The following is a 57671-nucleotide window of genomic DNA, read 5'->3' on the forward strand; positions in this document are numbered from 1 at the left end:
CTCGATACTAATCTCTACATTTATAATGATGGATTAATGCCCACAACTAATGGGAGGATAACTCAGGAAACCTTTCAGTGGATTAAAGAGTGTAGCGAACTAGCAAAGAAGAATAATGCCCAGATAGTTACTGTGATGCACCATAACTTGTTTAACCATAGTGAAGTGTTATATGAAGGATTTACTCTTGATAATAGTGAAGAAGCCTTAAAGGTCTTTGAAGATTGCGGCTTGAACCTCACTCTAAGTGGTCATATTCACATTCAGGATATAAAATCCAGTGATAATGGTTCAAATTCTATATATGATATTGTAACCAGCTCACTTATTATGTATCCAGTGCAATATGGAGTACTTAAATACTTACCATCAAAAGGCTTTGATTACAGTACATCACAGGTAGCTGTGGAAGGCTGGGCTAAAGACACAGGAATAAAGGATGAAAATCTTAATAATTTTAAGGAGTATTCAAAGAAATATTTTGCTGATGAATCCTATAATAAGGCCTATGAGGAACTATTTTTCTTAGATAGTTATTCTGAAGAGGAAATAAAGCTCATGGCTGAAACAATGAGTTTATTAAATATCAACTATTTTGGTGGTACCACAGGTGCTATTAGCGACCAAGTTATAAACTCTGAAGGTTATAACTTATGGGTGGAATCTGATGAGAACTTCTTTAAGGAATATGTACGTAGTATGATTCAAGATAGTAGTACAAATAATAATCAGTTGCAAATCCCAAAGCAGGATAGTAGGAAATAGGCTTATTTCCAAGGCTTTGAAGAATTTTAATTGAATATTGAAGTGTGTGTTATGTTCCCTCAAGCTTATTAGCTTGGGGGAGTTTTACTTTATGGGGGGATTTTTATGCAGAACTGAGGATATTTGCGTTAAGATTTAGGTTTTGATTATTGGTTATGTAGATAGTCTTCCATTTAGAACTTAAGGAAACAAAGGCAGGATATAACGGAGCATGATGTGGCTAGGCAAAAAAAGCGTTTTAGAGTCTCAAAAATCCTTAGTTTTTAGTGATGTTGCCATTTCTTTCTAGAGTATCACTACAAGTTGGTAACACAGCTGGTAGTGATAATAACAGTATATGAGGGGAAATTTAATTGGAGTTTAAATCCGGAGTAGAGCTTAATATATAGATGTAGACTCGGGAGTTATACTAACAATGTTAGATATCGATTGTATTTAAAATCAATTATCGCCACTACATAAGGATCTTAGGAAAAATATGTAAATATTCCCGAACTATTTTAGAGGCTTTTCCGTATAACATATTAATTGTCCAGTGAAAAATTAAAAATTAAATTAATGAGACAATTATGAAATTCCTAAAGTACCAATAGGATAGTTTCTTTTATCACTGGACGAAAAATAATGCAAAAAAATAGTTTATAGTAAGGAGAAAATTATCATGAAAAAGCTACTAACATTACTTATGACCCTGGTGATAGCCTTTAGCTTTACTGCCTGCAAAGAAGCAAGTGGCAGCAGCAATCAAAGCAGCAACCTTGAAATCAGTGTTGAGGAGATTTTGGACAAGATATATGAAACTGCCAAAGTAGACAATGACTTCAAGGAACATGTTAAGCCAAGGCTGAAAACTGAGCAGATAACTGCGGAAAAAATCGAATATTATCTTGGAAAAGCAGGCATTGAATTTGAAACTGCTATAGCTTCTGAGTCTATGATCACCACCAGTGCCTACTCATTGTGCCTAGTGAAGGTTAAGGAAGGTGCAGATGTTGAAAAAATAAAGAAAGATATCAAAGAAAACGTGAATCCTAGGAAGTGGATATGTGTAGGTGTTGAGCCTGAAAATGTAATGGTAGATAGCATTGGCAATGTCATATTCCTGGTTATGAGCGATGACTACGCAAAGTCGCTGCATGATGCATTCCTTACATTAAAGAAATAATTATGCTGTTTTCGAGTATTACTTTCTTATATTATTTTTTACCAGTAGTTATGGGGCTATATTTTATAGCCCCAAAAAAATTTAGAAACCATGTTCTGTTGTTGGCCAGTTTATTTTTCTATTTCTATGGAGAACCAGTTTACTCTGCTTTAATGATAATATCCATAATTTCAGGATATCTTCATGGGTTATGGATATCCAGGGCAGGAAGTGGGAAGTATGCAAAGGCACCTCTTATCTCCTCAATTATTGTCCACATTGGGCTGCTGATATATTTTAAATATATTGATTTTTTCATTAAAAATGTAAATGCAATATTTGATGCAGGGCTGCCGCTTGTAAATTTGGCACTGCCCATTGGTATCAGCTTTTACACATTCCAAATTTTATCATATACAGTTGATGTATACCGGAGGAAAGCAAAGGTTCAAAAAAGTATTTTTAGCTTTGCCACCTATGTAGCGCTTTTTCCCCAGCTCATAGCGGGGCCAATAGTGCGGTACACAACAGTTGAAGCCGAGCTTACGCAGCGTACCAATTCAATTGAGGATTTTTCCTATGGGATAAACCGCTTCATTATTGGATTGTCCAAAAAGGTGCTTTTAGCAAATACATTAGGAGAGATAGGAGTAATATTTTCCAATACAAATGAGAAAACTGTATTGTTCTATTGGATTGCAGCGGTGGCATTTGCGCTACAGATTTACTTTGACTTTTCAGGCTACAGTGATATGGCAATAGGATTGGGGCGGATTTTTGGGTTTCATTTTCTTGAAAACTTTAACTACCCCTATATTTCTAAAAATATTACCGAGTTTTGGAAAAGATGGCACATGTCCCTGGGGACCTGGTTTAGGGATTATGTATATATCCCAATGGGCGGAAACCATGTAAGCAGGTTGAAGTGGGTCCGCAACATAGCTGTTGTATGGGTTCTTACAGGCTTCTGGCATGGTGCACAGTGGAACTTTATTGTGTGGGGATTATATTTTGCCATATTTTTGATTCTAGAAAAATATTTTCTGAAAAAGCTTTTGGACAGGCTTCCTCCTGCATTAGGCCATATGTATATGTTATTTTTTATCATAGTTAGTTTTGTATTGTTCAATGCAAACGGTATGGGTGCGGCAGTGGAGAATTTGAAAGGTATGTTTGGAATGCTTGATGTGCCTCTCTGGGGGGCTGAAAGCCTTTATTATTTAAAAAGCTATGGGTTTGTTTTAATAATCGCATGTATTGGTTCCACCCCTGCAGCAGTAAAAATAAAACAAAAGCTAGCAGCATATGAAATAGGAAGGCGTACATTGAACATTATGGAACCTGTGGCACATATAGCATTACTGCTGCTAATAACAGGTTATCTAGTTGATGGCTCCTTTAACCCATTTTTATATTTCCGTTTTTAAGGAGCAGGGAGGCCTAGGAATGAAGAACAACGTTAAAAATATAGCTGTCACCGTATGCTTTATAATGATAACCTGTGGTTTTATGCTGACCAATATCATAATGCAGGATGCAGAATTCTCATATAGTGAGAGGCGCAGGCTGGCAGGGAATCCACCTTATTCTTTTGAGAAGCTCATAAGTGGAGATCTGTTTGAAGAATACGAGAATTATTTCCTTGATCAGTTTGTTTTTCGAGACTCATTCAGGAGTTTAAAAGCACTGACAAGCCGTTACCTGTTTAAGCAAAAAGACAATAATGGTTTATATATGGTGGATGAGAGCATCTATAAGATGGAATATCCATTGAATGAAAAAGCCATAATGAATGCAGCCAAAAAGCTTAATGAAGTTTACAGTAAATATCTCACGGGTAAGAATGTAAGTTATGCCATAATACCAGATAAGAATTACTTTACTGCATCACAAAACGGTTATCTAACAATGGATTATAACAGAATCCTGGAGATTATGAATGAAAATGTCTATAACATGAATTATATAGATTTGTTTAGCACAATGGATATAAAAGACTTTTACAAAACCGATATCCATTGGAGTCAGGATAAAATAATAGATATAGCTCATAAGATTCTAAAAGAGATGGGCAATGATGTCTTGGCCTCTGATTATCAATATGAGGAGAAAAGACTATACCCTTTTTACGGATCATATTATGGACAGGCAGCCCTTAACCTGGACCCAGATACCATGGTGTATCTAACCAATAGCATAATAGAGAATGCAGTTGTTTCTGATCCTATTCACAAGGAATACAGCAAAGTGTACATGATAGATAAGTTCCGGGACATAGACTCATATAATCTTTTCCTTTCTGGTGCCAAATCAGTTATTTCTGTTACCAATCCAGCTTGTGACAAGGATAAAGAGTTAATAATATTCAGGGACTCCTTTGGAAGCAGTATTGCACCGTTATTGATAGGAGAATACTCTAAAACAACCCTTGTTGACCTACGTTATATAGGTACAGATATATTGGGAGACTATGTTGATTTCTCCGAGGCCCAGGATATTCTGTTCCTATACAATACTCAAATTCTTAATAATAGTTATATGCTGAAATAATATTACCAAAGCTGTTATTGAGTAATCTACCTTGAATTTTTTTAGGCCATCATTTTTTTATACTTTGATAAATATATTAATTTAGTCCATCTAATTAAATAATAAGCCTAAATTGTTAAATACCTCCATCCATATAAAAAGTAAAATATTATTACACACTTAATTAAAACAAAAGATTTATCACGCAGGTAAAATATAGGCTATATAAATATTAATGGCTAAGTAGAGTAAATCAAAAAACTGTTTTAGTTGAATTAGTATAAGAAAATATTATTTGGGAGGGGTATTAAAATGGAAGCAGGTAATTTCAACTCAGAGGAGGATATATTATTTAAGGAAGAACGTAAATTTACAGCTGTGGGTTATATTAAGCATATAAAACAAGAAGAAAATAGAATTTTAATAGAATGTGAAAGTTGTAGCGTGAAAGTAATATTTTACAAGCCTGACATGGTGAGAATATGGATGGACCCTAAGAAAGAATTTAGGGATTTCACTGGAGAAATTATGTTAGCAAAGAAGGACTTTGAAATTCCAGAGATTAAAATCATAGATAAGGATTCTTATTATAAAATTCAAAGCAATAAATGTGTTATTCGAGCATATAAAAATTCTTTGAAATTTGCTATGTATGATTTTAGAGATATTACTTGTATATGGGAGGAAGAACTCCCATTACAGTATTCGGAAAAAATTACAACACAAACTCTTAAAACCAAAGAAGATGAATATTTTTATGGTGGTGGAGTACAAAATGGCTATTTCTCTCATAAAAATAAAAAGATATATATTGAGAATTTAATTTCTCACTGGAATGACGGTTCTGTATCTAATCCAGTACCTTTTTATATGAGCACAGCTGGTTATGGTGCCTTTAGAAACACTTTTAAACCTGGAGTTTATAAATTTACTGCTACAACTACAACCACTCATCATGATAGTAGCTTTGATTGTTTTTACTTTTATGGACCTTCATTGAAAGGAATAATTAACGGATATACTGAACTTACAGGAAAACCATCCCTAATTCCAAGATGGGGCTTTGGTCTTGGAGATGCAGATTGTTATAACACAAGTAATACAACTTATACTGGAACCCATGACAAGCCAAATAAAAGTACAACTTTAGAGGGATTAAATATTGCAAAGACTTATAGAGGTAAGGATATGCCTGGTTCTTGGATACTACCTAATGATGGGTATGGCTGTGGATATACCAATTTAGATCTTTTGGTGAAAGAGGCTTGGAATAAGTATGGTTTTAGAGTTGGATTATGGACTGAAAATGGAGTTGAAAAAATAGCTGAAGAAGTTGGCAATTTAGGAAGCAGGCTGTGTAAACTAGATGTGGCTTGGGTAGGTCCAGGATATGAATTTGCTCTTAATGCAGCAAAAACTGCCTATGAAGGTATAGAAAATAATACGGTTATAACTGATGATAAGGGAACTTATAGTGAAAGGGGATATGTTTGGTCGGTGTGCGGCTGGGCTGGCACCCAAAGATATTCTACAGTATGGTCTGGAGATCAAAGTGGTAACTTTGAATATATCAGATTTCATATTCCTACTTATATTGGTGCTGGATTATCGGGGATGCCTTATATTGGAAGTGATGTAGATGGTATTTTCGGAGGTTCTGCAAAAACACAGGTTAGAGACCTTCAGTGGAAGACCTTTACCCCAATACTAATCAATATGTCTGGTTGGTCAGAAAGGGATAAACAACCTTGGGTTTGGGGTGAGCCTTATACCAGTATAAATAGGAAGTATTTAAAGTTAAGGCAGAGATTAACTCCATATTTGTACTCTTATGGAAATGAGGCTTATGAAACCGGAGCACCAATTGTTAGAGGAATGGTATGGGAATTTCCTAAGGATAACTTTGCTAAAACAAAGAATACTCAATATCAGTTCATGTGTGGAAAATGGTTTCTTGTAGCTCCAGTATATGAGGATAAAGAAGTTAGAGATGATATTTACTTACCTCAAGGGAGGTGGATAGATTACTGGTCAGGAAAACAGTATGAAGGTGGAAGGGTTATAAATAACTATAGTGCTCATTTAGATACTCTTCCTTTATTGGTAAGAGCAGGAGCAATAATACCTATGTATCCAGAAAGTTTATATGATGGTGAGGTTCAAACTAATGAACAAAATCCACTGACAATAGAAGTGTACCCTAGTGGGATCACAAGTTTTAACTTGTATGAAGATGATGGACACACTACTCTTCACAGACAGGGTAGTTTCTCAAAAACTTTAATAACATCAAAAGAAGAAGACGGCAGAGCATCAATTACCGTAAATTCTTCATCAGGAACTTATTACGGGATGCCTTTTGCAAGAAAGTATGAATTTATTATTCATACAACTATAGATCCAGAAAAAGTGATTTTTAACTGTGGTGAAGCTACAGGAGAACTTAATAAAGTAAGATCCAAAGAGGAGTGGGAAAGTACTAAATGTTGCTGTTGGTATTTTGAACCAAATGAAAAAAAAGGAGTACTTTATGTCAAAACAAAGGCAGTACCACTACACAATAACTTTGACATACTTTTAAGTAGGTTTAGTAGAGAATTAGTTATAGATAAAAATAAAAGTCTTGAGATTCCTAATGTGCCCAAGAATTTAAGAATAACAGAAGCTGAAGATACTAGCTTAAGGCTTCAGTGGGAAGAGGAGGCAAACGTCTCTTATTATGAAGTAAAAGCTGACGGAATAATATATTCCTATCTTGAAAATGAGCTAATTCATAATGGTTTAGATTTTGTATCTATCCATAACTATAAGGTAAGAACAGTAAATGAAGTTGGCACCAGTCAGTGGAGTGAAGAGATAGTAGGGATTACTTTACAGGATAAAATGGAGAACTCCATACAAACTAATGAGCTATCAGCCTATGCAACAAGCTCTATTGGAGGAAAACACGAAGCCTTAAAGGCTGTAGACGGTGAGAAGAGCTCTCAATGGATTTCAAATTATCACATAGAAAAATTGCCTCAAACAATCACAATAGATATGGCAAAACTCTATTTTATAGAAAAAGTTATTTACCACCCTAGAGAAGAAAATAGCAGAGCTGTAATAACAAAATATAATTTTTATATAAGTGAGGATGGAAGAAGGTTTAATAAAATAATAAGTGAAGGAACATGGAAAGATGACGGTAAGCCTAAGACTATTATTTTTGAACCTAAAAAAATTAAAAGTATTAGAATTGAAGCTCTTGAATCTTCAACTCCTGAGTTTCCAGGTGCCTCTGCAGCAGAGATAAATATCTTTAAATCTTCAGGTTCTATTGGAGAAGTATTAGCAGATTTTACAGGTGATGGGAAAGTAGATTTTGCAGATTTGAATTTTGTCCTTCAATATTATGGAGCTAAAGAGGGGGATAATGATTGGGCTTATGTTGCTAAGGCGGATATTGATAAAGATGGCAAGATAGGCATATATGATATAGCTTATGTTGCAAGTTTAATCTCTCCACCCTGTAAGCCAACATATGAAAATTTAGCAAAAGGAGCTTTAAAGCTTGAAGTTATGAAAGAAGAAGTAGTACCAGGAGAAGAATTAACTATTAATGTAATAGGAGAAGAGGTTACAGACCTATATGCCTTTGAAAGTATTATTAATTTAGATAGGGAAAAGTATGAATTAATAGGGGTTGAACCTGCCCAGTCACTTAAAGAAATGACTTCTGCTGTGAAGGAAAAGGATGGAAAGATATTAATTTCCTTTACCAATGTTGGTGGCTTTGCAGGAGTAAGTGGAACAGGGGTACTTGCTAGGATAAAACTAAGGGCAAAGCTACAGGGAAAAGTTAGATTTGTTCAGGAATCTGCTTTAATAGTTGGATCAAATCTTGATATAGTGGATGCGGTATGTAATGAGGTTACAAAATATAATGAGTCCATTTTTGAAGTAGAAATACCTCGAAATCAATTATCAGCCACTGCAACTTCTGAGCAAGAAGAAATAGGTGATGGAAGTGCTGAAAGCATATTTGATGGAGAAAATTATACTTGCTGGCATACTCCATGGGATAAAAGTGCATTATTACCACAAAGCATAATAGTTGATTTGGGCGGAAAATTTCATGTTAGTAAGTTACGATGTACCCCAAGGCCTAAGGGAGCTAATGGAGTAATCACTTCCTATACAATTTTTGCTACTGATAGTGATAATGAAGAAATCATGGTAGCAGAAGGAAACTGGGTTGATGATGGAAAAGAAAAGTATATAACCATTAAGAATCCAACAAAGACAACCAAAGTTAGAATTCAAGCCAATGAAGGTAATGGTGGGTATGCATCCATGGTAGGGATAAATATTTACGGATTAATTATAGAATAAAACTAAATTAAACCCTTATTAATAAAGGCTTCTGAAAATGATTATTATGCATTTTCAGAAGCCTTTTATGTTTAAAGATTCTGGGGTGAATTACGACCAATTAACCAAAATTTGTGACGGAATTGTTAAATACATGAAAATTCAGATAAAGTAAAATAAACATAGGGGGGATTTTAAATTAAAATCCAATATGAGGTAGGGGGGTATAAGTATAATGAAATTTGGAAAGACATTGTCCACTATATTAACATTAGTACTATCGGTATCATTGCTAGCTGGCTGCACTGATAAAGACAAAACTACTAAGGTGAACACTACTAAAACTAATGAAAAAAGACAGTTCACCGAAGCAACTGTAAACACAGAAAAAGTTATGAATATGTCTGGATGGTGGTCAAAGCCACCAGCATTTAATGGTAACTTTTTCAATGGGGATGGAAGCAATGTTTCGCAGTATTTTGTTTATGAAAGATTATGGACAATTGTTCGTGTAGGAACAGGAAACACATATATGCAGTTGGGTGACAAGGTAGAGCACACAGAAGATAAAACTACAGTTACTCTTAAAAAAGATGTAAAATGGCATGATGGACAGCCCTTTACAAGTAAAGATATTTGGGCATATTACAATATTAAAAAAGTGGATGTTACTAAATACGTAACTAGTATTGAAACCCCAGATGATTACACTATAGTATTTAACTGGACTAAGCCCGCAGTTTTTGAAGAAATGAGAATGAAGCTTATTGCTAAGGATTTATCAGGTACTGTGCCATATCACATTTATAAAGAATATGTAGATAAAGCAGCAGAGATATACAAGTCAGGAACTATAAACACAGATACAAATAAGAGACTAAACTTTAATATAGTTCTAAATGAAGAACAAACTAAAGCTTTTAATGATAACTATAATGCCTTTGTTAATTCAGGACCTGCTAAACCAATAGGTACAGGGCCATATAAATTTGAAAGTGTTGATGATAATAACTTAGTAGTAACAAAAAACAAGGATTACTATGGAGCAGACAAAGTTTTCTTTGAAAAGATTAAATTTGCTATGACACCTGGAGATCTTTCACAATATTATGCAATGCTTAGAAATGGAGACTTCGATATAGACAATGGAACACCACCAAGGGATATAATTGAATCTACATTAGGTGCTAACCCAGATTTAGTGCATTATAAAATGTTTGACATGGCAAGTTATGGAGTTATGTTTAACATAAGAAAGGCTCCATTTGACAATCTTAAATTCCGTCAAGCTATGGCTTATATCTTAGATAAGGGTAAAGTTAGAGAAGTTGGAAACTACTATGGAAAAGAATTTAATGAAATTTCTGCAATAGGTTTTCCACCATCAATAATGAAGACCTCATTGATTTCAGATATGAAGCTTACTAATTACACTAAAAACGAGGAAAAAGCCGCTGCACTTTTAAAAGAAATAGGATGGACTAAAGGCAATGATGGCATATGGGCTGATGCAAGTGGTAAGAAATCAGACTTTATAATAGCTTCTGATGCTGGCTTTGATGTTACCTTAAACTCTGCTCAAGTGGTGGCAGAACAACTTACTAAGTTTGGAATAAACACCAAGGTTAAAGCAGTAGATGGTTCTGTTTTCCACACAAATGCAAAGGCTGGAGAATATGACATGACTTGTTATTTAATGGATATGTGTTGGTCTATGAACGAAGCTTGGGATGGGCTTAAAAATGCTTATGTTGGCTTAAAAGATTACGTTGGAATACCAAATAATCTTAAAGCAAAGGGATATGATGGTAGTGATGTTGATGTTTATTCTTTAATTGATAAGTATCCTTTCACTCAAGATAAAGAAGAAAGAAAGAAAGCAATAAGCAACTTGGCTTATGTTTATAACGAAAATGTTTATGCAGTAAACTTATTCCAAACATCTTATGGAGTATTTATCAACATGAAAAATGTAGATGGTAATTTCCCTAATGGAGATTTAATTGAAAAATATAATAGAAATATGCCGCTATTCACAGATGACATTGAAGTAAATGACAGAATTATAGAACTTAATTATGAGTTCCAAATTAATAAAAACTGGACAAGTGGAGATTTCTGGCCAAGATAATTCGCTACTTCCTATATTAAAAGGCATAGGCTCAAACTTAATGTTAAAAGTAGCCTATGCTTTTTGCCTAAAATATTGCAAAGGGAAAATAGTGAAAATATTATAGTGAAAATTAAGGAGGTGTTAGCAAATGTCCTTAAGAGGTTTAATTAAAAGATTAGGAGTTTCAATTATAACTTTATTTTCATCAATGGTTTTGACATTTTTTATGCTTAGATTAACTCCTGGTAATGCTTTCGATAAATGGGCTCAAGATTTAGCTAGAAAACAGGGGATAACTTACGAGGACGCCCGTAACTTAGTAGCTGCCATGTCTAACTATAATCCAGATGAGGCATTACTTAGCCAATTTTTCAGATATGTGAACGGTATACTTCATGGGAATTTTGGAAGTTCTATGTACAATCAAACTATGACAGTTCAAAGCATATTGGAAAAGGCCTTACCATGGACGGTATTTATACTTACAGTAGCTCTGCTTCTAAGTTTTGTAATTGGTGTAAACCTTGGAATTATAATGGCTTGGAAGAGAAAGAGCATAGTAAACCCAATAATATCTATTTACGCTATTATTACAAATTCAATACCTAACTTTCTTGTGGCTATACTTTTGATAATAATATTTTCATTTAAGCTTAAATGGTTTCCTATGAGGGGGGCCTATGACTCGGCTGTGGCTACTCCGGGTTTTAATATTAAATTCATGTTAGATGTACTTCACCACGCAGCCCTTCCTATAGCAACTTATGTAATAACTACCTTAGGTGGGTGGGCACTTAGTATGAAAGGTAGTGCAGTAAGTGTACTTGGAGAAGATTATATTAATGCTGCTTGGATTAGAGGAGTGCCAGAGGATAGGATTATGAAGTATTATGTAAAGAAAAATGCAATGCTTCCACTTATAACCTCTCTAGCAATAAGCTTTGGATTTATGATAGGTGGTTCTGCTCTTATAGAAAGTCAATTTAACTATCCTGGACTAGGTTTTTATATGTCCGAAGCCACAGTTAAAAGAGATTATAGCATAATGCAAGGATTGCTTTTTGTAACTAGCTTTACAGTTATAGTGGCTAACTTTATAGCTGATATTATATATGCCAAGCTAGACCCTAGAGTAAAACTGGAGGATTGATGATATGTATTCGATTAAATCATTTTTAAGGGTTATATGTAGAAACAAACAAGCTCTTATAGGGTTAATACTTCTAGTAATGTTTGCAATCATGGCAATTTGGGGTGTGTTTGTTAAAGTGGACATGACTGTTCAATATGAACAAAGATATGCTGCTCCATCCTTTCAACATATATTAGGTACAGATTATGCAGGACGTGATACTTTCCTGCAATTGGTTAAGGGTTCTACAGATGTACTTACTATAGGTATGTATGCTGGAATTATAACCCTTGTAATTGGATTTGTTATAGGTGCTGCGGCTGGCTTTGCAGGAGGATGGGTAGATGTAATCCTAACTTTTTTTACAGATTTATTTTTAACAGTACCGACTTTTCCTTTGATGATGCTTCTTGCCACTACTTTTAACATAACTAATAATATCGCATTTTCTATGGTACTTAGTGTGTTTTCTTGGTCTGGACTCGCAAGATCCATTAGGGCTCAAATACTTTCTTTAAAGGAAAGAGAGTTTATTGTTGTATGTAGAGCCATGGGACTGAAAATGCCTTATATTATTTTTAAGGAAATAATGCCAAATATAACTTCATACCTTGCTATAAACTTTATTATGATAGTTCAAGGTGCTATTGTAGCTAGTGTTGGATTAATGCTTTTAGGTTTATCTCCATATTCACCAACTAATTGGGGGATGATGCTGAATTTGGCTATCAAAAATACAGGGGGGATTTTTAATCCAAAGGGGTATTACTATCTTCTATCACCTATGCTTTGTTTAGCGTTATTCCAAATGGCTTGCATATTCTTCTCAAGTGGATTAGATGAAGCTCTTAATCCAAGACTTCGCTCATAATAACAAAGGGAGGAAGAATTTATGACAGATAATTTAATTGAAGTAAGAAATTTAACTATAGAATTTCCTTTAAGAAATGGAACCTTACGTGCAGTAAATAATGTGAATTTTGATATACCAAAGGGAAAAATAACTGCCTTAGTGGGGGAAAGTGGAAGTGGTAAATCTACTATGGCAATGGCTCTTTTAAAGGTGGTTTCCTCCCCAGGATTAATTAAAAATGGCAGTGTGTTTTTCAAAGGAAATGATGTGCTTAAGTTTAATAAAAATGAACTTATAAATTATAAATGGGCAAATGTGTCCATGGTATTTCAAGCAGCACAAAATGCTCTAAATCCAGTTATGCTTATTAAGGATCAAATTATTGAAACAGCAAAGGCTCATAATAAGGATATGAGGGAATCAGAGATTCTTAAAAAGGCTACAGAATTAATGGAATTTGTAAGGCTAGAGCCAGATAGAGTTTTAAATGCATATCCTCATGAGCTTTCTGGCGGTATGAAACAAAGGGTTATGATTGCCTTTAGTCTTTTACTAGATCCTGACCTAGTTATATTAGATGAGCCAACCACTGCACTAGACGTTATAACACAAGATTATATTTTTGATATATTAATTCAAATTCATAAAAAGCTGAATATTACAATGCTGCTACTTACTCATGATATTGGAGTAGTGGCGAAAGTTGCTGATAGAATAGGGGTTATGTATGCAGGAAATGTGGTAGAAGTAGGAGATGTATTTACTATACTAAAAAATCCCTCACATCCATATACTGCTAATCTTATTAACGCTGCTCCATCATTAATTGATGATTTTAAAAGTAAAAAAGCAATAGTAGGTTCACCACCTGACTTATTTAACATACCAAAGGGATGTTCATTTATGCCAAGATGTGAATTTGCAAAAGGTTTATGTGAAGAAAGTAAGCCAAGTTATACTCAAATAGCTGAAGGACATATAGCAGCTTGTCACTTTTTAAAAGAGTATAAGGAGGTAGAGTAAAATGGAAAAGAAAACTCCAGTACTAAGTTTAAAAAATATAGATATTACCTTTACTAAGAGAAAAGATCTGTTTTCAAAACCTATGGAAGCTAAGGTGGTAGCTGATGTGAGTTTGGATATAAATCCTGGGGAGATAGTTGCTCTAGTTGGTGAAAGCGGCTGTGGAAAAACCACCATAGGAAAAGTGGTTGCTGGACTCTTAAAACCTACCAAGGGACAAGTACTATTTAATGGAATAGACATAACCAAAATGAACAAAAAACAGTATGAAAAGTTTAGAAATGGAGTGCAAATTGTTCAGCAAGATTCTTATGCAGCACTTAATCCTGCAAGAACAATTTATCAATCTCTTGCAGATCCACTTATCCAAAAAAAGATAGCAAAAAATCATAAGGAAGCTAGGGAAAAAATATTTGAGCTTCTAAAAATTGTTGAACTTAATCCACCTGAGCAATTTATTGAGAAATACCCTCATCAGCTTTCAGGAGGGCAAAGGCAAAGGATTCTTATGGCAAGAGCAATATCTCTCAGCCCTAAACTAATTGTTGCAGATGAGCCAATATCAATGATAGATGTATCTTTAAGAATTGCTATATTAAAGCTTATGGCAAACTTGAATCAGACTCTAGGCATTGCTTTTGTGTATATAACTCACGATTTAGCAACAGCAAGATATATTGCTCAACAGGGAAGAATTGCTGTTATGTATCTTGGGAAGCTAGTTGAATTAGGTGATGTTAATAAGGTAATAGAGGAACCAAAACATCCGTACCTTCAAGCTCTGCTTAGTGCTGTACCCATTCCAGATCCTGTTATTGCAAGACTTGAAAGAAAGCTACCATTGAAGAGTTTGGATATGCCCAGTATTATGAACCCACCTAGTGGGTGTAGATTTAATCCTAGATGCATTTATGCAACAGAACTATGTGAGAGTAAAGAGCCAATGTTAGAAAGTTATGGACATGAATTGGTTGCCTGCCACAACTTAGGGAGTATTCCAATATGGAAATTACCACATAAAAATTAGGTGTAAGAATTTAGAAAAGAGATGTGAAATCAATGAAAGATGATATTTTGAGAACTATAATGAGTTTATCAGTGACCCTTTTACTATTTTCTTTTATAGGGATTTTCTACGCAGCACAAGGAACTGCAGAATATGTGGTATCGATTTTTGCTGCAGTTATAAATTTATCAATAATATCTGTTGTAGTAGTTATGCTTGTTAAAAAAAGAAAAAACAATGCGTAATAGTAATTTGCAAAACTGTGTGGGGAGGATAAAAATGAAAAGATTTAAAATTGGTGTTATAGGAACTGGAATGAGAACTATGTTTCTTATTAATGAAGTACTAAAGAGAGAGGAACTAGAGGTAGTAGCTGTATGTGATATAAACAAGGAAAGTCTTGATATGGTTACAGAGAATTATAAGATAAACTGGACAGCGTATGATAACTATAAAGACTTATTAGCCCATGAAGATATAGAAGGAGTTATAATAGCTAGCCCTGATTATTGCCATGAAGAACAAGCAATTGCTGCTTTTGAGGCTGGAAAGCATGTATTTCTTGAAAAGCCAATAGCAATTTCTATAGAAGGAGCTAAAAAAGTTCTTAAAAAAAGAGATGAATCAGGAAAGACACTTTTAATAGGGTTTGTTTTAAGATACAACAAACTATATAAGAAAATGAAAGAAATTATAGATAGTGGTGTTATTGGAGAAGTTAAGACAGGTTGGATACTTCACTCAGTAGGAGCAGGAAGTGACTGGTATTTCCATGATTGGCATGGACTAATGGAGAATACAGGAGGGCTACTTCTTCAAAAGGGAAGCCATGATTTTGACATTATTAATTGGGTGGTGGACTCAAAGATTAAGAAAATTGCAGCTATGGGAAGCAGGGACTTTTTTAAAGGAGATAAACCAAATGACTTAGTGTGCGAAAAGTGTGATGAAAGAAGTAGCTGCACTGAAGCTATTAAAGAGCACAGGATAGCATGGAAAACTGCAAATGGAAACAATGCAGACATATTATATAACAGGTGGAGAAATCAATGTGTTTATAGACAAGAAGTTGATGTGTTAGATAATCATCAAGTTTTATTGGAATACGAAAATGGAATTAAAGTAACTTACTTAGAATGCCATTATACTCCTGACGATAATAGAGAATATATTTTTATTGGAACAAAAGGAAAAATAAAGTTAGATGATGCCAATGACACAATAACTGTTCAATTAAGAAATGGAATGTATGATAGGAAAGAAGAAATTGTCTATAAAAATCTCCAGTCTTCAGAAGGCCATGGAGGTGGAGATAAATATATTCTTGATGATTTTATTTATGCTCTAAAAACTGGTAAGCAACCAAATGCAGGGGGAGAAGCAGGGTATTACGCTATTGAAGCAGGTCTTTTAGCCCATGAAGCCATAAGAGAGGAAAAAATTATTCAGGTGTAACTTAAAAGGCCAACCCAATTAAAGGTTGGCCTTTGCTTTTACAGAAATAGCATATTCAGATGGTGACATGGTTGTAGCTTCTTTAAAGGAACGAGAAAATGTGTGTACTGATTTATATCCCAGCATATAAGCAATTTGAGTAAAATTATGCTGCTGTTGCCTAATAAGAGTTTTTGCCTCATCAATCTTAAGATTTTTAAAGTAGGTCATAGCACCAAGGTTTGTCTTATTTTTAAATAAAGTCTTTAGGTAGGTTTTCCCTAAAGAAAAATGGTTACAGATATCTTCAAAGGTTAAATCAGAGGCTATATTTTCATGCATATATTCAATAATATTATCCACTAAGCCCTTTTCCATTTTGGCTAAAGTACTTTCATTTAGCCTTTTAGAGGAGTGGTCAAGACTACCTTTTCTTGTTAATTTAATTAATAACATTTCAAGATATATTTTGATTAATTGCTCAGCTCCAAAGAGAGAGTTTTGTTGTTTTTGTAGTTTATTATGGCAAACTAAGGCATTACTATAAGCCTCTTGAGCCTCTTTTATGATTTCAGCTATTAAATTTTTTTCTGAAGATTCAATCTGCATAATTTTATTTGAAAAAAACTCCATAGCAGGATCTTCGCATTCAAAACTCATAATCATAAGGTTAGGTGCTACTTTGCCATTGGCCCATTCACTATGGAACTCATTGGGTTTGTGAAAAATAATATCTCCTTGAGTAAGTTTATATCCTTTAGTATCGGCCATTACTTCAACTTCGCCTTTGTCAACATACAAAAATTCCCAAAAATCATGTTTTTCTCCTCTGAAAATATAGTCTGATGCAAATTCGAAATAATGTATAGTTACAATTTTATTTATATTAATTACAGGATTTATGGGTGTTTTATAATATTCCTCTGCAAAATCACTCATATGTATATCACCCCCAATTAATATATTAACTGGAAATTACATAGGTTGTCTATAAAAAAATGAAATTATTCAGATTTTAATAAAGAGAAATAATTTAAAACTATAGAAAAGGAGGAGATTATAAGCTTTGTAAAATAGTATTAAGAGAAAATTTTCTTTTAGGGTCATGGATAAAAGTGAGAAGAAGAGAAGTAATTATTTAGGAGGATGTTATGTTTAAATTTGAAATCGTAAATGGTAAGTTTCTTTATAATGATAGTGAAGTGAGAATTATCTCTGGAAGTATTCATTACTTTAGAGTGGTACCAGAATATTGGAGAGATAGACTAGAAAAACTCAAAAATTGTGGGTTTAATACCGTAGAGACATATATACCATGGAATTTACATGAGCCAAAAGAAGATAAATATAATTTTCAGGGCATAGCAGATGTTGAGAAGTTTATAAAGCTAGCTCAGGATTTAGGTCTTTTTGTTATAGTTAGGCCATCACCTTATATATGTGCGGAATGGGAATTTGGGGGATTGCCAGCTTGGCTTCTTAAGGATAGAAATATGAGATTAAGGTGTGCATATAAACCATTTCTAGATAGGGTAGACAAATATTATGATGTGTTATTAAAGAGATTAAAACCTTTGTTGTGTACAAAGGGTGGTCCAATTATTGCTATGCAAATAGAAAATGAATATGGAAGTTATGGTAACGACAAAGACTATCTAAACTATATTAAAGATGGGTTAATAAAAAGAGGGATAGATGTACTACTATTTACTTCAGATGGACCTGGTGATTTGATGCTTCAAGGGGGAACTCTACCAGCGATTTATAAAACTGCAAATTTTGGTTCAAGAACTGAGGAAGCTTTTAATAAGTTAAGGGAATATGAAAAAGAAGGTCCGTTGATGTGCATGGAATTTTGGAATGGCTGGTTTGACCATTGGGGAAAACACCACCACACAACAGATAAGCAGGTGGTAGTTAAAACTTTTGAAGACATGCTTGAAGCAGGGGGATCAGTAAATTTCTACATGTTCCATGGAGGAACTAACTTTGGTTTTTATAATGGAGCCAATCATTCAGAGGTATATATACCTACTGTAACAAGCTATGATTACGATTGTTTATTGACTGAGGACGGAGAACCTACTGAAAAGTACTATGTTGTTCAGGAGTTAATCAAGAAATATCATACTTTTAACCAAATTAAGCTTTCTACAGAGATCAAAAGGAAAGCTTATGGAGAAGTTGATCTTACTAAGGAAACATCTCTTTTTAGTACTCTTAAAAATATATCTAAACCAATTTATTCTCCATATGTTCAAACCATGGAGGAATGTGGACAGGATTATGGCTTTATATTATATAGAACAGAGGTTAAAGGTCCCAGAAAAAACTGCACCATGACTTTAATAGATATGCATGATAGGGCTCAGATATTTGTAAACAAGCAGTATAAAGGAAATATATATAGAAACGATGAGTATAAGAAAATTATTTTAAACTTTGAGGATGAGGTTAACACTCTTGATATTTTAGTAGAGAATATGGGCAGGGTAAATTACGGACCATATCTTAAAGATTTCAAAGGAATAGGCGAAAATGTAAGGTTAGATTATCAGTTTCATTATGGCTGGGAGATATATCCTATACCATTAAATAATTTAGAAAATATAGTTTTTAATGATGAATTTAAAAATCAAGATAATGGAATACCAAAGTTTTACAAAGGGATTTTTAACATAGAAGAAGTTGGAGATACCTTTGCTAGGTTAGAAGGATTAACAAAGGGTGTTATGTTTATTAATGGATACAACTTAGGAAGATATTGGAATATTGGACCACAAATGACCTTATACGTACCTGGTCCCATACTTAAAGAAGGGGAAAATGAAGTTTTAATTTTTGAGTTATATGAAGCAGAAAAGCCAGTAATCAAGTTTTTAGATAAGCCAATTTTGGGGGGGAATATAAATGACAAAATTTAAAATAGGAATTATTGGAGCGGGAATGAGAGCAATGTTTCTCATGAATGAAATTCTTGAAAGAGAGGAACTTCAGGTTGTTGCCTTATCAGATGTTAGTGAACATAGCATGAATCAACTAAGCAGTAAGTATGAAAAGCAATGGGATAAATATACAAATTATAATGATTTGCTTTCTAGGCAAGACATAGAAGGAGTTGTTATATTAAGTCCTGACTATGTTCATGAAGAGCAAGCAGTTGCAGCTTTTCAAGCAGGAAAACACGTATTTTTAGAAAAACCTATAGCCATAACTCTTGAGGGAGGAAAAAGGGTAATAGAGGCAAGGGATAAAAGCGGTAAAATTCTCCTTGTTGGTTTTGTTCTACGATACAATAAGGCTTACAGAAAAATGAAGGAATTAATTGATTCAGACATAATTGGGGAGGTAAAAACAGGATGGGTACTCCATTCTGTGGGATCTGGAAGTGATTGGTATTTTCATGATTGGCATGGAAGGATAGAAAACACAGGCGGATTACTTCTGCAAAAGGGGAGTCATGACCTTGATATGATAAATTGGATAGTCGCTTCAAAGATAAAAAGAATTGCTGCCTTAGGGAGCCAAGACTTTTTCGGTGGAGACAAATCAAATCACCTTGTTTGCCAAAAGTGTGAAGATAAAAATAATTGTAGTGAAGCTATAGTAGAAAGAAATATAAGCTTTAAAATACCAGATGGAAAGAGTGCTGAGGTGATTTATAATCAGTGGAGAAATCAGTGTGTTTATAGAAAAGAAGTGGATGTATTAGATAATCACCTTATGTTATTACACTATGAAAATGGGATTAAAGTAAGTTACATGGAATGTCATTACACCCCAGAGGATAATAGAGAATATGTATTTATTGGTACTAAAGGTAAGCTAAAACTTGATGATGCAAAGGATTTAATTACGGTTCAGTTAAGACATAACATGTATGATAAGGAAGAAAAAATATCATTTGAAAACCTCCAGATGTCAGAGGGTCATGGTGGTGGAGATAAACATATTATTGATGACTTTATCTATGGATTAAAAACAGGAAAGCAACCCAAAGTTGGTGGTGAGGCTGGACTTGAAGCTATTGAAATAGGCATAGCTGCCCATGAAGCTATAGTATTTGGTAAGGACAAGCATTTTATTAATTAAAAAACATAGAATACAAAAAGAAATAGATGAATTACCATAGATACTAACTCTTATATATGTCTTTTTAGATAAATTAAAAGTCCATTTTGATAAATATTAAAAACCCTTTGAAAGTTATAATTTTAATATAGGCAAATGAAATGAGTTAAAATAATAGAACTTATTATTACTAGTAGTTAAGTTTTAATGAGGTTGGGGGGCATAGAATGAAGATATTAGTAACTGGTGGAGCTGGTTATGTTGGAAGTCATACTTGCGTAGAACTTTTAGAAGCAGGTTATGAAGTATTGGTGGTAGATAATCTTGTAAATAGTAGTGAAGAAGCTTTGAAAAGGGTTATGGATATAACCCATAAGGACATAAAATTTTACGAAATAGATTTAAGGGACAAAAAATCTTTAGAAGAAGTTTTTATGGAAAATAAGATAGATGCAGTAATGCACTTCGCAGGATTAAAGGCTGTAGGGGAATCCGTTGAGCTTCCAATTAGATACTATCATAACAATCTTCTTAGTACTCTAATCCTGTGTGAAGTTATGCAAAATTTCAAGGTGAAAAATTTAGTTTTCAGCTCTTCTGCAACAGTTTATGGTAATCCATGTACAGTACCAATTACTGAGGAATTTCCTCTTAGTTGCACAAACCCTTATGGAAGAACTAAGTTATTTATTGAAGAAATTTTAAGGGATTTATATGTGTCTGATAATAGTTTTAATATTGCTATTCTTAGGTACTTCAATCCAGTAGGAGCTCATGAAAGTGGGGAAATTGGAGAAGATCCTAATGGAATTCCTAACAACTTAGTGCCTTTTATTTCACAAGTAGCTATAGGAAAGCTTAGGGAACTTAAAGTTTTTGGCAATGACTATCAAACTCCTGATGGCACTGGAATAAGAGACTATATTCATGTGGTGGACTTAGCTCAAGGACACATTAGAGCCCTAGAGAAATTAGTTGAAAGCCCAGGGGTTGTAACTTATAATCTTGGAACTGGAAAAGGTTACAGTGTTTTAGAAATGGTTCATGCTTTTCAATTAGCTTCAGGAAAAAAAATTCCCTATAAAATAGTTGGAAGAAGGCCAGGAGATATTTCACAGTGCTATGCAAACACAGCAAAAGCTGAAAAAGAACTTGGTTTTAAGGTTAAAAGGACAATTCACCATATGTGCGCAGATTCTTGGCGCTGGCAATGTGCTAATCCAAATGGTTATGGAGATAGTTAAGGGTTAAAGGGGGAATACTGATATGATAAAACCAACATTGGTGGTGATGGCTGCGGGAATGGGAAGTAGATTTGGTGGATTAAAGCAAATTACTCCTGTTGGTCCTAATGAGGAAGTTATAATTGACTATTCAATTTATGATGCCATAAAAGCTGGATTTGGGAAGGTTGTATTTATAATAAAAGAAGAAATGTTAGAGAGTTTTAAGAATAGTATAGGAAAAAGAGTTGAAGGCTTAGTAGAAACGGTTTATGTATTTCAAAGGTTAGATATGCTTCCAACGGGTTATAGCGTACCTCAGGAAAGAAGTAAGCCTTGGGGTACAGCTCATGCAATAATGTGTTGTAAGAGTTATGTAAACACACCTTTTTTAGTAATTAACGCAGATGACTTTTATGGGGCTACTACTTATACTCTCATTCACGATTATCTGGTAAGTTTAAAGGATGATAAAGAGTTTTACCAATATGCTATGGTAGGTTTTAAACTAGGGAATACTCTTTCAGACAATGGTCATGTTGCTAGAGGAGTATGTGAAGTTGATGGTTTAGGATATTTAAGAGGCATTAAAGAAAGAACTGAAATTAGAAAGTTTCAGAAGATCGTAAAGTATCGTGAAGATGAGGAAAATTGGGTTAGTATTCCAGAGAGTAGCATAGTTTCAATGAATACTTGGGGACTTACACCTAGTATATTTGATGAATTAGAAAAGAAGTTTTTAATTTTTTTAGAAAAAAAACAGGATGAAATCTTAAGTGCAGAATATTTTTTGCCTACTGTAATTGATAGTTTAATCCATGAAAATAAAGCAAAGGTAAGAGTCCTTAAATCTGAAGAGAAATGGTATGGTGTTACTTATAAAGAAGATAGGGAGATTATAAGCACAGCAATTTTAAAATTCATTGCTAAGGGCATATATCCAGTAAATTTATGGGGGAAGCAAAATGAATAATAATTACAACTTTGAAGAAATAGTAAGTCATTTTAATTATGAAGGTGAATTGATTCATGTAGAGCCTTATGGTTTTGGACATATAAATGATACCTTTGCAGTAACTTTTAATAAGTCTGAGGGGTATGATGTTAGATATATTTTACAAAGATTAAACACAAGGATTTTTAAAGAACCTGAAAAACTTATGGAAAATATAGAAAACGTAACAAGTTTTCTAAAAAGTAAAATTAACGCTTTGGGAGGAAACCCAAATCGAGAAACATTGAATTTAATATACACAGTTGATCATAAACCCTTTTACTATAGTCCATCAGGAGATTACTGGAGAAGTTACTTATTTATTGAAGGAGCGCAAACTTATCAGGTAGTTGAAAACTTCCAACATTTTTACAATGCAGGAAAGGCTTTAGGAAACTTTGAACAATTACTAGCTGATTTCCCAGCAGAAAAGCTACATGAAACAATCCCTAACTTTCATAATACCAAAGCTAGATATGAAGGATTTTTGATGGCCTTAGCTGAGGATAAAATGAATAGAGCTAAGGATATAAAAAAGGAAATAGAGTTTGTATTGGAAAGAGGTAAGGAAACCAATGTTTTGGTAGAGCTTTTAGATGAAGGAAAGTTACCACTTAGGGTTACCCATAATGATACAAAATTTAATAATGTTATGATAGACAATAAAACAGGAGAGGGAATTTGTGTAATAGATTTAGATACCATAATGCCAGGATTATCTCTTTATGACTTTGGGGATTCTATTCGTTCTGGAGCTAATCCAGCAGAGGAAGATGAGAGGGATTTATCTAAGGTATCAATGGATTTACAGCTGTTTGAACATTTTACTCGTGGATTTTTAGAAGGTACTAAACACTCACTAATGGATACTGAAATAGAGTATTTACCTTTTGCTGCTAAGCTCATGACCCTTGAATGTGGTATTAGGTTTTTAAGCGATTACTTAAATGGTGATATTTACTTTAAAATTCATAGAGAAAATCACAATTTAGATAGAGCAAGAACTCAATTTAAAATGGTAGTAGATATGGAAGAGAAATTTAGTGAAATGAAAGCAATTATAGAGAGGTATAGCTGATTAACTAAGATGTAGGGCATAAGTAAGCTCAAGAAAATTTTCAAGAGTAAGAAATCTGAAAAATTAAAAAGGAAACGAAACCATGATAAAGAGGGGATTTTGCTATGAAGGATAGAAAAGAAGTTATCGGATTTTTAGAAGATAAAAAGAAAAGTATAAACTCTAAGAAAGTCACTATAGGCATTGACTCAGCTATAGATAAAGTAGTTAGGGTCGTTCGCAGCAAATCAAGGAATAATGAAAAAGAATTTTTTCCAAATATTTCACAGTTTGGGGAGCATATTATCTCCAAAAGTGGAATGAGCTGTGGTTTAGAGTTAAGTGAAAGGTTTCTTAAACTGGGGGGTAATGCTCCTATTACGAGTAATGCCCTCGGGAATTTAGGTGTAAAGGTTAATTGTGTTAGCCCCCTTGGAATTCCAGAGATTAACCCTGTATTTAAGAACTTGTCTTCTAATTGCGATCTTTATAGCATAGGTGAGCCTGCATACACTACAGCTATGGAGTTTGAGGATGGTAAGGTACTACTTGCTCAAGTAGAAGGTCTTGATAAGGTAGATTGGGAGCAAATAAAGAATATTTTAGGACTAGAAAAGTTAAAAAGTTTCTTTGAAGAAAGTGGATTAATAGGACTAGTGAACTGGAGTTGTATGATTAATTTCAATAACATACTTGAAGGACTCCTAAGAGAAATTCTTCGTAAAAGTAAGATTAGCAAAGAGCAGATAGTATTCTTCGATTTTGCAGACTTTTCTAAGAGAGAAAGAAAAGAGGTTTGTAGAGCTACTGAGCTTATTGGCCAATTTAATAACTATTATAAAGTGGTTTTAGGCTTGAATGAAAATGAAGCTCTTTTAATGTTTAAGTCCTTATTTCATGACACAACCCCAGAAGATTTGTTAATTACAGGACGAAGAATATTTGAACGCTTAAATATAGATTCAATAGTGATACACACTTTAACAACTTCTATAGCTTGTGATAAGAATAGTGTAGTTCAAATACCAAGTCTTTATGTTAGACAACCTAAACTTTCTACTGGTGGTGGTGATAATTTCAATGCTGGGTTATGTTTTGGCTTACTTCTTGGTTTAGATTTAGAAAGTTCTTTATATATTGCAAATGCTACTTCGGGGTATTATGTAAGAAATGCAGAAAGCCCAACTTTTGAAAACCTAATTGAAACCTTGAAAAACTGGGATAGATTAATGGAATAATAGAAAAAATAATTAGAAATATATTTCATATGAGTTTCGAAATATAGACTTACCTATGGGAAATTCAATTTAATTCAAGGAACTTATGGAATATGGGGACTTAGATACAAAGAGAGCTTTAGGTAGAGGGTTTAAATACAGGCTTAAGCAGAAACTGGTGGTATAAATGAAAGCAATAATTAATGGAAATATTATTACAGAACATTGAATCCTAGAAGGCAAAACATTATTATATGAAGAGAAAATAATAGACATTATAGATGATGAAAACTTAAATGAAGATTATACAAGAATATTATAGGAGAGATACATGGTATGAGAGTTATCATTGCTAAAGATTATGAGGAATTAAGCCAAAAGGCTTCAAGTATTCTGGCAAGCCAACTTATTCTAAAGCCAGAAAGTGTTTTAGGATTAGCTACTGGTTCCACGCCTATAGGAACCTATGAAGAACTTATAAGGCTATGTAACCAAGGGATTATAAGTTTTTCAAGTGCTACTACTTTTAATTTAGATGAATACTATGGTTTAGATAGCAACAATCCTGACAGCTATAGCTATTTCATGAGAGATAAGTTATTTAATCATGTAGATATTAATAAAAGCAAGATTCATATACCAAATGGCTTAGCTAAAAACATACAAAAAGAGTGCGAATCCTATGAAGGAAAAATTATTGAGCAAGGTGGAATTGATATTCAACTTCTTGGTATTGGAAGAAATGGACATATTGGGTTTAACGAGCCTGATATTAAATTTGAGGCTACAACCCATGGTGTAAACTTAGATACAGATACTATTTATGCAAACTCTAGATTCTTTAAAAATATTAAAGATGTTCCTAAGAAAGCCATAAGCATGGGAATAAAAACAATAATGAACTCAAAAACCATATTGTTATTAGCTTGCGGTGATGAAAAAGCACAAATAGTTTATGATACAATATATGGCAAAATAACTCCAGAACTTCCAGCTTCAGTACTTCAACTTCATCCCCATGTCATAGTAATTGTTGATAAACAGGCAGCTAAATATTTGTAAAAATCACCCCTGGGGTGATTAACAACTATGCATAGAAAGATGAATTGAAAAAAATTATAAAGATTATAAAAGGAGTAGGGATGTAAAAAATTCTGCTCCTTTTAAGTTTTAGTAATTAGTAATTATCACTGGGTGATTAATAGTAATTTATAAAAATAGTAACAAATAAAATAAAGGATTTACTAAAATCATAAAACAATAATAGTACCTTGGATAAGGAAAAAATTGAGGAATTAAGGGATATCCTTTTATGGGTGTAAAGTTAAGATTCTTTACCCCAGATGTAGTTAACAATATTGTGGAGATAGAAAAGGAAGGAAGGGCAACTGGAGATTTAGGTGAGAATTGATATTCTAAGAAGGTACTAAAAAATAGTAGAATAAAGTGGAAAATATATGTAGTTTCTGTAGGTAAAAATAAAATGGAAATAAAAGAGTATATAAAAAAATAACTACAAGAAGATATAACTGGTGATCAAATAATTATAAAAGAATTTATTAACACCTTTAAGGGTGTGTCAGAAAATAAAAACAAACAAAACAGCCCCTTTAGGGGCCGCTTGATAAAACTATGCAGTTGGTGAACCTTTCCACATGCCTTAAGACACGGGGAGTAACAAGCCCGTATTATTTATACCACACTGCAATCTGTGAAAATTAACTATATTATACACTAGTATTTAAGCTATTATCTTTAATTTTATTCTGCATATGCTTACGTACTACAAATAGCACAACTAATAATCCAGCTATGGTTATAACAGTAGTAGTAAGGAATATGGAATTCACAGCTGTATTGATTGATGAAGCATTTGCGTCAAAAATAATACCAGAAATAGCAGCAGAAAATAAACTTGCCAGTGAGTTAACAAATGTCACCAGTGAGGTGCCGATACCTAAATCCCTAGAAGCCAAGGTTGTCTGAGCAGTAGGAGTCACCGAAACAGCACGGAAGCTTTCTGATATACCAGTAAGAGTGATTGCTACTATATATAATAGAATTGAAGTTGACTTGGTGGTGAAGCTAAGTGGTGCAAAGCAGAGTATAATGGCAATCATTGCAATAGCCATAGCCTTCCAAGAATTATCTTTTTGCTTACCAACCCAAATCCCTGCAATTGTAGGAAATATCATAACAATAATTGTACGTGGCAATTGCAGTGCGCCAGATGCTGTGGTAGAAGCATTAAGAACCTTCTGTACTGCAAGTGGTGCATAGACATTCATTGTACTTTGGTAAAAGTATGCAATAAATCCAACTAGTAAAAGTGCGCAGTAGTGCTTATTTGTAAATAAGTGCATTGGAATAATTGGTTCCGCTGCTCTTTTTTCAATTTTAACTAGAACAACCACGGAAAGAAAAGTAATTACAAATCCAGCTAAAATATAAGGATTACCCCAGCCAATTTTACCGCCATAGTTCATAGAAAGAAGGAAAGCACTAAGAACAATTGTCAAAGTGATTATACCAGGTTTATCGATATTAACTTTATCCTGCCTTACCTTATTTGGCATATTAAATCCAATTAGTGCTACTCCAATTATTAGTGGTATAATTGGAAACATAATTGCTAAATTAAGGTATCCCAAATCAGTCAAGGCACCAGCTATAATACTGCCTACGAAACCTCCCACCGCGATGGAACTGGATAATATGCCCATACCCTTTGGTACATCCTTAGGTTCATTAATTTCACGAACGATAATAAAAGGAGCTGCGGTAAATGCTCCTTGTGCAGCACCTAAAAGTAAGCGAAGCACCATAAAAGGAATAACTGTCTTAACTATTCCTAACCCCACACCACATATTGTTGCAATAACACCAGCAATTACTACAATATTTCTACGTCCAAAGAGATCTCCAAGTTTTCCTCCAATAGGTGTCATAATTGAAAGTCCAAGAGATGCAAAAATAGTCAATAGAGAGAAGTAGTTCATTGCATTCATTTTCGTGAGGATGGGACCCTGAAGGACACTGAGGCTAAGTCCTATCATAGCAACAGAGAGCATCATGCACACGCAGCCGATTTGAACTGCTAACTTTTTTTTCCTGGATAATGATATTGCTACAGAAGAGATATTTGATTGTTCATTTGCCATTATTAAAACTCCTTTCAAATTAAGGGTAGTGACTCCTGAAAGATTTCAGGAGCCCCGTAATAACTAAAGAAAGAACTTGTTTTTTTTTATTCATTGTTTTTATATCATTTATGCCATAAATATTAACAATCCTTATGCTCCTTAAGCCACTGTGTTGAACAATGTGCCAATGCTGCTGCGCCAAATGGAAGAACATCTTCATTGAATCTTACTTTTGGATTGTGAGCTTGATAAGAATTCTCTTCATTTGGGAACCCTGCTGAAAGGAACATATAGGCTCCAGGAACAAGGCTTAAAATTTCTGCAAAGTCATCGGAAGCACTTGCTTTTATTTTTGGATATCCCATTAAACCATTTACAGGCAGCTCTTTCATATATTTTATAACTTCATTAGTGAACTCTGGATTGCAAATCAGTGGCGATACTTCAGAGAGCATTTCTACAGTTGCACTTCCTCTGTAGGTTTCTGCTATTAATTTAGCAACTTCCTGCATCCTTCTTACAAGAAATTCCCTGGTTTTTAAAGAGGCGGTTCGAATAGTTCCTTGAATAACTGCTGTTTCAGGAATAATGTTTGGAGCAGTACCAGAAATAAAGGTTCCTACAGTTAAAACACATGATTCAGCTGGGTCTACTTCTCTTGCAATTAATTCTTGTAAGGCAAGGTAGATATGGATTCCAATATTAATGGGGTCAATGGAATTATGGGGATATGCACCGTGAGACCCCATGCCTTTGATGGTGATTTTAAATCCATCATTGGAAGACATCATAGTATCCTCATTGTTGTACATATAAACACCTACAGGTATTTTTCCAGCAGAAACATGATAGGCAAGTGCAACATCAACCTTTGGATTTTCCAAAATACCTGCTTGAATCATTGCTTTAGCCCCTTGAAAGGTTTCTTCACCAGGTTGGAACATTAGCTTAACAGTACCTTCTAATTGGTCTTCATTTTCTTTGAGCATCTTTGCAGCTCCGAGGAGCATTGCAGCATGAAAGTCATGTCCACAGGCATGAGCATGTCCACTAGTTGATGCAAAGGGAAGGCCACTTTCTTCTACTATAGGAAGTCCGTCCATATCCGCACGGAGTAAAATTACCCCACCATTTCCCTTTCCTACAGACACTGTAACACCTGATTCACATATCTCTTTTGGCTCATAACCCATAGCCCTTAGTTTTCCCATGACAAATTTTACTGTGGTTGGTAGCTTCATTCCCAATTCAGCATTTTCATGAAGATAGCGTCTGTTTGCAATCATTTCATCTTGCAAACTATTTGCTCTTTCTAAATAATTCACCCTATGGTCCCTCCAATTTGTTTAATAGTTTTTAAAATTATATGGTATATTCTTTAATAGTTCAAAAGGTACCCTCGCGAGGTATTATGGTATATTTATGGAATAGTCCATAAATATACCTTAAGAGAATTTGTATAGCCTGTCAATAAATACTTTTGAAAAATTTAGAAAATTGCCTACAATTAAGTGCAAATGTATTTATGGAACACATTTGTTGATTTATGGAATAGTATCATATAGAATATGTAATAGGAGTGTGAAGAATATGACCACAAAAATAGCTATTATTACAACTAAGTTTTTGCATCATTTTATTGAAGAAATGTTGGGTAAAATGCAACTGGAATGTGATTTCCAGATACTTGAATATACTGGTTTTAATAATATTTCTGAAATATATACATCTCTTGAAGATGAAGTGGACGGGTTTATGGTCAGCGCTAATGTTGCACAATTTGCCATTGAAAAGTCTGTTAAAAGTCCTAAAAAACCAATAGTGTGGTTTGGATCAGATTTAGTAGGGCTATATCAGCTTTTGTTGGAGCTTTTTATAAAGAACAGAAATTTGGACATTAACCGTGTTATTATGGACTTTCTCATACCAATTCGAGAAAACACAACTTGTGCTGAAATGGTGGGAAAAGAGAACTTGACTTTCATTGAGAATGACATGAAAAAATGGCTTAAAAATTCTACTATTCAAGATTTACATTCTCTTGAAAAAGACACTACAAAAAAAATAATTACTTTATGGCACCAGGGCAAAATAGATCTTTCTATATGCTTCTATAGCAGCATTATGCCGATTCTTCAGGAAAATGGGGTTCCTTGTATATTTGCTTATCCAACCCTAGAACATATTAAGGAATGCATAAATACTTTGTTGTCTACTATTAAAATTAATCAAATGAGAGAAAATCTACCTGTGGTGATTTCAGTGAGTAAACAGGGGAATAAAAATACAGATGATTCAGATATAGATACAGTATCTCTGCAAAAATGCCTACTAGATTTTAATAAAGAAAATATGACTGATTTTTTAATTCAGAAAAGTAATGACGGCTTTGATGTCTATACCAGCCTTCGGATTACAAACCACATTACTCACTTCCTTGAAGATTGTCAGCTTAGACGTTACCTTGAAGAGCACCTTACTTTTAAAGTGTGTATAGGTTATGGTATAGGGAATAATATTATTGAAGCGAAAAACAATGCATCTGATGCCAAAAAAGAAGCTATTTTAACTGATAACAGCTTTATAATGGATGAGAAGCATAATTTGATTGGCCCACTGAATACAGAACACTTTTTAGTGATAACAAGCGAAATTACTCCAGAAATTCATAAAATTGCAGAACAGTCAAAGTTATCATCTCTTACAATTCAAAAATTAGCTTCTATTATAAAAATCATGGGGACTAGTCAGTTGACCACACAGGATTTGGCCGCAAGACTTAGTGTTACTGTGAGAAATGCTAATCGAATACTAAGTAATTTAGAAAAAAGTGGATTTGCAAGTATACTATATAACAAATCTAGCAACTCCAAGGGTCGACCGATTAAGGTTTATGAAATTGACTTTCCATTCAAGATAGAGTAGTTAGTAATATATTATAAATATTAGTTTTAGAAATTAATGTTAATAACAAATATGGTAGAGATGTGGTAAATTTTCCACAAAATCAAGTTACTTGAATTTTAAAAGATGGCTACGATTTACTCTATACACAGAGCAAAAAATATATAATTTAAGATATTGAGGTCTACTTAAGAAATAGGGGTTATAAGTTTTGATTTTGTATCATGGAATCAATGTAGAAGTTGAATGTACCATATTAATAAAAGCTAATAGAACTCTAGATATCGGTATTGGATTTTTTACCAATATCTTTTCATAGTTTACATGCTATAAACGTACCTAAATTTAATTGTAGCGATGTGATCTAAGATGTATTTATCTAATTTTACACAAGAAAATGTACATCTTATTATACCTAATAACGCAGCAAAGGTTAAAGAAATAACCTCAAAAAATAAGGGAATATCATGTTTTGTTTTGAGTTTTAAACCTGTATCCATTAGCATGATAAGACCTTAAATAGGAAATGATAACTTATTAGACTACTAAAAGGAGTATTAATGAATAACACAAGTAATAAAAAAATATATAGCATGCTGAATATTTGAAATATTGTAATCTTGTATTGTATAATATAATAAATGAGACATCGTAGGATATTGTGTTATAATGGTAAACATGTTTGAATATGGGGAGGAATTAATATGGCAATTTTAACTTTTCTCATTGTTGGCTGGATTCTAAGCTGGTTTAAATTTGAACGTCTGATTATCCAAGCATTCAAGGAACTGTTTAGTAAAGACTTAACAAAAGCAACATACTATTTTATGTTTTTTTGTATAGGGGTTTTAGGTGAAATAGTTTTACTCTTTCAAGGTGCTTACTATGAATATTTCTTACGTTGATAAAATAACCATGGCTCTTTGAAGAGATATAAATAGGAATATAAATAATTAATAAAACTAGAATAAAGGGAAGTCATATCAATAATATGACTTCCCTTTATAACTATATATTTAATAACAATTTTTAAAATACTAAATAGTAATTATTCGTGGTGACATCCATGTTCATGAGCGTGGCAAGAATCACCTGAATCCACAAGTGAACCGTTAAGCAATTTAGAAGCTACAGTTTTAACCTCTCCAGAACAGCCACGTAATACTTGTATTCCTGCATTGTTAAGTACTCTTACAGCACCTTCACCCATGTTTCCTGCAAGCATAACTTTAACGCCCATTTCAGATAAGATTGATGCTATGTTTGATTTGCAGCCACAGCCAGCCGGTGAGTTAACTATATCTGAAGAAAGTATTTCTTTAGTGTTAGTATCCACAGTGAAAACAGTGAAATATTCACAATGTCCAAAGTGATCATCAATTTGATTGTTACGTGATGGTAATGCAATTTTCATAATACAACCTCCAAAATAACATAATAATTAGTATGAAGCATATTAATTATTGACATATGCTCTTTATATATTATAATAGGCTTATGATGAACATATGTCAATAACCTTTATATGGGAGGATAAAATATGCCAAGACCAAGAAAGTGTAGGAAAGTATGTTGTTTACCCAAAAGTAATTTATTTGGGCCAATAAATAAAGTTAACATAGAACATGAAACCATTATAATGACAGTTGATGAATATGAAACTATTAGGCTTATGGATCTAGAAGGAATGATGCAGGAAGAGTGTGCTAAGAAAATGGATGTGGCAAGAACTACAGTTCAAAGAATATATAACGAAGCACGTCTAAAGCTTGCAAAAGCATTAGTAAATGGAGCACTACTAAAAATTGAAGGGGGAGATTTTCAACTCTGTGAGGATGTAGAGATAGGGTGTAAATGTAAGTCCTGTCATAAGAAAAAATGTTGTGAAGAGTAATAAGATATTATTAAAAGGGATATTAGCAAGCTCAGAAGGTGTAAGAAAAAATAATATAAATGCAGTTGACATTTCTAGAATTAACTCTATGAAAACTAGAAATATAGACTTCACTTATGTTACATAACAATTAGAAAAAAGTGATTTAAGCCCCAGCACAATAAGGAGCTGTATAACACTTTCTAGAAAATTCACTGATTATATAAACTCCAAATAATCCTATTTATAAAAATAATACAACTATCCAAAAGCTCAACCAGTACAAAATTGCACCGGTTTACTATCTTATCTTATTAAAATAATCAACTACCTCAGGAGATACTTTCAAATAGAAATAAACTATCTTATAATTACTATAAGAAAGTAAAAACGGAGGATTAAAAATGGATAATTTAATAGTGGAAAAGCTAAGTAATAAGGATGAAGTTCCTTACGAATTACTTTTGCTAGCTGATCCATCAAGGGATATTGTTGATGAATATTTACAAAGGGGACAATGCTTTGTAAATATATTAATAACAAGGTTGTAGGGGCGTATGTAATGATAAAAACAAGACCCTTAACTTTAGAACTTGTAAATATTGCTGTTAGTGAAGAATTTCAGGGAAGAGGCATAGGAAAAACCTTAGTGCTCAGTGCTATTGAAATAGCCAAACAAGAAAATGCGAAGGTTTTAGAAGTTGGAACAGGAAATTCTAGCATAGCTCAGTTAGCTCTTTATCAAAAATGTGGCTTTCGCATAGTTTCAATTGATAGAGACTTTTTTATAAAACATTATAATCATAAAATACAAGAAAATGGCATTCAATGTATTGATATGATTAGATTAAGCATGGATTTATAAGTTATTGGAAAAGTAGAATAATTACATGAAAACGCACAGGTTATAAGTAGATAAACCTGTGTATGTTTATCAGTAATATTGTAGCATGGCCAAATAAGGAAAAACAGCACTAGTACTTAGTGCTGTTTTCTATGACAAACTATTATTTACTCATTATTAATTGCTTTATTATGCTCAAAGTCTTTTCTTTTTTATAAAAAGCATTGCATGGTCCCAGATGATATCAAAAATGTATGGACCAACCATAGCTATTTTATCCAAATAAACCCTAAACACTATACGAGCATCCTTATTATTATCAACTCCGTAGGCTTTTCCAAGTGGGTTCCCTGTACCGTAAGGGATAATAACAACATTGTCCTCATCAGCCTTTCTTGCCATTTTATAAACATAATAGTATCCAGCATTTTTATAACCTTCAGGGAAATATTCCACTGCACTATCCGGAAATTGAACTGTACTGAAGGCTCCAGCAACTCCATTAAACAGCTCCGCCCCGTAAAAACTTGCATTGGAATAAATTGCTTTTCCGGTTCCTTCGTGATTTATGCCATATACTATTACAAAATCATCATCACTTGTTAACTTAAAATCTTCCGTTTTAAAATACACAGCATCTCTATCATCTCCATAAATATTAATATCCCGCAATATAGCATTGTAATTATCAGGAATCCCCACGGTTAAATCCAGATCCACATGATCGTACTCTGTACTTCCATATTTATCAATAATCTCATTTCGGAGATGATCAAAATCACGTCTAGAGTTAGGTACAATCTGATACTCAGTAATGCCTGTTTCTCTTATTTTAAGGGTTGGTACCGGCCATGGGGTTAGATTAGTGAGAGGGATTTTAGGTGTAATGCGAAATACTTTCATAAATTTATCAATATTATTAATATATTGGGTACCTATATCTTGCTGTGCCCATAATGCAAATCTCATCATAAATATGAAGGTATCCTTTCCTTCTTCCAGTCCCATGTTAGTAAGTTCAATAGGGATATTATCATCATTCATAATGTCCTGGCTATACCCGGCAAAACCCAGAGCCTTGCGGATTTGTTTGTTTATGTTCCTGTCAGCAGTGCTAATGATGATTGTTGAGCTGTTAAAAGGTTTTCCAGTAGCTCCTTTGGGAGTTTTACCAGTCCAGATATTGTAATTATTTAATTGGTCACCTAGACTAGCAAAGATTTGGTGGTAAAATCCAGTATAATCATTGCCAGCCGCAACATATTCGCTGTAGTCTTTTTCAGGTTTATTTTCAATGAATCCGATATAACTTCGAAAGCAATAATATAAGGCAGGTGGAGGTGTCCTTCCAATTAAAACAATAGCCTCGTCAGGTCGTAGCTTAGAGGTAAATCCCGGTGCCAGATAATCTATATTGGGTGGATAGTTATTTGGATTATTAGGATTATATCCAATTGGTGTACTCTGTCCTTCTGAGGGGGCCTGGTTGGGGGCTGGCGGAAGTAAGCACACCGCATAAGGGGCACCAACGTTGTTACCTAAACAATTGTCGACTTTGCCTTCACTGCACAGCTTTAGTATATCTATATAGCTTAATTTTCCTTCCTGAACAATAAAGCCTCTTGTTATCAATGTTGAAATAAAATCTATTATATTTCTATCCTCATCATTTGCATAATTAGTTAATTGTCTCAAAAGGTCCGAGTTATACATTGGAGTGTTAAAGTAGAGAGGATATGTCTTATACATATTGTTCTTTCCTTTCCAATACTTTATATCATCTTATGTGAAGCAGTTAAACGGTGTGTATTTTAATTCTCAAAAATGCTATGTCTTATTGGTATAACGTTAAATTAGAAAATCTGTATGTTCTGTGGAAGCCCTCGATTATAGGAGTACATCTTTACGCAAAATCTGAATTAATGCGTATTTATAACCTTATACTGCCATGGCACAGGAAGAGTGATTTGTGGACATTGCAGCAGCATTTTTGGTAGAAAGGCTTTAACCTCAACATTATATGTTTCTAAAAAGATGTGAGTAGTGACTTCCCACATCTTTATTTCTTGAAGCTCAACATTGGATATTTTTAAATATGAAGATGGGACATATATAGGAACAACATAGCTGCTACCTATAAACGAATAAGTATGTATTGCTACTGAAATTGAAACGCAGGACAATTTAATTATGGAATTACTATGTAAAGACAGAAAGAGACTTCAAGAATTAGAAAGGCTCTCTGATGGACTTATAGGAGGATAATTGGAAGTATTTTTTAGATGATATAGAAGGAAAATCTTAAATTTCAGATTTTCTTCTTTTTTTATTGTAACTTTGCGTACTTCAGATAAGCCATAACAAGGATTTTGGATAATTGATTTTTAGGTTTAGAGTAAAAAATTACAAGTAATGCAAACTATATAAGAGGGCGTGAATAGGCACGCTTTTGTTCCCTAAAGGAAGAAATAATTGACATAGTTTAAGAAAATATGATATTATGTCTATGAAATTAATAGACAGGAGAGAGAAATGGAAGAATTAATTCGAAATGCAGCTATTGATGATTTTAAAAGAGGGTATATATGGGATAGTAAAAAACCAGGATTTTTATGTTTAATTTGTGGGAACTCCTTTAGCGAAAAGGAAGAGGATATAAGAAGTCATGTGTCAGAGCATGGAACACCTATTGAAAGACTTCTATTGCTAGATAAGAAATATACTGGGCTTACTGAAATTCAAAAAGAATTTTTAGACATGGTGTCAAAACAATATAATGATAAAGAAATTGCAGTAAAATTAGGCTGTGCAGAGTCTACTGTACGAAATATGAGATTTGCATTAAGGGAAAGAGCAAGGCAAGCTAGAGCTTTTTTAGCTGTTATTGAGCTAGCAGAAGAAAAGATGCCCAGTGTAAGCAATCAAAAACTTAGAGTGTTCCCAGTTAGAGAAGGAAAAAGAAAGGAATTACTACCAAGGTTTGCCGATTTATTTGAACCTAATAGGGATTATACTGAAGCAGAGGTTAAGAAAATTATAAAAACTATTTATGATGATGATTCAACAATCAGAAGATATTTGATAGATTATGGATACTTAAACAGAAGTGCTGATGGAAGCAGATATTATAAGAAGTGTGAGGTTGATATTGTGGACATTATAAACAGAAAAGAACTTATTAATGAATATAAACAGCAGGAAATTGAGATGGGAATAATTCAAATTTATAACAAGGAAAATGGATATTCCTATATGGATATTTGTACAAATTTATATAAACCCTTTGAATCCATTAAGTTTAAATTAAGCTTAGGCAAATTTAAGGTTAAAAAATTACAGGAGGATTGGGCTAAGAAGGGAGAAAATTCATTTGAGTTTAGAGTGGTTGAAAAGCTCAAACCAAAGGAAGGAGCAACGGAGAAAGAAAAGATAGAAGAATTGAAAGAACTTTTAAATCTTTTCATCGAGAGCCAGGGAGAGAATCTTAAACTGTATAAATAAATTTATATAGGAGTATGTGATAGCAATGAAGGTTAAAGAGTTTAAAAATTCAACAGATGGTATTCGTAATATGTTAAATTTCCAGTTTGATATTTCATGGCAATTGTTAGAGATGCATCTTACTGGGCTTGAAGACGAGGAAGGTCACTGGAGGCCTGATTCAAAGGGACTTCAGGTTGTTAACAAATCTGGAATCTGGAAGTCAGATTGGCCGGATACTGAGAGCTATGATATTGGGCCAGCCAATATAGCCTGGATCACTTGGCATATTATCTTCTGGTGGTCCATGGCTTTAGATTTCTCTTTTGGAGAGGGAACACTTATCCGTGAAGATATTCAATGGCCTGGTTCCATGGCAGCTGTAAGGGAAAGATGCATAGAGCTAAGAGATCAATGGAAAACTTGTGTGGCGAAGTTACCTGATGAGGAATTTATCTCTTCCAAGCGAAGTAAATGGCCATTTCAGGATAGACCATTTTATGATATTGCTTCGTGGTTAAATCTTGAACTTATGAAGAATGCTTCTGAAATTGGCTACTGCAGATTTTTATATGCAACTAAGAAACATGTGGATTAATAAGGATAAATTTAGTTTTTGTTTTGTTTTCTAGCAAATTTCTTTAGTATAAAAAGGTATAAAAAATCACCTTAATCTGGGTGGATTTTTTATACCTTTAGCATTTTTATATACAATAAACTGCAAGTATCAACTTAATGCTATTAAGCTAAATACTATTTATATATAGCATGGTATCAAAGCTGAACAACCCCTGAAGAAAAGCTTTTGGTATTCACAAGCTTTAAGTTTTGTCTCTTATGTATGTCTATAAATAATGGTTTCCCTGATCCTAAGATAACAGGATGAATGGATAATCTGTATTCATCAACAAGTCCCAAGTTTACAAAGTTTGTAATAAGACTTGCGCCACCATAAAGCCAAATGTCTTTACCAGGCTGATTCTTTAATTTATTTTTTTCTTCAACAATATTATCATTTATGAAGGTTACTTTACTTTCATTGGGCCTTTGAGTTTTAGAAAACACATACTTTCCTTTACTGTGAACTAATTCCCAAATTTCTTTTTCAGCATTGGATGCCTCACTTCCAGGTAAATATTCTCCCCATAAATCATAGCTTTTTCGCCCATATAAAATAGTATCAATATTATGAAGAAAATTAGTAAAATCCATTTCTGAATCCATAATGCACCAATCAACTTCCCCGTGAATACCTTCAATATAACCATCCAAAGTCACTGCCAAATCTAGCACTATTTTTCTTTTTTCACTATTTTTAATCATAACGTTTCTCCTTTAACCATATTTGGATATAGATTATACGATTTTTCATTGAGGTAAGTCAAGGATTTTTAGCAATTAATATGAAAAGTTGCACAAATGGGAGCAATGATCATTGTTATGCCACAAATGTTCTTTTCAGGTACAATAATTCCAATAGCTCACTCCACAGGCATTATTGAGATTCTGGCAAAGCTTATGACCCTCACATACTTAGACGACTTAGCATGGGGTGTTTTTTACACGGGACATTCAGTTTACGAACTATTTGTTTTGCATCATCCAATTTTTAATATAACAGTTATTACAGCATTCTTTTTAGTATTCTCCATCATGGGCACCATAATGTTTACAAAGTCTGAACAAAACAGGTAATAGTGTAATTGCGACAAGATATATGTCTAAAGAAACATCGCCCCCTAGCTTTAAGGGGGGTTATGCTAAAGTATTCACAAAGAAACAAATAGAACTTAAAAGAATATGTCTTTGCACCATATACCTTTACTATGGAGATAATAATAAGATTCCAATAATTCCACAGTAAAATATAACTAATAGCTTGGACACTGTAGTTTTAACCGAAAAGAATGAAAGAAATTTCAAGTTTCTTCACCAAATTCACTTTACAGCATGAATTATTGAACAGGTTCATTGGCTTTTTTATAAGGCTACCACTGAAATTATATTGATGCACACTATTAAAATCTTGAATAAAATCAATCTATTTTACTATTTTAAAGCTATTTTGTGAAATAAAAGACTTGTTATTTTTTGTTTTTTTAGATAAAACTTTTGGGTTAATTTTTAAGCTCACGGAAGGATTCCTCGGCATATTATATCATTATAAAAACTTAATAATATAAAGATTATTACAAAAGCTGGGAGAGGTGAAGAGTATGAGTATTTTGAGATATATATTCAGCAAAAAGTATCGAGTAGCTTATTCAAAAGATTTAGCTAAGAAGTTACAAGAAAGTGGAGAAAATCGTAGAAGAATAAGTGGTAACAATAATTAAATGATAGATGGGTGTAAATATAAAATTGATATTGATATATAAAAAGCTAATGAGCATAACTGTAAAAATAAAGATAAATAAATAAAAATCACCTAGGAGAAATTTTTCCTTAGGTGATTTTTTAAATCACAAATAAAGCAAGAACTGTCTGAAATAATATGACAGTTCTTATTTTGGTATTGACTTAGGGTTAACCTTTCCTTGTAAAGATAATTATACTTGGCTTTCTTTGCTTAAAAAGTCATCTATGTTTATGATATGCTGCTCAATTATTCCAAAGCCTATCTTTGTTTTTTCGTTAAAGGCCTCAACATTAAAGCTGGCCTTTCTTCCTTCAAGGGATTCTAAGGTTGATTTCACAGTAACCTTCATATGAACAGGAGTTGAGCTAATATGATCAATGTTTATTTTAGTTCCAACTGGTCTGAAGTTTTCAGGGACTTTTTCAAATATAATCCTTGCACAGGTAGTTTCCATAAACTTAATCATGCTAGGGGTAGATAATACATGTACTCCTATATTTCCTATATGTGCAGCAGTATTTTCAGGATCAACAGTATATTCAGCGGTTAAAGTTTCTCCAACCCTAAACATTTCATTAAAATCCATGTTAAATCATCCTTTCATTAGTTATTAAATGGTTAATTCATATCTATGTATAATCATATCATAAATTATTATTGAAGTTAAATCATCTTAGGTGTCTTACTTCCTATACTATATTGAAAAACTATATTTGTGAAATAAAAGACTTGTTATTTTTTGTTCTTTTAGATAAAACTTTAGGTTTAAGTTTTAAGCTCATACAAGGGTTCCTCAACATTTATAAATAATTAATACTATAAAGTTTAAACAAAAGCTGGGAGATGTGAAGAGTATGAGTATTTTGAGATATTTATTCAGCAAAAAGTATAGAGTAGCTTATTCAAAAGATTTAGCTAAGAAGTTACAAAAAAGTGGAGCTGCCCTGTAAGCACAGATTTATATAATCCTTAACTGCCTGTATGGACATACCAGATCCTCTAAGATGCTTTATACCAATTAACCAATTTTTGTACTCTTCATAAAAAAATCTATTTCCGTTCTTATCACGTTTTAAAGAAGGTCCCAATCCCATATCTGTATAATACCTTACCGTATGTTCTGCCATATCAAGGAGTTTTGCAATTTCTTTTACTATATACATTTTTACCTCATTTCTATGAGCTAAGATAAAAAAAATTTTTAAATATACTTGACTTAGAGTTAACTCCAGGGAGTATTATTACTTTTGATGGTGGCAAGATAAAAAAACACTAAAGCTTTGTATAAAACTTTTATTTTTTTCAAATTAGAGAGGAGATAACAAAATGAATAATTTTATTTACAACATTCCTGTTAAAGTATATTTTGGGGAAAATCAGCTTGGAAATCTTGGAGGGGAACTAAAAAAGTATGGTAACCGCGTACTTCTCACCTATGGTGGAGGTTCAATTAAGAAAATCGGGTTATATGACAAAATTGTAACTGAGATAAAAAATGCAGGACTTGAACTCTTCGAGCTTTCAGGGATTGAACCAAATCCTCGTATTACATCTGTTAATGAAGGCGCAGAAATCTGCAAGAAAGAGAAAATCGATGTGCTGCTAGCTGTAGGCGGAGGTTCTACCATAGACGCTACAAAGTTTATTGGAGCTGGAGCCTTCTATGATGGGGATGCATGGGATATTGTTACTAGAAAAGTTCCTATTACAAATTGTCTGCCTATGGTTACTGTGCTGACATTATCTGCCACTGGTTCAGAAATGGATGCAGGTGGTGTTATTAGCAATCCTGAAACAAAAGATAAAATAGGTAATGGTCATCCATTGCTGCTTCCAAAAGCATCTTTTCTTGACCCCACCAATACTTACACAGTAAATAGCTATCAAACTGCATGTGGTGCAGTAGATATTATGTCTCATATTATAGAAGTGTATTTTAACATGAATCAGGATTTGTACATGTTAGACTCTGCGGCGGAAGGTTTCATGAAAACTGTGATTAAATATGCACCTATTGCAATGAAAGAACCAGAAAACTATGAAGCTCGCGCAAACCTTATGTGGACGTCTTCTTGGGCAATTAATGGTTTTATTAATGGGGGTAAGAGACAGGCATGGAGCTGCCATCCAATGGAGCATGAGATTTCTGCGTACTATGATATTACCCATGGTTTGGGGCTTGCTATTTTGACACCACGCTGGATGGAATATACGTTGGATGAAACAACAGTATCAAAATTCTACCAGTTTGGTTGCAATGTATTCGGTATTGATAAGGATATGGAACCAATGGCTGTTGCACAGAAGAGCATTGAGATGCTATCAGACTTCTTCTTCAATACACTAGGTTTAAAGAGCACTTTCACAGAAATAGGCATTGACAATAAAGATTTCAGCATAATGGCTAAAAAAGCTTGCGGCGGCGGAGTTCTGCCTGGGTTCAAACCTTTGAATCAGCAGGATATTGAAAATATCTTTAAAATGTGTCTATAACAATTTGGGTTATCAAAATATGGCACTTGCATTAGGAGTAGGTGCCATGTTTTTAAGTAAAAGCTTCTGGTTTTTAAGTATAGGGAACCAGAGTAAAAACTTAACTTACACAAGAGCCTACCCTGTTTCCCTTAAGTCTTTTAAGAATGAATAAATTTAAAATTCATCATGAAATCATTTATCATCTTACTTATGAAATATAACTGAGCTCATTATTGAAAAGATAGTAGTAAAGTTATATGATAATGTAAAAGCTGAGAAAACACTAATTCTTTATTTATAGAGTGGCTAAGATTTGGTATGAGTATGGGAGGAAGCATGAAAAAGATGCTTTTATATTTATTAATTTTTTTACTTGTATTATGTGTGGTTGTTGCCTTGTTCTTAAATTTAAATCCAACCTTTGGGGGAAACACAACTAAAGCACAAAAGGAAGCCTTTAGCCAGTTTGACAATTATATTGACGGAAAGTTTGTTAATACAGTGCCTACAAACTTATTTATGGGTTCATCAAATTCTTCTGAAGAGTCTACGGACTCTAAAGAAGCCTCTAAAGAGGGTAGTCCTACTGCTGAAATTCCAGTTGAACCGATGATTGGAATGAAATTAATAGTGAGAAAGATAGTTTAACTTGGCTCGGGCACTCTACATTTTTAATTAGCATTGATAATAAAAAAATACTGTTAGACCCAATGCTTGGACCTATAGCTTCACCAGTTTCCTTTATAGGAGTGAAAAGATATAGTTATAACCAAGATATGATGAATATTATTGATCACATGCCAAATATAGATGCAGTTTTTATTTCTCATGATCATTATGATCACTTGGATTATGAGTCTATCCTTAAGTTAAAAAGCAAAGTATCACATTTCTTTGTTCCACTTGGAGTGGGTACTCATTTGTCTTCCTGGGGTGTTCCTGAAGATATGATTACAGAACTCAACTGGTGGGAGGAAAAAACCTATGAGGGGTTAACCCTTGCACTAACACCATCAAGGCATTTTTCTGGAAGGGGACTTTATAATCGAAATACTACTCTATTGGGTGGCTTGGCGCTTATTGGAAAAAACACACGTTTATATTACAGCGGAGATGGTGGTTATGGCCCTCATTTTAAGGAAATAGGAGATAAATATGGGTCTTTTGATATAACCTTAATTGAAGGGGCTCAATATGATAAACGTTGGGCGAACTCTCATATGATGCCGGAACAATCTGTTGAAGCAAACTTAGACGTAAAAGGTAAGAATATGATATTAATGCACTGGGGAGCATTTACACTAGCAAGACATGGTTGGACAGAACCTATAGAACGAGGATTAAAAGCCACTGGAAAAGCTAGTGTTAATCTAATAGTCCCTAAAATTGGTGAAACCCTTATTTTAGGTTCAGATTTTGAAGCTACACCTTCTCCATGGTGGAATTTTTAAAACTCACTAAAATCAATTTTTGAATTGAATAAAAATATATAATATATAGTTTAACAAACTCCTATGGTAAAATGTACCTATAGGGGTTTGTTTTTTATGCAATAATTTTATTATAGGAGTGTGTTTACTATGAAGAAAATAATTCCCTGTTTGATATTTATAGCGATTGGTGCAGGTTGCTTCTACTTTGCATTTCAGGAAGATACAACTTCATCACTAGGGATACCACTTACAATAATAGGGGCTATAACCTTTTGTTTTGGCATTTATAAAAGTTGGCGCAATGGAATTCTTCAGTATGTGATAGATTTATTTTCATTTTAACAACATAAAATTAAAAGGGGATAAATATGAAAAAGACTAGAAAGACACTTATGTTGGTGATGATATTGTTTGCATTAGTAGTATCAATACTACCTACCACAGCCTTGGCAAACTCTGCGGAGCCACCATCGCTGGTTATATTGGTTAATTATCCCCCAGAGGATCTAACTATTGAATGTATTTCTAATGATGATAAGAAAAGGTCTAGTGCAGCTCGAGTTGCATGGGAAGGACAGTACAAATTTTACTTGGAAAAAAGTTATTATAAGTTCAAAGTTACAACCGGTGGAGAGAGTTTTGAATGTAACCTTGATGTACCTTTGAAAAAATATAACAATGTGGTTACCTTAGACTTAAAAAGTAAGAAGTTTACTCTAGGGAAATATCCGTTTCGTTCTGTGATATTAGTGTCACTCAGGGTACTACTTACCCTTCTTATTGAGGGAATAATTTTTTGGCTTTTCAAATTTAGACAAAAAAGAAGCTGGCTTGTATTTTTTGCAATGAATCTTGTTACCCAAGGGCTATTAAATATTGCATTGAATAATGCAGATGCATTAACCGCAGGATATTCTTTTATTTTTACTTTAATTATTGGGGAAATTTTTGTATTCGCAGCAGAATTCATTGGATTTTCAATTTTCATTAAGGAGCATAAAAAGAGCTATACTTTAAATTATGTTTCTACTGCAAATTTTATAAGTTTATTTCTTGGAGGTTATATTATCTCAGTTTTACCAGTTTAGAATTCATAACTTAAAGATAAGTATAAAATCAGTATTGAAAATCTCATAAATATCTAATATTAAGAAACAGAAAAGGGGAAAGGGATATGGGAAATACAGTAGTTGTTTACAAATCATTATATGGAAGCACAAAAACTTATGCAGAAAACATTGCAAAGGAAATTGGAGCCACCTTATTAGAGGCTTCAAAGGTAAAGAATGAGGTTTTAAAACCCTATGACACTATGATTTTTGGTGGAGGACTCTATGGGGGAACTGGTGCAGGGATAGAGACAATCACAAAGAATGTTGATGGTTTAAAGGATAAAAATCTCATCGTTTTTACAGTGGGCCTAAATTCTTTCACTTTATGGGGAAAATGAATCTTAAAGAGCTGAGTTTTAAACATAAAATTATGATAAAAATGTTTAAGAAGATGTTATCAAAGAGAAAGCCTGAAGATTTGCCTGAGATTGGGAAAACACTTTTGGATGACTCAAAGGAAGTCTTCGATTTTCGTGACATAAAAACTGTAGCACCCTTGATAGCTTATGTAGAAAGCTTATAAGCGTAAAAAATCCCTATAGATTTATTAAAAGTCTAATCTATAGGGATTTATATATGTCTATCTTTTTTATAAGGTAAGTGATAAGTGAAAACATATAATTTTCATTTATAGTAAGATTCAGTTAGAACATCTTTGACAACCTAACACTAATAAAAAATATATAATTTTCATTTGTTTTTCTATATATATTTATCGTAGCAAACAATTTCTACCAAATCTTTTCTCGATCTTGCAAAAGGTTTTTCAGCTGGGTATCCAAGAGGAGTCATTGCCACTATTCTAACATATTCAGGTATTTCAAGGATTTCTTTCACTTGGTCCTCAAAAAAACCTCCAAGCCAGCAAGTACCAAGTCCAAGTTCTTGAGCTTCTAAAATCATATAAGACATAGCAATAGATAAGTCAACAGTGTAGGCAGGCTGACCACATGGCATTATAAAAGATGACTCAGTGGCGCAGGCAACTATTATTACTGGTGCATCAACAACAAACTTTCGCCCTTTTACTGCAGGTAAAAGCCTTTGTTTTATTTCCTCATTCTTAACAACAATGAACTTCCACTCCTGTCTATTTTTTGCTGTGGGAGAAATTCTTGCTGCCTCTAAAACTTTATTTAGTTTTTCCTCCTCTATGGGTGTGTTTAAATAGGATCTAATACTTCTTCTCTTTCTTAAAGCTGTTAATACATCCATTTTGCCCTCCATAACCTTAATAAAATATATCTATATTGAAATATATTCTTAAAGATCATACATGTTTCCTAAGTATTAATTTTTATTCTTTAAATAGTGAATAAGTACATTTTGTTCAAGGACTTTGGAAGAAGAAGTTTATATAAATGAGATAAAAATTAATCTGTAACCAATTTATAGATAATTTTTCAGTGCGTTCAAATATTTTTTTAAAGTGAGTTTTATTTTTTATCTGTGTACATCACAGGATGAAGTTATTCCTGAAATGCTCACCAAATGTTGGACACATTAAAATGCCGATATTTGAAGGTGTCCCTTTTTATGATTAAACTTGTTATAACAAAGAAAAAAACTAAAAGATATAAGCAACTAATAGCATACTTGTAATATATTATGCCTTCAAACTTAAATAAAAAAAATAATAATTTCCATATTCATTCTTCATTCTTAGAAACTCAATTAGAGGCTGTGAAAAAAGCATTTGTACTTAGGATTATTAAAGAAAAGATAATAATGAAGATAGTAGAGGTTCCTATTTCCTAGGTAAGTAGTTCCATTAAATAATAATGAGTAGATTAGAAAAATGAATACTGATATAATGTTTTTTAGAATGAGTTTAAAGGAGTTATTGCATGAAATATTATTTAGCACCATTGGAAGGCATTACGGGATACTTATATAGAAATTCTTATGAGAAATATTTTCACAATATTGATAAATACTTTACACCTTTTATTGTTGCAAATAAAAGTCTAAGTCTTAAAACTAAAGAGTTAAGAGATGTTTTGCCTGAAAATAATAAAGGGATGAATATAGTTCCTCAAATACTAACTAACGATGCTGAGGATTTTATTATTACCTCTAGAAAATTACAGCAATTAGGTTACAATGAGGTTAATTTAAATTTAGGATGTCCTTCTGGAATCGTTGTTTCAAAAAATAGAGGATCAGGATTTTTAGCCAAAAGAGAAGAGCTTGATAGATTTTTAGAGGAAATATTTAAAATAGATGATATGAAAATTTCGATCAAAACTAGAATAGGAAAAGATAGACCAGAAGAATTTTATGAACTAATAAAAATTTACAATAAATATCCCTTAGAGGAATTAATTATCCATCCGAGAACACAAAAAGATTTTTATGGAAATACACCTAACTTAGAAGTGTTTAAAGATGCATTATCCTTAAGCACTAATGAAGTATGCTACAATGGAGATATTTTCACTGCAAATCATCATAATAAATTAATTAATGCGTTTCCAGCAGTTAATTCAGTAATGTTAGGAAGAGGAATTCTCGCTAATCCAGGATTAATGAATGAGATTAAAAATAATATTCTTTTAGGTAAAAAAGTATTGAAAGCTTTTCATGATGAAATTTTAAGTAACTACATAGAAACATCAAACAAAGAAAAAAATGCATTATTTAGTATGAAGGAATTATGGGGATATATGATTTACATATTTTCAAATAGCGAAAACTACGTTAAAAAAATAAAGAAATCACAAAGCTTAAGTGAATATAATGAAGTTGTATTAAGTTTGTTTAAGGAACAGGAAATCATAGAAGGCGCTGGGTTATTTAATAATCGATAGTAAATATCGCTATCTTTATTACACAATAACATTAATAAGATTCAGAGAAAATAATAAAATAATATTTAAATATCAACAAAATAAAAGTACTGCATGGCCTGAATATTTTGGTGGTGATATTATCAAGGATTTTTAATGTTGGGAAGAATGATGCTATTCCTAAAATTGTCTCAAGAAAACCAAATATCCAATGAAAACAAAAAAGGCTTACTAGATTAAGATGTAGAAAACTTTAGAGATGTTTGTTCAACTTATTCATCATATAATTATTTTGCAAATGTTTCATCCACGCCATATTTGTCATAGTATTTTTAAGAAAGTAGGTGTTGAAAAACTAACTAGTTAATTTTTCAACACCTATTTTTAGCATAGAAATTTAAACAAATATTATACTATTTATAATTTAGATTTAGCCATTTTATCTTTTATAAAAACAAAGAAAGTTGTCATAAAAATAATACCTGTAATCAGTATAAAAATACTTCTAGGTAAATATTCAGAATTCATGCTAAATAATACTTTAGTTCTAAACCAACTTTGGAAAGGAAGACCTACACCAAGTAAAACTGCAAAGAAAAGAATTTTTATACTCCAATTTTTCCCTTTCATTTTCTTGATTGAATTATTGACAAATAATCTTAATAAACCTAAGCCACAACCAACTATGAAGAACACTAATAAAAATAGTTTTATCCCTTCATTTAAAATAAATGCTTTAGAAATTACTCCTAATGCAATTAAAAACATGGATAACATTACAATATATGATTTTTTCAAATTTTATATCACCTCAACAATTTAAATTCTTATATTTAATTTATATAGTATTTGTTCATTAAAACTATATAAAAAATTTATCGATACAAATTATTTCACAGCATATTAATTAGTTAGGTTACCTAACTAATTAATATGCTAACATGTGTATAATAATTAGTCAATAGTAGCTAGAATGTTTTTATTGAACTAATAAAAAAAAATTAGCCCTAAATAGAAATTTAGTTTCTATTTAGGGCTAATTTTTAATTAATCTCACTATACCATTCATTTAAATAGATATTAACTTTACTTAATAATTCAAGTAATAATTCACTTTGTTCTCTTCCTAATCTTTCTATAATACCAGAAAATAAAGAGTTAAAATACTTTTTTAACTCCTGTACTATTTTTTCGCCTTCATCAGTTAACGTTATTTCAACAACTCTTTTGTCATTTTGATTAACATGTCTTTCTATGTAACCTTTATTAGTTAAATTTTTTACAAATTCAGTGGTACTTGGAGAAGTAATAGAAAGATTTTTACTAATTTCTGAAATATTAACCTTACATTCTTTTTCCTCAGAAAGATATTCTATACAAAGTAAAACTCGAGCTTCGCTTTTCTTTATTCCCAAAATAGTTTGATTATGTCTTTCAACTCTTGCTAAATCTTCAAATGTATTTACAAATTTTTTTATATCTATATTTGATTGTTTATTCAAATAAATTCACCTCATTGAGTATATGTTAATTTATTATAATAAATTTGTCTATGTGTTTACAAGTTTTTATTTGCAGATTTTTCGCCAAGAATATGGAAAATAATTTGGACTAATAAATAAAACTAACATAGATGATTTATATAAGAATGTATTGTGCTTTTAACTTCTGTATTAATACCTAGAAATTTAATTTTAATTCTTAAATGATGTATAAGAAATTATGTTTTAGAATTAATCCAATTACATGAATAACAGACATACACTTTATAAAAGTGTGAAGCATATGTGATACCACTGCCTAAGCTTTAGTGAGTTAATTTGCCAATAGCTCTAGTATATAAAAAATGATAATCTTTATATCATATAAGGATAAAATGAAGAAACCGCATTTATAAGTGATACAGAGAATCGTACAACTAGTAAGTGATGGGTTTGAAGTACTTTTAAGAATAATAGTATTACCATAAATAACACATTCTTTAGAATTTCGCTTTAAAAAGCAAATAAATAGCTATTCTCTATAATTATTCCATTAATATTTATGAGTAAAGGAATAGACATATGAAAAATATATATTTTTGTCAAAACTTTAACAACAATTGTTTAGTAGAATTACAATATTTGATATATTTAATTGGTTTAGCATAGTTATGGATAGTAAATAAGATTAAATTAGATATTTTGCGAAAAATGGAGATAAAAGGAGCTTAGAGCATTTATTTTAGTGGAGGACAAGGAAGTAGAAAAATTAGGTTTTGGACAGTATTTCCAAAAAGGAATATACTAATAGTAGGCGATCGATCAACTAAAAACAAATTTGTTAAATAATTAACATATATATTTAAGTAGCCATACAATTAAATTTGCTATGGAAGTGTTTGCTGACTAGTAATTTATGCATGGCTATGGGACTCATTATTTTACACTAAAATAGGAGAGTGGTAATATTATGAGAAATGGTTTAAGAAAACTTACTAAAGCTTTAAATGTTGGAATGGATAAGGTTATGCCTGACGCAATAGTATTTGCAATGATTTTAACTGTAATAACTTTTATTGCGGGGATTGCATTAACTGGTTCAGGGCCTTTAGACATGATTAAATACTGGGGGACAGGCTTCTGGGGATTCTTATCCTTTAGTATGCAAATGACAGTAATAATAGCTACAGGGTATATAGTTGCTAGTGCCCCTTTAGCAAAGCGTTTTTTGGTTAAAATCTGCGATATCCCCAAAAATGCTATACAAGGAGTACTCTTTATTGCAATAGCAAGTGCTCTTTTAGGATGGATAAGCTGGGGACTTGGTTTGGTAGCTGGTGCTATTTTAGCAAGAACTGTAGCTCAGAACTTAAAGAAGGTTGATTTTAAATTATATGTTGCTGTAGCATATACCGGAGCTATAACTACTGGACTATTTGGACTCTCTGGTTCTGAATTCTTAATGGTAAATACTCCAGGTTATTTCTTGGAAAAACAACTTGGATTAATTCCTCTCAGCAAGACAGTATTTGAGCCATCACTACTAATTGCTGAAATATTAGGACTTATAATAATAGTACCAATTTTAGCAGCTTTAATACATCCTGATCCTAAGGATACACCTCATATGGACAAAGAGATTTTAGAAGTGTTTGCTGCTCAAGATGCAGAAAGTGCAACTAAAGTATTAGATAAAAAGAATATGACCTTTGCTGAAAAAATGGATAATAATCCGACTCTCAATTTAATTATTGGTACAGGTGGATTAATTTACATTGTTTATTGGTTTGCTACCAAGGGCTTTGACCTAAACCTTAATATAATGAACTTTATTCTTTTAATGGTTGGAATAATTCTTCACATGACTCCACGTAATTTACTAACAGCAGCAGAAGAAGGAGTTAAGAGTGCCTTTGGTGTTGTAATTCAGTTCCCATTTTATGCAGGAATACAAGGCATGATGGGGGATTCAGGGCTTGTTGCTTTAATAGCTAACTTCTTTGCAGGTATATCCACACAAACAACCTATCCATACTGGACATATATTTCTATGTCTATAGTTAATTTCTTCATTCCTTCATCAGGTGGAATCTTCATGGTTGCCGGTCAACCTTTAAGTCAGGCTGCTTTAAACTTAGGAGTAGACCCTCACAAATTTGTAATAGCTTTTACTGCTGGTGAAACCATATCAAATATCATTCAACCATTCTGGGCTATACCACTGCTTGGAATTGCAAGACTTAAGATGAAGGATATAATGGGGTACTGTATAGTATTCTTCGTAGTACTTACAGCCATATTCTTTGGTGTATGGACTATAATGTGGTAAGAATCATTAATACTTACCTAGAAGAAGACGATATCTTACAAATTGAAATTTGTTATTAAGATATTTACTAAAAATGCATAAATAAATGCTACCTTTGGAGAAATGAGAATATCATTTCTCCAAAGGTAGCTTTTTTTAATTTTATTTATTAGCATATTGATAAATGATATAATACAAAAATAAGAAATTTTATATAAATTAGTAAATATTGAAGCTATTCCAATGAAGATTATTATGATATAACTAAGAATGGTGAGAGTAGAACGAGGGTTAATTGTAATCTTGCTTTATGTGGTGATATAGTTTAGAATAATTAATATTTCAAAGAAAAAATAGTACAAGCTTATATAAAGAATTGCTCTATTTTCCAGACAAAACTTTTACCCCAATAAATCTTTGATGGCTTAAGTCCACCAAAGAAAATCCTCATTACTTCAATTTGGAGTGGGTTATTCTCTACAGTGAAGATTATGAGAAACTAAGTATATAAAGATGCTTTTTGTATTTAATAATTCAAATATAAAAAAGAATGAGGGATATAAGAGATGACAATAGAACTAGAAAAATACTACAATAAATTTTGTGAAGATAAAAGATTAACTAGGAAGTATGGACAAGTTGAATATATTACCTCTATGAAATATATTCATGAGTACCTTGGTGATAGTGAAGATAATGGAAAGAAGAAAATCTTAGATGTTGGTGCTGGCACGGGTAGATACTCTGTAGCATTAGCAAACGAAGGATATGATGTTACTGCCGTTGAACTTGTGAAGCACAATCTTGGGATTTTAAAGTCAAAAGGAAGTACAGTAAAAGCCTATCAGGGAACAGCATTAGATTTATCAAGATTTGCAGAAAATACTTTTGACATGACTCTTATATTTGGGCCAATGTATCATTTATATAAATTCGAGGATAAAGTAAAAGTGCTACAAGAGGCAAAAAGAGTAACGAAAGTTAATGGTGTGATCTTAGTAGCATATTGTATGAATGAATATAGTGTAATAACCTATGGTTTTAAGGAAAACAATATTCGTACAAGCATTGACAATGGAAAGCTTACTGATGATTTTCATGTTTTATCAAAGCCAGAGGATTTATATGATTATGTGAGGACTGAGGATATTAATAAGTTAAATGAAGAGGCAAGGATGAAAAGGATAAAAATCATTGCAGCAGATGGCCCAGCTAACTATATGCGTCCTGTTATAAATGCAATGGATGAAGAGACTTTTGAGCTTTTTCTTAACTATCATTTTGCCACCTGTGAAAGACCGGATTTGCTGGGAGCAAGCGGTCATACATTAGATATTTTGAGAAAAGAAGAAGAAAATAAAAAGGTATGTTTTGAAAACTCAATATTCCCTAAGTTATAAGAAATTTTAATATTTCATATGCTATAGACCTTATCTATAATTTTTGACACATGACTTTTACAGTAAATAATTTAAATGCTTAATTAGTTTCTTTGCAATATTATAAAATAGCTAGTAAAACACATGAGGCTTTACTAACTGTTTTTATTAAAAAATATAATATAATTTATAGTGGAAAATGATTATCTCATAGTATAGGACATGATGGAGAAGGTTGAGGTTTTGATTATTTTTAAGTTCACTATCTTAACACTAGATTGATTGTCTGTTAACCAACTCTTTTCCTTTTATTAAGAATATGGTATGTTAGATAATGGCGAAATTTATGAGTTGTTTTTAAAGGAGAGCTTAAGTTGAAAACAAATATAGTAACTGAGAAAGTAGTGGGAGAAAAGAAAGTTTATATTGTAGAAAATCATCACGAAGTTATAATTCCATGGTCAGAATATGCTTCTAATAGTGAAACTATACCAGTATTATTAACTTTTGACCACCATATGGATACCCGTAATGCATTTTGCAGGCATTCCCATAAGGTTGCTGGATCAGAATGGAGAAAAGTAACAAATCAATTAATAGCAAATACAGATATAAATAAATCAAGTACAATAAGCGCAGCATTAGAAAGGCTCTGCAATGACGAGCATATAGATTTTTCATTGCAAGCAGGGATAATATCAGATGCAGTAGTGTTTAGCCTTCTAAGTGCGGGTGTTTGCAGAGATTATGCAAATAACAAGATATACTATATAGATCCTTGTTGCACTAAGGAATGTAATAAAAGTTCACATGGTGATGAGTGTCAAATTGATGTATATAATAAGGTAATAGAGAGTGAGGAACTATTGTTTAAATTAAATCAGATAAATAAGTTTATACCTGATTTTTTTGTTGGGAATAGAATAAACAAGAAATTTATTTTAGATATAGATTTAGATTGTTTCCACACTAAAAAAGCTATCAATCCAGTGGACATGTCTGTTTTTAACTATTTAGTAAATAATGCTGAAATAGTTACTATAGCAACAGAAGGGTATTATGTGGAATTAGAAAAAAAGGATAATGACATAAATGAGAATTATCTCTTGGAAAAATTATTAGTGCATATAGAAAATGCTAGTAAGTCTAAGTCTGCGGAGTATTCTTGGACAAGCGCACCTAGCGTTAGTTAAATAATTAGCGATAGACCATTTATGTAAATGGCGATGAGGTAATCTCAAACTAAGAACATTTTAGCCATGAGTGATTTAAAAAGAGTTATTTCGGTAAGCAATTACTGAAATAACTCTTTTTACATTAAATTATAACTGACATCTGCAGAAATATTTTTGGGCATTCAATATGAGCATCTACAGAAGGGAGGCCTGAACATACTTATTTAGAATAAAAAAATTAAAGGTTTCTTCGTATTTCTGTATAAATATCATTTCCCTTCATCTTAATTATAGCATATATAAAATTACAATTGGAGACTGTTTGTTCTTATTTTCTAGTGCTATAATTCAATAGCATGTTAAGAAGATTTGTTTGAGGGGTATTATCATAGAATCCTAAGAAATTTCACCTGGTATATACACTATTGCAAAGGGAACATTATAAATATTCTAGTACCTCATAACGTAAGTTCTTTATAAAACATGGGAGTACAACGCTAGGGAAGTGGATTTTTAACACATGAAGTATATAAAAATCTGAGTTAAAAAGCACTAGACAATACTGCGATAAATCGTTTTACATCGAATGATAATTATTAAAGGAGGGCAACATATGAGTTCTTATGTGATTGGTTTTCAAGACATTGACAAATCAAAAATCATAGTTGTTGGGGGTAAAGGAGCGAACCTGGGGGAGCTTTCCAGGATTCAAGGAATAAGGGTACCAGAGGGCTTTTGTATTTCTACTGAAGCTTTTAAAAGAATCATTGAGGAAACCCCACAAATTAATGAATTACTTCATCAGTTATCGAGTCTTAAGGTAGAACATCGGGATAAAATCGGTAAACTTAGCGGTGAGATTCGCATGCTCATCGAAGGAATACCCATCCCTGAAGACATTGGTGATGAGATTACCCGCCTTCTCTTTAAACTTGGAGAAGAAAATGCCTATGCAATAAGGTCTAGCGCAACTGCAGAAGATTTACCCACAGCCTCCTTTGCTGGACAGCAAGATACTTATTTGAATATTATTGGTAAGGATCCAATTTTAAAACATATAAGCAAGTGCTGGGCATCGCTATTTACAGAGAGGGCAATAATTTATCGACTTCAAAACGGCTTTCACCATAGTAAAGTCCACCTTTCTGTGGTTGTTCAAAAAATGGTATTCCCGGAGGTGTCAGGGGTTTTGTTTACTGCTGACCCCGTCACTTCTAATAGAAAGGTGGTATCCATTGATGCCAGCTTCGGATTTGGTGAGGCCTTAGTGTCTGGACTAGTTAATGCTGATAACTATAAAGTTCGTAATGGTGTGATTATGGAAAAGGAGATTTCCTTAAAGAAGCTAGCTATTTATGCCTTAAAACATGGTGGTACGGAAAAACAGGATATTGCTCCTGAGAGGCAGAATAGGCAAGCTCTCACGGATGAGCAGAGTTTACAACTTGAGGGCATAGGAAGAAAAATCGAAGAACATTTCGGATCTCCCCAAGATATAGAATGGTGTTTGGCTGTGGATACATTTTATATTGTCCAGAGTCGACCAATAACCACTTTATACCCTATCCCTGAAGCCAAGGATGAAGAAAACCACGTTTATGTATCTGTGGGTCATCAACAAATGATGACCGACCCCTTGAAACCCCTAGGAATGTCTTTAATGGAGTTAATATCTTTTGGCCAAAGGTTTAAAGCTGGTGGAAGGTTGTTTGTTGATGTGACACAAATGCTGGCTACACCAGACAGCAGAAAAATGTTATTAAATAACATGGGACAACACGATCCCCTCTTAAAAGATGCACTTATGACAATAATAGAGCGAGATTTCATAAAATGTTTACCAAATGGTAAAGAGGAACAGAGTGAGCGTAAAAGCAATAAAAGTACGTGGTCTGCAGATTCAAAGACACAAATTGAAAGTGACCCGACAATTGTTTCTGATTTGATTAAGAATAGCGAAACATCCATAGAAGAGTTAAAACAAAAAATCCAAAGAAAATCCGGATTAGCTTTAGTTGATTTTATTTTAGATGATATTGGAGAGTTAAAGAAAATTTTATTTGACCCAAAAAGTTCAGCTGTTTTTATGGCTGCTATTGATGCTTCATCATGGATCAATGAAAAAATTAATGAATGGTTAGGTGAAAAAAACGTCGCAGACATACTTTCTCAATCTGTACCAAACAATATTACGTCAGAAATGGGGCTGGCCCTACTTAATGTGGCAGATGTGATTCGTCCTTATCCAGAAGTAATTGATTATTTACAACATGTAAAAGATAATAACTTTTTGAACGAATTGGTTAAGTTTCATGGTGGACAGGAAACCCAAGACGCAATTTTCTCATATCTAAATAAATACGGGATGAGATGCAGTGGAGAAATTGATATTACTAGACCCCGCTTCAGCGAAAAACCAATTGCACTTGTACCTATGATTCTCAATAACATCAAAAACTTTCAGCCTAATGAAAGTAATCGGAAATTTGAACAAGGGCGACAGGACGCTTTGAAAAAAGAACAAGAGTTATTAAAGCGATTGAAGGAATTACCGGATGGTGAAGAAAAGGCCAAAGAGACAAAACGAATGATTGACCTAATCCGAAATTTCATTGGTTATCGTGAATATCCAAAATACAGCTTTATTAATCGATACTTTGTTTATAAACAAGCTTTGATGAAGGAAGCCAAAGAACTCGTAAAAACCAAGGTTATTCATGAAAAAGAAGATATTTACTACCTCACTTTTGAAGAACTTCGCGAAGTTGTACGCACAAAAAAACTTGATTACGAAATCATTAAAAAAGGTCAAGAGGTGTTCAAATTATATGAAAAACTAACTCCACCACGTGTTATCACATCTGACGGTGAAATCCTTACAGGTGAGTACAAACGAGAAAATCTCCCAGCGGGGGCTATAGCAGGTCTCCCAGTTTCTTCAGGAAGTTTTGAGGGAAGAGCACGTGTGATATTAAACATGGAAGATGCTAATCTAGAAGATGGAGATATATTAGTTACCTCATTTACTGACCCTAGTTGGACACCTTTATTTGTATCCATAAAGGGTCTAGTCACCGAAGTTGGTGGACTGATGACTCATGGATCAGTTATCGCACGAGAATACGGCTTACCAGCAGTTGTAGGAGTAGAAAATGCTACCAAACTGATAAAAGATGAGCAGCGAATTCGCGTAAATGGTACCGAAGGGTATGTAGAAATCCTATAATGCCATGATAAAGGATACTTTTAAATCTGCTATAAGTTTAAAAAGTAGGTCTTAAAAATCGTTTACAGCATAATAGGAGAGTAGGTATTATTAATGGATCATAACAAGAGTTCAATGAAAAATAAAAGTAAGTTATGGGTGATAACTATTTCATCCATTGTTATAATAGCAGCTGTTTTTTTTAGTTTTTATAAGTATCAAGAAAAAAAGCTTCAGCTCCCTGTAGGATTTTCTGTGGAAAGTGAAACAAAAGATATTACTTTAGTTGGAACAAAGTGGCTTGAGGCATACCTTCAGCAGTATGAAGGAAAATATGTCCCTAGGAGTAAAAAAGTCCTTGGATATTCTATTGATGGGGTTTACGCTAAAGATGCCAATGTGATTCAAATTGATTTTTCTATTGTCCCTAAACTCTTAAATGAAAAAACTTCTTCCTTTTGGAATGGAGCTATTATGGAAAATAAAATCAATTGTCAATGGGTTCTATGTTTTAAGGAAGAGGAGTCTTCAGAGGGAAGTCTTCGTTATACTCTATCAAAGCTTCAAAGTCCAGCAGGCTATGATTTAGAAAAGTACCAAACCAGTGGAGAAAAGGAAAAGGATGAATATAAACAGCAGTATGAGGCAGAAATTCCCTATGAAGTACAGCAATATACCTATAAAATAAATAATAAAATTTGCTATGTAAGTTATGATAAGGGAAGTAATTGGAAGGAAGTTCCCATTGACCTTGATACCTTGGTTGCAGTGGGTGATGGAAGAGAATATTTTAATAA

At 32.9% G+C, this 57671-nt stretch carries 50 protein-coding genes and 2 pseudogenes (1 of these 52 running past the window's edge); 41 read left to right on the plus strand and 11 right to left on the minus strand.

Annotation, left to right across the window (positions count from 1 at the left end):
- The 12 genes and pseudogenes from RR409_RS12595 to RR409_RS12650 all read left to right on the plus strand — a co-directional run.
- Positions 1-765 (plus strand): annotated as a pseudogene (locus tag RR409_RS12595) (metallophosphoesterase); the annotation flags it as partial.
- A gap of 661 nt (positions 766-1426) precedes the next feature.
- Positions 1427-1930 (plus strand): hypothetical protein, encoded by a 504-nt coding sequence (locus RR409_RS12600; RefSeq protein ID WP_332558117.1) that lies wholly within the window; start codon positions 1427-1429, stop codon positions 1928-1930.
- Positions 1931-1980: 50 nt separating this feature from the next.
- A complete protein-coding gene (locus tag RR409_RS12605) occupies positions 1981-3336 on the plus strand; it encodes an MBOAT family O-acyltransferase (RefSeq protein WP_336746698.1) in 1356 nt (451 codons plus the stop codon).
- 19 nt (positions 3337-3355) lie between these two features.
- Positions 3356-4459: a DHHW family protein gene (locus RR409_RS12610; protein ID WP_332558119.1), complete on the plus strand. Its 1104-nt coding sequence runs from the start codon at positions 3356-3358 to the stop codon at positions 4457-4459.
- Positions 4460-4750: 291 nt separating this feature from the next.
- Positions 4751-8812 carry a discoidin domain-containing protein gene (locus tag RR409_RS12615; protein WP_332558120.1) on the plus strand — a complete coding sequence of 1354 codons (4062 nt, stop codon included), beginning with the start codon at positions 4751-4753 and terminating at the stop codon, positions 8810-8812.
- 214 nt (positions 8813-9026) lie between these two features.
- Positions 9027-10922 carry an ABC transporter substrate-binding protein gene (locus RR409_RS12620; RefSeq protein ID WP_332558121.1) on the plus strand — a complete coding sequence of 632 codons (1896 nt, stop codon included), beginning with the start codon at positions 9027-9029 and terminating at the stop codon, positions 10920-10922.
- Positions 10923-11052: 130 nt separating this feature from the next.
- Positions 11053-12054: an ABC transporter permease gene (locus tag RR409_RS12625; RefSeq protein WP_332558122.1), complete on the plus strand. Its 1002-nt coding sequence runs from the start codon at positions 11053-11055 to the stop codon at positions 12052-12054.
- Positions 12055-12058: 4 nt separating this feature from the next.
- A complete protein-coding gene (locus tag RR409_RS12630; RefSeq protein WP_332558123.1) occupies positions 12059-12907 on the plus strand; it encodes an ABC transporter permease in 849 nt (282 codons plus the stop codon).
- Positions 12908-12928: 21 nt separating this feature from the next.
- Complete coding sequence (locus RR409_RS12635; RefSeq protein ID WP_332558124.1) at positions 12929-13912, plus strand: ABC transporter ATP-binding protein; 984 nt, start codon at positions 12929-12931, stop codon at positions 13910-13912.
- Between the two features lies 1 nt (position 13913).
- Positions 13914-14939, plus strand: a complete 1026-nt coding sequence (locus RR409_RS12640) for an ABC transporter ATP-binding protein (RefSeq protein WP_332558125.1) — start codon at positions 13914-13916, stop codon at positions 14937-14939.
- 32 nt (positions 14940-14971) lie between these two features.
- Positions 14972-15163, plus strand: a complete 192-nt coding sequence (locus RR409_RS12645; protein WP_332558126.1) for a hypothetical protein — start codon at positions 14972-14974, stop codon at positions 15161-15163.
- Between the two features lie 34 nt (positions 15164-15197).
- The gene (locus tag RR409_RS12650) at positions 15198-16373 is read left to right on the plus strand and encodes a Gfo/Idh/MocA family oxidoreductase (protein ID WP_332558127.1); all 1176 of its coding nucleotides are present in this window, start codon (positions 15198-15200) and stop codon (positions 16371-16373) included.
- An 18-nt stretch (positions 16374-16391) separates the two neighbouring features.
- On the opposite strand, the gene RR409_RS12655 is transcribed toward RR409_RS12650, so the two are convergent.
- Positions 16392-17291, minus strand: coding sequence for an AraC family transcriptional regulator (locus tag RR409_RS12655; RefSeq protein WP_332558128.1), 900 nt, complete (start codon positions 17289-17291; stop codon positions 16392-16394).
- Between the two features lie 212 nt (positions 17292-17503).
- Here RR409_RS12655 and RR409_RS12660 point away from each other — a divergent pair, with 212 nt between their 5' ends.
- From RR409_RS12660 to nagB, 7 genes are all read left to right on the plus strand, one after another.
- The gene (locus RR409_RS12660; protein WP_332558129.1) at positions 17504-19276 is read left to right on the plus strand and encodes a beta-galactosidase; all 1773 of its coding nucleotides are present in this window, start codon (positions 17504-17506) and stop codon (positions 19274-19276) included.
- The gene (locus RR409_RS12665; protein WP_332558130.1) at positions 19263-20444 is read left to right on the plus strand and encodes a Gfo/Idh/MocA family oxidoreductase; all 1182 of its coding nucleotides are present in this window, start codon (positions 19263-19265) and stop codon (positions 20442-20444) included. The genes RR409_RS12660 and RR409_RS12665 overlap by 14 nt, the downstream gene beginning before the upstream one ends.
- Positions 20445-20650: 206 nt before the next feature.
- Positions 20651-21667: a UDP-glucose 4-epimerase GalE gene (galE, locus tag RR409_RS12670; protein WP_332558131.1), complete on the plus strand. Its 1017-nt coding sequence runs from the start codon at positions 20651-20653 to the stop codon at positions 21665-21667.
- 22 nt (positions 21668-21689) lie between these two features.
- Complete coding sequence (locus RR409_RS12675; RefSeq protein ID WP_332558132.1) at positions 21690-22619, plus strand: sugar phosphate nucleotidyltransferase; 930 nt, start codon at positions 21690-21692, stop codon at positions 22617-22619.
- Positions 22612-23718, plus strand: coding sequence for an aminoglycoside phosphotransferase family protein (locus RR409_RS12680; protein WP_332558133.1), 1107 nt, complete (start codon positions 22612-22614; stop codon positions 23716-23718). Before RR409_RS12675 ends, RR409_RS12680 begins: the two co-directional genes overlap by 8 nt.
- Before the next feature lie 104 nt (positions 23719-23822).
- The gene (locus RR409_RS12685; protein WP_332558134.1) at positions 23823-24935 is read left to right on the plus strand and encodes a PfkB family carbohydrate kinase; all 1113 of its coding nucleotides are present in this window, start codon (positions 23823-23825) and stop codon (positions 24933-24935) included.
- Between the two features lie 315 nt (positions 24936-25250).
- A complete protein-coding gene (gene nagB / locus RR409_RS12690; protein WP_332558135.1) occupies positions 25251-25976 on the plus strand; it encodes a glucosamine-6-phosphate deaminase in 726 nt (241 codons plus the stop codon).
- Between the two features lie 665 nt (positions 25977-26641).
- Here the strand turns inward: nagB and RR409_RS12695 are convergent.
- Both RR409_RS12695 and RR409_RS12700 read right to left on the minus strand, forming a co-directional pair.
- A complete protein-coding gene (locus tag RR409_RS12695; RefSeq protein WP_332558136.1) occupies positions 26642-28075 on the minus strand; it encodes an MFS transporter in 1434 nt (477 codons plus the stop codon).
- Positions 28076-28197: 122 nt separating this feature from the next.
- Complete coding sequence (locus RR409_RS12700; protein WP_332558137.1) at positions 28198-29382, minus strand: M20 family metallopeptidase; 1185 nt, start codon at positions 29380-29382, stop codon at positions 28198-28200.
- Positions 29383-29647: 265 nt separating this feature from the next.
- Here RR409_RS12700 and RR409_RS12705 point away from each other — a divergent pair, with 265 nt between their 5' ends.
- Both RR409_RS12705 and RR409_RS12710 read left to right on the plus strand, forming a co-directional pair.
- On the plus strand, positions 29648-30982 hold the full coding sequence (locus tag RR409_RS12705; protein WP_332558138.1) for a hypothetical protein: 1335 nt from the start codon (positions 29648-29650) through the stop codon (positions 30980-30982).
- Between the two features lie 683 nt (positions 30983-31665).
- Positions 31666-31866 carry a hypothetical protein gene (locus RR409_RS12710; RefSeq protein WP_332558139.1) on the plus strand — a complete coding sequence of 67 codons (201 nt, stop codon included), beginning with the start codon at positions 31666-31668 and terminating at the stop codon, positions 31864-31866.
- 143 nt (positions 31867-32009) lie between these two features.
- Here RR409_RS12710 and RR409_RS12715 read toward each other — a convergent pair whose 3' ends face one another.
- A complete protein-coding gene (locus RR409_RS12715; RefSeq protein WP_332558140.1) occupies positions 32010-32375 on the minus strand; it encodes a NifB/NifX family molybdenum-iron cluster-binding protein in 366 nt (121 codons plus the stop codon).
- 126 nt (positions 32376-32501) lie between these two features.
- On the opposite strand from RR409_RS12715, the gene RR409_RS12720 reads away from it, so the two are divergent.
- The 3 genes from RR409_RS12720 (at position 32502) to RR409_RS12730 (ending at position 33699) form a co-directional block, all read left to right on the plus strand.
- A complete protein-coding gene (locus tag RR409_RS12720) occupies positions 32502-32855 on the plus strand; it encodes a DUF134 domain-containing protein (protein ID WP_332558141.1) in 354 nt (117 codons plus the stop codon).
- Positions 32856-33238: 383 nt separating this feature from the next.
- Positions 33239-33385 carry a hypothetical protein gene (locus RR409_RS12725; RefSeq protein WP_332558142.1) on the plus strand — a complete coding sequence of 49 codons (147 nt, stop codon included), beginning with the start codon at positions 33239-33241 and terminating at the stop codon, positions 33383-33385.
- Between the two features lie 11 nt (positions 33386-33396).
- Positions 33397-33699, plus strand: coding sequence for a GNAT family N-acetyltransferase (locus RR409_RS12730; RefSeq protein WP_332558143.1), 303 nt, complete (start codon positions 33397-33399; stop codon positions 33697-33699).
- 174 nt (positions 33700-33873) lie between these two features.
- Here RR409_RS12730 and RR409_RS12735 read toward each other — a convergent pair whose 3' ends face one another.
- The gene (locus RR409_RS12735; protein WP_332558144.1) at positions 33874-35427 is read right to left on the minus strand and encodes a hypothetical protein; all 1554 of its coding nucleotides are present in this window, start codon (positions 35425-35427) and stop codon (positions 33874-33876) included.
- A gap of 393 nt (positions 35428-35820) precedes the next feature.
- Between RR409_RS12735 and RR409_RS12740 the strand changes: the two are divergent.
- The 3 genes and pseudogenes from RR409_RS12740 to RR409_RS12750 form a co-directional block, all read left to right on the plus strand.
- Positions 35821-35934, plus strand: a pseudogene (locus RR409_RS12740) (IS1595 family transposase); the annotation flags it as partial.
- 276 nt (positions 35935-36210) lie between these two features.
- Positions 36211-37179, plus strand: coding sequence for a DUF2087 domain-containing protein (locus RR409_RS12745; protein WP_332558145.1), 969 nt, complete (start codon positions 36211-36213; stop codon positions 37177-37179).
- 25 nt (positions 37180-37204) lie between these two features.
- Positions 37205-37756, plus strand: coding sequence for a DinB family protein (locus tag RR409_RS12750; RefSeq protein WP_332558146.1), 552 nt, complete (start codon positions 37205-37207; stop codon positions 37754-37756).
- Positions 37757-37932: 176 nt separating this feature from the next.
- Here RR409_RS12750 and RR409_RS12755 read toward each other — a convergent pair whose 3' ends face one another.
- Positions 37933-38481: a dihydrofolate reductase family protein gene (locus RR409_RS12755; protein ID WP_332558147.1), complete on the minus strand. Its 549-nt coding sequence runs from the start codon at positions 38479-38481 to the stop codon at positions 37933-37935.
- Positions 38482-38577: 96 nt separating this feature from the next.
- Here RR409_RS12755 and RR409_RS12760 point away from each other — a divergent pair, with 96 nt between their 5' ends.
- The gene (locus RR409_RS12760; RefSeq protein ID WP_332558148.1) at positions 38578-38853 is read left to right on the plus strand and encodes a hypothetical protein; all 276 of its coding nucleotides are present in this window, start codon (positions 38578-38580) and stop codon (positions 38851-38853) included.
- Between the two features lie 854 nt (positions 38854-39707).
- Here RR409_RS12760 and RR409_RS12765 read toward each other — a convergent pair.
- Positions 39708-40103: a hotdog domain-containing protein gene (locus RR409_RS12765; protein WP_332558149.1), complete on the minus strand. Its 396-nt coding sequence runs from the start codon at positions 40101-40103 to the stop codon at positions 39708-39710.
- Between the two features lie 337 nt (positions 40104-40440).
- On the minus strand, positions 40441-40680 hold the full coding sequence (locus RR409_RS12770) for a MerR family transcriptional regulator (RefSeq protein WP_332558150.1): 240 nt from the start codon (positions 40678-40680) through the stop codon (positions 40441-40443).
- 163 nt (positions 40681-40843) lie between these two features.
- On the opposite strand from RR409_RS12770, the gene RR409_RS12775 reads away from it, so the two are divergent.
- From RR409_RS12775 to RR409_RS12805, 7 genes are all read left to right on the plus strand, one after another.
- Positions 40844-42010: an iron-containing alcohol dehydrogenase gene (locus tag RR409_RS12775; RefSeq protein WP_332558151.1), complete on the plus strand. Its 1167-nt coding sequence runs from the start codon at positions 40844-40846 to the stop codon at positions 42008-42010.
- Positions 42011-42328: 318 nt separating this feature from the next.
- Positions 42329-42640, plus strand: a complete 312-nt coding sequence (locus RR409_RS12780; RefSeq protein WP_332558152.1) for a hypothetical protein — start codon at positions 42329-42331, stop codon at positions 42638-42640.
- 50 nt (positions 42641-42690) lie between these two features.
- Complete coding sequence (locus RR409_RS12785; RefSeq protein WP_332558171.1) at positions 42691-43443, plus strand: MBL fold metallo-hydrolase; 753 nt, start codon at positions 42691-42693, stop codon at positions 43441-43443.
- Positions 43444-43572: 129 nt separating this feature from the next.
- The gene (locus tag RR409_RS12790) at positions 43573-43767 is read left to right on the plus strand and encodes a hypothetical protein (RefSeq protein WP_332558153.1); all 195 of its coding nucleotides are present in this window, start codon (positions 43573-43575) and stop codon (positions 43765-43767) included.
- A 26-nt stretch (positions 43768-43793) separates the two neighbouring features.
- Positions 43794-44513: a hypothetical protein gene (locus RR409_RS12795; protein ID WP_332558154.1), complete on the plus strand. Its 720-nt coding sequence runs from the start codon at positions 43794-43796 to the stop codon at positions 44511-44513.
- Between the two features lie 86 nt (positions 44514-44599).
- Entirely contained in the window at positions 44600-44875 is a 276-nt protein-coding gene (locus RR409_RS12800; protein WP_332558155.1) for a flavodoxin domain-containing protein, read from the plus strand.
- Positions 44872-45060 carry a hypothetical protein gene (locus RR409_RS12805; RefSeq protein WP_332558156.1) on the plus strand — a complete coding sequence of 63 codons (189 nt, stop codon included), beginning with the start codon at positions 44872-44874 and terminating at the stop codon, positions 45058-45060. The genes RR409_RS12800 and RR409_RS12805 overlap by 4 nt, the downstream gene beginning before the upstream one ends.
- Positions 45061-45239: 179 nt before the next feature.
- Here RR409_RS12805 and RR409_RS12810 read toward each other — a convergent pair whose 3' ends face one another.
- Complete coding sequence (locus tag RR409_RS12810; RefSeq protein WP_332558157.1) at positions 45240-45752, minus strand: nitroreductase family protein; 513 nt, start codon at positions 45750-45752, stop codon at positions 45240-45242.
- Positions 45753-46384: 632 nt separating this feature from the next.
- Here RR409_RS12810 and RR409_RS12815 point away from each other — a divergent pair.
- Positions 46385-47347 carry a tRNA-dihydrouridine synthase family protein gene (locus RR409_RS12815; RefSeq protein WP_332558158.1) on the plus strand — a complete coding sequence of 321 codons (963 nt, stop codon included), beginning with the start codon at positions 46385-46387 and terminating at the stop codon, positions 47345-47347.
- Positions 47348-47743: 396 nt separating this feature from the next.
- On the opposite strand, the gene RR409_RS12820 is transcribed toward RR409_RS12815, so the two are convergent.
- Together RR409_RS12820 and RR409_RS12825 are read right to left on the minus strand one after the other, a co-directional pair.
- Positions 47744-48124, minus strand: a complete 381-nt coding sequence (locus RR409_RS12820) for an MFS transporter permease (RefSeq protein ID WP_332558159.1) — start codon at positions 48122-48124, stop codon at positions 47744-47746.
- A 245-nt stretch (positions 48125-48369) separates the two neighbouring features.
- On the minus strand, positions 48370-48828 hold the full coding sequence (locus RR409_RS12825) for a MarR family transcriptional regulator (protein ID WP_332558160.1): 459 nt from the start codon (positions 48826-48828) through the stop codon (positions 48370-48372).
- Between the two features lie 949 nt (positions 48829-49777).
- Between RR409_RS12825 and RR409_RS12830 the strand changes: the two genes are divergently transcribed.
- The 5 genes from RR409_RS12830 to RR409_RS12850 all read left to right on the plus strand — a co-directional run.
- Entirely contained in the window at positions 49778-51136 is a 1359-nt protein-coding gene (locus RR409_RS12830; RefSeq protein WP_332558161.1) for a TIGR00366 family protein, read from the plus strand.
- 545 nt (positions 51137-51681) lie between these two features.
- Complete coding sequence (locus RR409_RS12835) at positions 51682-52515, plus strand: methyltransferase domain-containing protein (protein WP_332558162.1); 834 nt, start codon at positions 51682-51684, stop codon at positions 52513-52515.
- A 353-nt stretch (positions 52516-52868) separates the two neighbouring features.
- A complete protein-coding gene (locus RR409_RS12840; protein WP_332558163.1) occupies positions 52869-53687 on the plus strand; it encodes a UPF0489 family protein in 819 nt (272 codons plus the stop codon).
- Positions 53688-54282: 595 nt separating this feature from the next.
- Entirely contained in the window at positions 54283-56895 is a 2613-nt protein-coding gene (gene ppsA / locus RR409_RS12845) for a phosphoenolpyruvate synthase (protein ID WP_332558164.1), read from the plus strand.
- A 93-nt stretch (positions 56896-56988) separates the two neighbouring features.
- Positions 56989-57671, plus strand: partial view of a sialidase family protein gene (locus RR409_RS12850; RefSeq protein ID WP_332558165.1) — the 5' portion only. The gene runs 643 nt beyond the window's last position; 683 of the gene's 1326 nt are visible here — the first part of the coding sequence; its start codon is at positions 56989-56991; its stop codon lies beyond the right edge, outside the window.

The sequence above is a fragment of the Clostridium sp. genome (assembly GCF_036642255.1).
GTDB lineage: Bacteria > Bacillota > Clostridia > Clostridiales > Clostridiaceae > Clostridium_J.

Excerpts from the sequence above, each read along its gene's own strand:
- RR409_RS12800 (WP_332558155.1), top strand. The coding sequence starts at position 44,600 with ATGGGAAATACAGTAGTTGTTTACAAATCATTATATGGAAGCACAAAA.
- RR409_RS12750 (WP_332558146.1), top strand. The coding sequence starts at position 37,205 with ATGAAGGTTAAAGAGTTTAAAAATTCAACAGATGGTATTCGTAATATG.
- RR409_RS12805 (WP_332558156.1), top strand. The coding sequence starts at position 44,872 with ATGAATCTTAAAGAGCTGAGTTTTAAACATAAAATTATGATAAAAATG.
- RR409_RS12715 (WP_332558140.1), bottom strand. The coding sequence starts at position 32,375 with ATGAAAATTGCATTACCATCACGTAACAATCAAATTGATGATCACTTT.
- RR409_RS12605 (WP_336746698.1), top strand. The coding sequence starts at position 1,981 with ATGGGGCTATATTTTATAGCCCCAAAAAAATTTAGAAACCATGTTCTG.
- galE (WP_332558131.1), top strand. The coding sequence starts at position 20,651 with ATGAAGATATTAGTAACTGGTGGAGCTGGTTATGTTGGAAGTCATACT.
- RR409_RS12610 (WP_332558119.1), top strand. The coding sequence starts at position 3,356 with ATGAAGAACAACGTTAAAAATATAGCTGTCACCGTATGCTTTATAATG.
- RR409_RS12815 (WP_332558158.1), top strand. The coding sequence starts at position 46,385 with ATGAAATATTATTTAGCACCATTGGAAGGCATTACGGGATACTTATAT.
- RR409_RS12675 (WP_332558132.1), top strand. The coding sequence starts at position 21,690 with ATGATAAAACCAACATTGGTGGTGATGGCTGCGGGAATGGGAAGTAGA.
- RR409_RS12655 (WP_332558128.1), bottom strand. The coding sequence starts at position 17,291 with ATGAGTGATTTTGCAGAGGAATATTATAAAACACCCATAAATCCTGTA.
- RR409_RS12730 (WP_332558143.1), top strand. The coding sequence starts at position 33,397 with ATGATAAAAACAAGACCCTTAACTTTAGAACTTGTAAATATTGCTGTT.
- RR409_RS12640 (WP_332558125.1), top strand. The coding sequence starts at position 13,914 with ATGGAAAAGAAAACTCCAGTACTAAGTTTAAAAAATATAGATATTACC.
- RR409_RS12735 (WP_332558144.1), bottom strand. The coding sequence starts at position 35,427 with ATGTATAAGACATATCCTCTCTACTTTAACACTCCAATGTATAACTCG.
- RR409_RS12795 (WP_332558154.1), top strand. The coding sequence starts at position 43,794 with ATGAAAAAGACTAGAAAGACACTTATGTTGGTGATGATATTGTTTGCA.
- RR409_RS12630 (WP_332558123.1), top strand. The coding sequence starts at position 12,059 with ATGTATTCGATTAAATCATTTTTAAGGGTTATATGTAGAAACAAACAA.
- RR409_RS12625 (WP_332558122.1), top strand. The coding sequence starts at position 11,053 with ATGTCCTTAAGAGGTTTAATTAAAAGATTAGGAGTTTCAATTATAACT.
- RR409_RS12620 (WP_332558121.1), top strand. The coding sequence starts at position 9,027 with ATGAAATTTGGAAAGACATTGTCCACTATATTAACATTAGTACTATCG.
- RR409_RS12705 (WP_332558138.1), top strand. The coding sequence starts at position 29,648 with ATGACCACAAAAATAGCTATTATTACAACTAAGTTTTTGCATCATTTT.
- RR409_RS12695 (WP_332558136.1), bottom strand. The coding sequence starts at position 28,075 with ATGGCAAATGAACAATCAAATATCTCTTCTGTAGCAATATCATTATCC.
- RR409_RS12645 (WP_332558126.1), top strand. The coding sequence starts at position 14,972 with ATGAAAGATGATATTTTGAGAACTATAATGAGTTTATCAGTGACCCTT.
- RR409_RS12780 (WP_332558152.1), top strand. The coding sequence starts at position 42,329 with ATGAAAAAGATGCTTTTATATTTATTAATTTTTTTACTTGTATTATGT.
- RR409_RS12725 (WP_332558142.1), top strand. The coding sequence starts at position 33,239 with ATGGATAATTTAATAGTGGAAAAGCTAAGTAATAAGGATGAAGTTCCT.
- RR409_RS12810 (WP_332558157.1), bottom strand. The coding sequence starts at position 45,752 with ATGGATGTATTAACAGCTTTAAGAAAGAGAAGAAGTATTAGATCCTAT.
- RR409_RS12835 (WP_332558162.1), top strand. The coding sequence starts at position 51,682 with ATGACAATAGAACTAGAAAAATACTACAATAAATTTTGTGAAGATAAA.
- RR409_RS12790 (WP_332558153.1), top strand. The coding sequence starts at position 43,573 with ATGAAGAAAATAATTCCCTGTTTGATATTTATAGCGATTGGTGCAGGT.
- nagB (WP_332558135.1), top strand. The coding sequence starts at position 25,251 with ATGAGAGTTATCATTGCTAAAGATTATGAGGAATTAAGCCAAAAGGCT.
- RR409_RS12615 (WP_332558120.1), top strand. The coding sequence starts at position 4,751 with ATGGAAGCAGGTAATTTCAACTCAGAGGAGGATATATTATTTAAGGAA.
- RR409_RS12600 (WP_332558117.1), top strand. The coding sequence starts at position 1,427 with ATGAAAAAGCTACTAACATTACTTATGACCCTGGTGATAGCCTTTAGC.
- RR409_RS12755 (WP_332558147.1), bottom strand. The coding sequence starts at position 38,481 with ATGATTAAAAATAGTGAAAAAAGAAAAATAGTGCTAGATTTGGCAGTG.
- RR409_RS12685 (WP_332558134.1), top strand. The coding sequence starts at position 23,823 with ATGAAGGATAGAAAAGAAGTTATCGGATTTTTAGAAGATAAAAAGAAA.
- RR409_RS12720 (WP_332558141.1), top strand. The coding sequence starts at position 32,502 with ATGCCAAGACCAAGAAAGTGTAGGAAAGTATGTTGTTTACCCAAAAGT.
- RR409_RS12765 (WP_332558149.1), bottom strand. The coding sequence starts at position 40,103 with ATGGATTTTAATGAAATGTTTAGGGTTGGAGAAACTTTAACCGCTGAA.
- RR409_RS12665 (WP_332558130.1), top strand. The coding sequence starts at position 19,263 with ATGACAAAATTTAAAATAGGAATTATTGGAGCGGGAATGAGAGCAATG.
- RR409_RS12660 (WP_332558129.1), top strand. The coding sequence starts at position 17,504 with ATGTTTAAATTTGAAATCGTAAATGGTAAGTTTCTTTATAATGATAGT.
- RR409_RS12680 (WP_332558133.1), top strand. The coding sequence starts at position 22,612 with ATGAATAATAATTACAACTTTGAAGAAATAGTAAGTCATTTTAATTAT.
- RR409_RS12770 (WP_332558150.1), bottom strand. The coding sequence starts at position 40,680 with ATGTATATAGTAAAAGAAATTGCAAAACTCCTTGATATGGCAGAACAT.
- RR409_RS12745 (WP_332558145.1), top strand. The coding sequence starts at position 36,211 with ATGGAAGAATTAATTCGAAATGCAGCTATTGATGATTTTAAAAGAGGG.
- RR409_RS12710 (WP_332558139.1), top strand. The coding sequence starts at position 31,666 with ATGGCAATTTTAACTTTTCTCATTGTTGGCTGGATTCTAAGCTGGTTT.
- RR409_RS12775 (WP_332558151.1), top strand. The coding sequence starts at position 40,844 with ATGAATAATTTTATTTACAACATTCCTGTTAAAGTATATTTTGGGGAA.
- RR409_RS12650 (WP_332558127.1), top strand. The coding sequence starts at position 15,198 with ATGAAAAGATTTAAAATTGGTGTTATAGGAACTGGAATGAGAACTATG.
- ppsA (WP_332558164.1), top strand. The coding sequence starts at position 54,283 with ATGAGTTCTTATGTGATTGGTTTTCAAGACATTGACAAATCAAAAATC.
- RR409_RS12830 (WP_332558161.1), top strand. The coding sequence starts at position 49,778 with ATGAGAAATGGTTTAAGAAAACTTACTAAAGCTTTAAATGTTGGAATG.
- RR409_RS12760 (WP_332558148.1), top strand. The coding sequence starts at position 38,578 with ATGGGAGCAATGATCATTGTTATGCCACAAATGTTCTTTTCAGGTACA.
- RR409_RS12635 (WP_332558124.1), top strand. The coding sequence starts at position 12,929 with ATGACAGATAATTTAATTGAAGTAAGAAATTTAACTATAGAATTTCCT.